The 56,788-nt window shown below is 70.9% G+C and carries 51 protein-coding genes and 1 pseudogene (1 of these 52 only partly in view); 18 read left to right on the top strand and 34 right to left on the bottom strand.

Annotated elements, in window-relative coordinates; all coding sequences use genetic code 11:
• Window positions 1-255, top strand: the final stretch of a protein-coding gene (locus E0500_RS25735) for a response regulator transcription factor (RefSeq protein ID WP_131560331.1). 423 nt of this gene lie to the left of the window's left edge; 255 of the gene's 678 nt are visible here — the last part of the coding sequence; its start codon lies off the left edge, out of view; it ends in the stop codon at window positions 253-255.
• Between the two features lie 278 nt (window positions 256-533).
• Here the strand turns inward: E0500_RS25735 and E0500_RS25730 are convergent, their stop codons facing one another.
• A complete protein-coding gene (locus E0500_RS25730; RefSeq protein WP_131560330.1) occupies window positions 534-1,580 on the bottom strand; it encodes a LacI family DNA-binding transcriptional regulator in 1,047 nt (348 codons plus the stop codon).
• A gap of 233 nt (window positions 1,581-1,813) precedes the next feature.
• Here E0500_RS25730 and E0500_RS25725 point away from each other — a divergent pair, with 233 nt between their 5' ends.
• From E0500_RS25725 to E0500_RS25715, 3 genes are all read left to right on the top strand, one after another.
• Entirely contained in the window at window positions 1,814-2,602 is a 789-nt protein-coding gene (locus tag E0500_RS25725; protein WP_309505143.1) for a TIM barrel protein, read from the top strand.
• A 48-nt stretch (window positions 2,603-2,650) separates the two neighbouring features.
• The gene (locus E0500_RS25720; protein WP_131560328.1) at window positions 2,651-3,676 is read left to right on the top strand and encodes a Gfo/Idh/MocA family oxidoreductase; all 1,026 of its coding nucleotides are present in this window, start codon (window positions 2,651-2,653) and stop codon (window positions 3,674-3,676) included.
• 66 nt (window positions 3,677-3,742) lie between these two features.
• The gene (locus tag E0500_RS25715; protein WP_131560326.1) at window positions 3,743-4,744 is read left to right on the top strand and encodes an LLM class flavin-dependent oxidoreductase; all 1,002 of its coding nucleotides are present in this window, start codon (window positions 3,743-3,745) and stop codon (window positions 4,742-4,744) included.
• 42 nt (window positions 4,745-4,786) lie between these two features.
• Here the strand turns inward: E0500_RS25715 and E0500_RS25710 are convergent, their stop codons facing one another.
• Window positions 4,787-5,518 (bottom strand): SDR family oxidoreductase, encoded by a 732-nt coding sequence (locus E0500_RS25710; RefSeq protein WP_131560324.1) that lies wholly within the window; start codon window positions 5,516-5,518, stop codon window positions 4,787-4,789.
• Between the two features lie 201 nt (window positions 5,519-5,719).
• Between E0500_RS25710 and E0500_RS25705 the strand changes: the two genes are divergently transcribed.
• Both E0500_RS25705 and E0500_RS25700 read left to right on the top strand, forming a co-directional pair.
• Entirely contained in the window at window positions 5,720-6,196 is a 477-nt protein-coding gene (locus E0500_RS25705; RefSeq protein ID WP_131560403.1) for an Rrf2 family transcriptional regulator, read from the top strand.
• Window positions 6,197-6,402: 206 nt separating this feature from the next.
• Entirely contained in the window at window positions 6,403-6,777 is a 375-nt protein-coding gene (locus E0500_RS25700; RefSeq protein WP_131560401.1) for a cupin domain-containing protein, read from the top strand.
• An 86-nt stretch (window positions 6,778-6,863) separates the two neighbouring features.
• Here E0500_RS25700 and E0500_RS25695 read toward each other — a convergent pair whose 3' ends face one another.
• From E0500_RS25695 to E0500_RS25675, 5 genes and pseudogenes are all read right to left on the bottom strand, one after another.
• Window positions 6,864-7,667 (bottom strand): 1-acyl-sn-glycerol-3-phosphate acyltransferase, encoded by an 804-nt coding sequence (locus tag E0500_RS25695; protein ID WP_131560322.1) that lies wholly within the window; start codon window positions 7,665-7,667, stop codon window positions 6,864-6,866.
• Window positions 7,667-8,463, bottom strand: a pseudogene (locus tag E0500_RS25690) (GNAT family N-acetyltransferase). Before E0500_RS25690 ends, E0500_RS25695 begins: the two are co-directional and overlap by 1 nt.
• A gap of 328 nt (window positions 8,464-8,791) precedes the next feature.
• A complete protein-coding gene (locus tag E0500_RS25685) occupies window positions 8,792-9,541 on the bottom strand; it encodes a succinate dehydrogenase/fumarate reductase iron-sulfur subunit (RefSeq protein ID WP_131572047.1) in 750 nt (249 codons plus the stop codon).
• On the bottom strand, window positions 9,538-11,496 hold the full coding sequence (locus tag E0500_RS25680) for a fumarate reductase/succinate dehydrogenase flavoprotein subunit (protein WP_131572046.1): 1,959 nt from the start codon (window positions 11,494-11,496) through the stop codon (window positions 9,538-9,540). The genes E0500_RS25685 and E0500_RS25680 overlap by 4 nt, the downstream gene beginning before the upstream one ends.
• A 2-nt stretch (window positions 11,497-11,498) precedes the next feature.
• Complete coding sequence (locus tag E0500_RS25675; RefSeq protein ID WP_131572049.1) at window positions 11,499-12,170, bottom strand: succinate dehydrogenase; 672 nt, start codon at window positions 12,168-12,170, stop codon at window positions 11,499-11,501.
• A 119-nt stretch (window positions 12,171-12,289) separates the two neighbouring features.
• Between E0500_RS25675 and E0500_RS25670 the strand changes: the two genes are divergently transcribed.
• Window positions 12,290-13,186 carry a LysR family transcriptional regulator gene (locus tag E0500_RS25670; RefSeq protein ID WP_181587131.1) on the top strand — a complete coding sequence of 299 codons (897 nt, stop codon included), beginning with the start codon at window positions 12,290-12,292 and terminating at the stop codon, window positions 13,184-13,186.
• 166 nt (window positions 13,187-13,352) lie between these two features.
• On the opposite strand, the gene E0500_RS25665 is transcribed toward E0500_RS25670, so the two are convergent.
• From E0500_RS25665 to E0500_RS25655, 3 genes are all read right to left on the bottom strand, one after another.
• A complete protein-coding gene (locus E0500_RS25665; protein ID WP_131572050.1) occupies window positions 13,353-15,497 on the bottom strand; it encodes an EAL domain-containing protein in 2,145 nt (714 codons plus the stop codon).
• Window positions 15,494-16,306, bottom strand: a complete 813-nt coding sequence (locus E0500_RS25660; protein ID WP_131572051.1) for an SAM-dependent methyltransferase — start codon at window positions 16,304-16,306, stop codon at window positions 15,494-15,496. Before E0500_RS25660 ends, E0500_RS25665 begins: the two co-directional genes overlap by 4 nt.
• A gap of 474 nt (window positions 16,307-16,780) precedes the next feature.
• Entirely contained in the window at window positions 16,781-17,776 is a 996-nt protein-coding gene (locus tag E0500_RS25655) for an SCO0930 family lipoprotein (protein WP_131572052.1), read from the bottom strand.
• Between the two features lie 470 nt (window positions 17,777-18,246).
• Here E0500_RS25655 and E0500_RS44185 point away from each other — a divergent pair, with 470 nt between their 5' ends.
• Together E0500_RS44185 and E0500_RS25645 are read left to right on the top strand one after the other, a co-directional pair.
• Complete coding sequence (locus tag E0500_RS44185; RefSeq protein WP_181587289.1) at window positions 18,247-18,624, top strand: hypothetical protein; 378 nt, start codon at window positions 18,247-18,249, stop codon at window positions 18,622-18,624.
• Window positions 18,625-18,640: 16 nt separating this feature from the next.
• The gene (locus tag E0500_RS25645; protein ID WP_131572210.1) at window positions 18,641-19,405 is read left to right on the top strand and encodes a DUF4239 domain-containing protein; all 765 of its coding nucleotides are present in this window, start codon (window positions 18,641-18,643) and stop codon (window positions 19,403-19,405) included.
• Window positions 19,406-19,636: 231 nt separating this feature from the next.
• On the opposite strand, the gene E0500_RS25640 is transcribed toward E0500_RS25645, so the two are convergent.
• On the bottom strand, window positions 19,637-20,125 hold the full coding sequence (locus tag E0500_RS25640) for a hypothetical protein (RefSeq protein WP_131572211.1): 489 nt from the start codon (window positions 20,123-20,125) through the stop codon (window positions 19,637-19,639).
• Between the two features lie 332 nt (window positions 20,126-20,457).
• Between E0500_RS25640 and E0500_RS25635 the strand changes: the two genes are divergently transcribed.
• On the top strand, window positions 20,458-21,123 hold the full coding sequence (locus E0500_RS25635) for a class F sortase (protein WP_131572212.1): 666 nt from the start codon (window positions 20,458-20,460) through the stop codon (window positions 21,121-21,123).
• Between the two features lie 205 nt (window positions 21,124-21,328).
• Here E0500_RS25635 and E0500_RS25630 read toward each other — a convergent pair whose 3' ends face one another.
• A complete protein-coding gene (locus E0500_RS25630) occupies window positions 21,329-22,195 on the bottom strand; it encodes a polysaccharide deacetylase family protein (protein ID WP_181587130.1) in 867 nt (288 codons plus the stop codon).
• A gap of 156 nt (window positions 22,196-22,351) precedes the next feature.
• Between E0500_RS25630 and E0500_RS25625 the strand changes: the two genes are divergently transcribed.
• Entirely contained in the window at window positions 22,352-22,807 is a 456-nt protein-coding gene (locus E0500_RS25625; RefSeq protein ID WP_131565135.1) for a universal stress protein, read from the top strand.
• A 32-nt stretch (window positions 22,808-22,839) separates the two neighbouring features.
• On the opposite strand, the gene E0500_RS25620 is transcribed toward E0500_RS25625, so the two are convergent.
• Window positions 22,840-24,009, bottom strand: coding sequence for a CapA family protein (locus E0500_RS25620; protein WP_131565133.1), 1,170 nt, complete (start codon window positions 24,007-24,009; stop codon window positions 22,840-22,842).
• Between the two features lie 223 nt (window positions 24,010-24,232).
• Between E0500_RS25620 and E0500_RS25615 the strand changes: the two genes are divergently transcribed.
• The 3 genes from E0500_RS25615 (at window position 24,233) to E0500_RS25605 (ending at window position 26,254) form a co-directional block, all read left to right on the top strand.
• The gene (locus E0500_RS25615) at window positions 24,233-24,778 is read left to right on the top strand and encodes a sigma-70 family RNA polymerase sigma factor (protein ID WP_131565131.1); all 546 of its coding nucleotides are present in this window, start codon (window positions 24,233-24,235) and stop codon (window positions 24,776-24,778) included.
• A gap of 149 nt (window positions 24,779-24,927) precedes the next feature.
• Complete coding sequence (locus tag E0500_RS25610) at window positions 24,928-25,443, top strand: hypothetical protein (RefSeq protein ID WP_131565128.1); 516 nt, start codon at window positions 24,928-24,930, stop codon at window positions 25,441-25,443.
• Window positions 25,444-25,597: 154 nt separating this feature from the next.
• Complete coding sequence (locus tag E0500_RS25605; protein ID WP_131565125.1) at window positions 25,598-26,254, top strand: zf-HC2 domain-containing protein; 657 nt, start codon at window positions 25,598-25,600, stop codon at window positions 26,252-26,254.
• 66 nt (window positions 26,255-26,320) lie between these two features.
• Here the strand turns inward: E0500_RS25605 and E0500_RS25600 are convergent, their stop codons facing one another.
• Entirely contained in the window at window positions 26,321-27,181 is an 861-nt protein-coding gene (locus E0500_RS25600) for an Fpg/Nei family DNA glycosylase (protein ID WP_131565123.1), read from the bottom strand.
• Between the two features lie 83 nt (window positions 27,182-27,264).
• Entirely contained in the window at window positions 27,265-29,376 is a 2,112-nt protein-coding gene (locus tag E0500_RS25595) for a SpoIIE family protein phosphatase (RefSeq protein WP_131565120.1), read from the bottom strand.
• Window positions 29,377-29,509: 133 nt separating this feature from the next.
• On the opposite strand from E0500_RS25595, the gene E0500_RS25590 reads away from it, so the two are divergent.
• Window positions 29,510-30,946: a lipase maturation factor family protein gene (locus E0500_RS25590; RefSeq protein WP_131565118.1), complete on the top strand. Its 1,437-nt coding sequence runs from the start codon at window positions 29,510-29,512 to the stop codon at window positions 30,944-30,946.
• Here the strand turns inward: E0500_RS25590 and E0500_RS25585 are convergent.
• Genes E0500_RS25585 through E0500_RS25550 form a run of 8 tightly spaced genes read right to left on the bottom strand, consistent with a single transcriptional unit; the run spans window position 30,934 to window position 38,876 of the window.
• Window positions 30,934-31,785: an amidohydrolase gene (locus E0500_RS25585; RefSeq protein ID WP_131565116.1), complete on the bottom strand. Its 852-nt coding sequence runs from the start codon at window positions 31,783-31,785 to the stop codon at window positions 30,934-30,936. The two genes, E0500_RS25590 and E0500_RS25585, sit on opposite strands and share 13 nt — an antisense overlap.
• Complete coding sequence (locus tag E0500_RS25580; protein ID WP_131565114.1) at window positions 31,782-32,096, bottom strand: L-rhamnose mutarotase; 315 nt, start codon at window positions 32,094-32,096, stop codon at window positions 31,782-31,784. The genes E0500_RS25585 and E0500_RS25580 overlap by 4 nt, the downstream gene beginning before the upstream one ends.
• The gene (locus tag E0500_RS25575) at window positions 32,093-33,085 is read right to left on the bottom strand and encodes an aldo/keto reductase (RefSeq protein ID WP_131565112.1); all 993 of its coding nucleotides are present in this window, start codon (window positions 33,083-33,085) and stop codon (window positions 32,093-32,095) included. The genes E0500_RS25580 and E0500_RS25575 overlap by 4 nt, the downstream gene beginning before the upstream one ends.
• The gene (locus E0500_RS25570; protein ID WP_131565110.1) at window positions 33,082-33,837 is read right to left on the bottom strand and encodes an SDR family NAD(P)-dependent oxidoreductase; all 756 of its coding nucleotides are present in this window, start codon (window positions 33,835-33,837) and stop codon (window positions 33,082-33,084) included. Before E0500_RS25570 ends, E0500_RS25575 begins: the two co-directional genes overlap by 4 nt.
• A complete protein-coding gene (locus tag E0500_RS25565) occupies window positions 33,834-35,195 on the bottom strand; it encodes an L-fuconate dehydratase (RefSeq protein ID WP_131565108.1) in 1,362 nt (453 codons plus the stop codon). Before E0500_RS25565 ends, E0500_RS25570 begins: the two co-directional genes overlap by 4 nt.
• A gap of 60 nt (window positions 35,196-35,255) precedes the next feature.
• The gene (locus tag E0500_RS25560; protein ID WP_131565106.1) at window positions 35,256-36,290 is read right to left on the bottom strand and encodes an ABC transporter permease; all 1,035 of its coding nucleotides are present in this window, start codon (window positions 36,288-36,290) and stop codon (window positions 35,256-35,258) included.
• The gene (locus tag E0500_RS25555) at window positions 36,283-37,806 is read right to left on the bottom strand and encodes a sugar ABC transporter ATP-binding protein (protein WP_131565105.1); all 1,524 of its coding nucleotides are present in this window, start codon (window positions 37,804-37,806) and stop codon (window positions 36,283-36,285) included. Before E0500_RS25555 ends, E0500_RS25560 begins: the two co-directional genes overlap by 8 nt.
• Entirely contained in the window at window positions 37,803-38,876 is a 1,074-nt protein-coding gene (locus E0500_RS25550; RefSeq protein WP_131565103.1) for a sugar ABC transporter substrate-binding protein, read from the bottom strand. Before E0500_RS25550 ends, E0500_RS25555 begins: the two co-directional genes overlap by 4 nt.
• Window positions 38,877-39,039: 163 nt before the next feature.
• Between E0500_RS25550 and E0500_RS25545 the strand changes: the two genes are divergently transcribed.
• A complete protein-coding gene (locus E0500_RS25545) occupies window positions 39,040-39,753 on the top strand; it encodes a FadR/GntR family transcriptional regulator (RefSeq protein ID WP_131565101.1) in 714 nt (237 codons plus the stop codon).
• Window positions 39,754-39,830: 77 nt separating this feature from the next.
• On the opposite strand, the gene E0500_RS25540 is transcribed toward E0500_RS25545, so the two are convergent.
• Together E0500_RS25540 and E0500_RS25535 are read right to left on the bottom strand one after the other, a co-directional pair.
• Complete coding sequence (locus E0500_RS25540; RefSeq protein WP_131565098.1) at window positions 39,831-41,393, bottom strand: alpha-L-fucosidase; 1,563 nt, start codon at window positions 41,391-41,393, stop codon at window positions 39,831-39,833.
• A gap of 80 nt (window positions 41,394-41,473) precedes the next feature.
• Entirely contained in the window at window positions 41,474-43,321 is a 1,848-nt protein-coding gene (locus E0500_RS25535) for a family 20 glycosylhydrolase (protein ID WP_131565096.1), read from the bottom strand.
• A gap of 262 nt (window positions 43,322-43,583) precedes the next feature.
• Between E0500_RS25535 and E0500_RS25530 the strand changes: the two genes are divergently transcribed.
• Window positions 43,584-44,930: an amidase gene (locus tag E0500_RS25530; protein ID WP_131565093.1), complete on the top strand. Its 1,347-nt coding sequence runs from the start codon at window positions 43,584-43,586 to the stop codon at window positions 44,928-44,930.
• 129 nt (window positions 44,931-45,059) lie between these two features.
• Here the strand turns inward: E0500_RS25530 and E0500_RS25525 are convergent, their stop codons facing one another.
• Entirely contained in the window at window positions 45,060-45,542 is a 483-nt protein-coding gene (locus E0500_RS25525; RefSeq protein WP_131565091.1) for a GNAT family N-acetyltransferase, read from the bottom strand.
• A 55-nt stretch (window positions 45,543-45,597) separates the two neighbouring features.
• The gene (locus tag E0500_RS25520; protein ID WP_131565088.1) at window positions 45,598-45,774 is read right to left on the bottom strand and encodes a hypothetical protein; all 177 of its coding nucleotides are present in this window, start codon (window positions 45,772-45,774) and stop codon (window positions 45,598-45,600) included.
• A 502-nt stretch (window positions 45,775-46,276) separates the two neighbouring features.
• Between E0500_RS25520 and E0500_RS25515 the strand changes: the two genes are divergently transcribed.
• Window positions 46,277-47,083 (top strand): SDR family oxidoreductase, encoded by an 807-nt coding sequence (locus E0500_RS25515; RefSeq protein ID WP_131565086.1) that lies wholly within the window; start codon window positions 46,277-46,279, stop codon window positions 47,081-47,083.
• A 15-nt stretch (window positions 47,084-47,098) separates the two neighbouring features.
• On the opposite strand, the gene E0500_RS25510 is transcribed toward E0500_RS25515, so the two are convergent.
• The 7 genes from E0500_RS25510 to E0500_RS25480 form a co-directional block, all read right to left on the bottom strand.
• Window positions 47,099-47,332, bottom strand: coding sequence for a hypothetical protein (locus E0500_RS25510; RefSeq protein ID WP_181587129.1), 234 nt, complete (start codon window positions 47,330-47,332; stop codon window positions 47,099-47,101).
• A 71-nt stretch (window positions 47,333-47,403) separates the two neighbouring features.
• Window positions 47,404-48,882: an SDR family NAD(P)-dependent oxidoreductase gene (locus E0500_RS25505; protein ID WP_131565084.1), complete on the bottom strand. Its 1,479-nt coding sequence runs from the start codon at window positions 48,880-48,882 to the stop codon at window positions 47,404-47,406.
• 124 nt (window positions 48,883-49,006) lie between these two features.
• Window positions 49,007-50,350 (bottom strand): wax ester/triacylglycerol synthase family O-acyltransferase, encoded by a 1,344-nt coding sequence (locus tag E0500_RS25500; RefSeq protein WP_181587128.1) that lies wholly within the window; start codon window positions 50,348-50,350, stop codon window positions 49,007-49,009.
• Between the two features lie 238 nt (window positions 50,351-50,588).
• Window positions 50,589-53,210, bottom strand: coding sequence for a PA14 domain-containing protein (locus tag E0500_RS25495; protein ID WP_131570432.1), 2,622 nt, complete (start codon window positions 53,208-53,210; stop codon window positions 50,589-50,591).
• 115 nt (window positions 53,211-53,325) lie between these two features.
• Window positions 53,326-54,546 carry a glucose-1-phosphate adenylyltransferase gene (gene glgC / locus E0500_RS25490; RefSeq protein ID WP_131570430.1) on the bottom strand — a complete coding sequence of 407 codons (1,221 nt, stop codon included), beginning with the start codon at window positions 54,544-54,546 and terminating at the stop codon, window positions 53,326-53,328.
• Between the two features lie 72 nt (window positions 54,547-54,618).
• A complete protein-coding gene (gene glgA / locus E0500_RS25485) occupies window positions 54,619-55,770 on the bottom strand; it encodes a glycogen synthase (protein ID WP_131570428.1) in 1,152 nt (383 codons plus the stop codon).
• Window positions 55,771-55,861: 91 nt separating this feature from the next.
• Window positions 55,862-56,590: a (2Fe-2S)-binding protein gene (locus tag E0500_RS25480; RefSeq protein WP_309505142.1), complete on the bottom strand. Its 729-nt coding sequence runs from the start codon at window positions 56,588-56,590 to the stop codon at window positions 55,862-55,864.
• Window positions 56,591-56,788: the final 198 nt, after the last annotated feature.

Here is a 56,788-nt window from a genome sequence, read left to right as displayed (position 1 = left end):
AGCACCCCCGCGCCCAGCACCCGGCTGGGCCCGCCCGACGCCCTCTCCGCCCTCACCACCCGCGAGCGTGAGGTCATGGCGCTGGCCGCCGAGGGGCACTCCAACGACGAGATCGCCGGCAAGCTGGCCGTCAGCCCGCTGACCGTACGCACCCACATCCACCGCGCCATGACGAAACTGGGCGCCCGCGACCGCGCCCAACTGGTCGTCATCGCCTACCAGTCGGGCCTCGTCCGGGCGGCACCGCCGGACTGACCGCCGGACTAGGGGGCTTCTGATGGATCTCCGTGGAAGAAGGAGCGGCGTTCGGTGCGTGCTCTCGGCGTGCCGGGCGGAAGTCCTCGATGGGGGCGCCCCCGGGCATGGGGGTCCCCCCGCTCGAGCGGAGCCGAGAGTGGGGGAGGAGTTGAGACTGGGGGAGGAGCTACTAGGGCTTTCGTCCGGTGCGGCGAGTGGGGGCACCTCCCACGCCCTTAAGGCAGTGGGGGAGCGTGCCGGGCGTCGCGACGCCGCGGAGATCCATCAGAAGCCCCCTAGCCGTTCCGCGGGCCCGCCGTGGTGCTGCGTATGACGAGGTGAGGTGCGATCACCGTCTCCTTGCCGGAGGTCGCGCCGTCGGCGGTCGCCTCGCCCTCCAAACGTGCGACGGCCCGGCCCACCGCCAGGTCGGCGAGGCGGCGGACGTCCTGGCCGACGGTGGTGAGGTCGATGTGCGCGAGACGGGCGAGGTGGCTGTCGTCGAAGCCGACCACGGAGATCTCGTCGGGCACGGGGACGCGGGCCCGCAGGCACGCGTCGAGGACTCCGGTGGCACAGCGGTCGTTGAAGGCGACGACGGCGGTGGGCCGGGGGTGGTCGCCGAGCAGGGTACGCGCGGCCGCGGCGCCGTCCTCCTCGGTCAGGCCGCCGGGCAGGACGCGGGCACGGTCGGCGAGGCCGTGACGGTTCATGGCAGTGCGGTAGCCGCGGCGCCGGTCGGCGGCACCGGGGGCCCTGCCGCCGTCGATGTGGACGATGTCGCGGTGCCCGAGGGATACGAGGTGGTCGACGGCCTGGCGGGCGCCCTCGTCGTCGGCGGTGCGGACCACGTCCACGCCGGGCACGGCCGGACGCAGCCGCCGGGCCACGGACACCACCGGCAACTGGGCCGCCAGTTCCGTGAGGCGTGCGGCGGGGGCCTGCGGGCCGAGCAGGATCAGCGCCTCGCAGCGGTCGCCGAGCAGGGTCTCCACGGCGTGACGCTCACCGCGGCTGGGGGCGACGGCGCTGAGGGCGATCTGGTAGCCGGCGGGCTCGGCGGCGGCGTAGACGCCCTCCACCAGGTCGGTATGGAAGGGCTGTTGCAGGCCGAACTGCACGCCGAGCAGCCGTGAGCGGTTGCTGCGCAGCAGCCGCGCGCGGGCGTCGGGCCGGTAGCCGATCTCCCGCGCCGCCTCCAGGACCCGCTCCCGGGTGGCGGCGCCGGCGCCCTTGGCCCCGCGCATCACGATGGAGACCAGCGCGACGGACACGCCGGCCCGCGCCGCCACGTCGGCGAGCGTGGGGCGCTTCCCCTCCGGGACCCCTGGGGTCGGTGGCACCGCCTGCCTCCCTGCTCGGTCCTGCTCGGTCCACTCCTCCAGCCGTCGATCGTAGACGAGACGGGAGGCGGAGAACACGCTGGCCGGAACTACTGCAACGTTCTAGCCATCAGGCTCCACGAAGCCTTGACAGGACGCCCGGCGAGTGGCGTACTGCTGCTCAGGCTCTAGAACGTTCTAGTCATTTCCAGTCCGGGTCAATCCCCGGGTGTAGCCCGGAGAGAGGGAACGTCGTGACGTACACACTGGCGGTCTGCGCCGAGATGGTCTTCCGGGACCTGCCCGTGGAGGAGCGGGCCCGACGCATCCACGACGCCGGTTTCCAGGTCGAGATCTGGGACTGGACCCGGCACGACCTGACCGCGCTGGAGCGCTCCGGGGCGACCTTCTCCTCCATGACCGGCTACATCCGCGGCAGCCTCACCGACGAGGACGGCGCGGCCGAACTCCTGCGCACCGCCGAGGAGTCGGTGAAGGCCGCCCAGCGGATCGGCTGCCCCCGGCTGAACCTGCACGGCACCGGTCTGGACGGCGAGGGTCTGCCGGTGGTGCCGGTGACCGGCGAGCCCACCGGCCCGATGTGGATCGCGGCCCACCGGACGCTCACCCGTGTCGCCGAGCTGGGTGAGAGCGCCGGCGTCACCTTCACTCTGGAGAACCTGAACACGGCCGTGGACCACCCCGGGGTGCCGTTCGCGAAGGCCGCCGACACGCTGGCCCTGGTCGCCGCCGTGGACCGCCCCGGCCTGCGCATGAACCTGGACCTGTACCACGCCCAGATCGGCGAGGGGAACCTGATCGAACTGGTCCGCCGGGCCCACGGGCTGGGTCTGATCGGAGAGATCCAGGTGGCCGACGTACCCGGCCGCTGCGAGCCGGGCACCGGCGAGATCAACTACCCGGCCGTCGCCCGCGCCCTCACCGACCTCGGCTACGACGGCACGGTCGCCATGGAGGCATGGGCCTCCGAGGACAGCGAAAGCGCCCTGGAGCGCTTCCGCACCGCGTTCACCCCCGCCTGACCCTCAGCGACAATCCACCGGCTTCCCACCCACGTACGGAGAACCCGCATGACCACCCACCAGCCCCTCGCCGTCGGTCTCATCGGCGCCGGACGGATGGGCTCCTTCCACGCCGAGACCCTCGCCCACCGCCTCCCCGGCGTACGGCTCGCCGCCCTGGCCGACCCGGCTCCGGGTGCGGCGCAGCGCCTCGGTGACCGGCTCGGCTGCCCGACGGCGTACACCGAGATCGGGGACCTGTGCGCCGATCCGCAGGTGGACGCCGTGGTGATCGCCACCCCGGCCCGTACCCACGCCGGTCTCGTGGAGGCGGCGGCCCGGGCGGGCAAGGCGGTGTACTGCGAGAAGCCCATGGCGGTCACCCTGGCGGAGGCCGACCGCGCCATCGCCGCGGCCCGCGAGGCGGGTGTTCCGCTCCAGGTGGGCTTCAACCGCCGCTACGACACCGGTTTCCGGGCCGCCCACGACAAGATCGCCGCCGGCGGGATCGGCACCCCGCAGCTGCTGCGCTCGCTCACCCGTGACCCTAAGCTGCACGACCCGGCGCCGATCCCGCCGTGGACGATCTTCCTGGAGACCTTGATCCACGACTTCGACACCCTGCGCTTCCTCAACCCGGGCGCCGAACCGGTCGAGGTCTTCGCCTGGGCCGACGCCCTGGTCCGTCCCGACTTCAAGGAGCGCGGCCTGCTCGACACCGCCGTGGTCACCATCCGCTTCGACAACGGCGCCCTCGCCACCGCCGAGGCCAACTTCCAGGCCGTGTACGGCTACGACGTGCGCGGCGAGGTCTTCGGCTCGGCCGGCATGCTCACCATGGGCGACATCCGGCGCAGCCACCTCACCTCGTACGGCGCGGACGGTGTCGCCGCCGACTGTGTCACCTACGACCAGGATCTGTTCCACGACGCGTACGTCGCCGAACTGGCCGACTTCGCCGACAGTGTGCGCACCGGCCGCGCCCCGGCCGTCACCGGTGAGGACGCCCGCGCCGCCCTGTCGATCGCCCTCGCCGCCATCCAGTCGGTCACGACGGGCGGCCCCGTCCGCGTGGACGAGCTCAAGAGCGAGTGACGCGACGCGTGACGCGGCACCCGGCCCGCCCGGGAATCCCGGTGCGCTCCAGGCGTTGAACTCCATGTGAGCTCAAGCATCGCGCAGACCCGGTTCTCGGTCCTCGACCGCTCCCGCACCCGTGAGGGGCACAAGGCCGCCGAGGCGTTGCGGGACACGGTCGGGCTGGCGCGGGAGCTGGAGGAGCTGGGGTATCACCGGATCTGGGTGTCGGAGCACCACGGTGTGCCCGGAGTCGCCGGTTCCGCGCCCACCGTACTGGCGGCGGCCGTCGCGGCGGCCACGCGACGTATCCGGGTGGGCACCGGGGGTGTGATGCTGCCCAACCATCAGCCGTTCGTGGTGGCCGAGCAGTTCGGAGTCCTGGAGTCCCTCTTCCCGGGGCGGATCGACATGGGCCTGGGCCGGTCCGTCGGCTTCACCGACGGGGTGCGCAGGGCCCTGGGGAGGGACAAGTCCGACGCGGACGACTTCGCCGGGCAGCTCGACGAACTGCTCGGCTGGTTCCGCGGCACGTCTCCCACCCGTGCGCACGCGCGCCCGGCGGAGGGCCTGGCCGTGCCGCCCTTCGTGCTCGCGATGGGCGAGGGTGCCGACATCGCCGCCCGTGCGGGCCTGCCGATGGTCATCGGCGATCTGAGGAACCGCGAGAAGATGCAGCGCGGCATCGACCACTACCGCGCGGCCTTCCGGCCCTCCCCCTGGGCGCGGGAGCCGTACGTCGTGATCTCCGGCACGGTCGCGGTGGCCGCCACGCCCGAGGAGGCCCGGCGTCTGCTGCTCCCGGAGGCCTGGTCGATGGCGTACGCGCGCACGCACGGCACGTTCCCTCCCCTCCCGCCGGCCGGGGAGGTCGAGAACCGCACGATGACCGACAGGGAACGCGGCTTCTACGAGTCCGGCCTCACCGGCCATATCGCGGGTACTGAGGAGCAGGTCGCCCACGAACTGGAGACGGTGCTGAAGGAGACGGGCGCGCAGGAACTCCTCGTCACCACGAGCACGTACGACCGTGAGGCCCTGCTGGACTCCTACCGGCGACTTGCCCGCATCATCGCGGCCGGCTGACGGCCACGGACGCGGGCGCCGTCCGGAGCGGGTGCAACGGACTCAGGCGAGCCAGTCCGCGTAGTGGGTCGGGGCGATGCGGGCGTCACCGTGGGCGATCAGGAAGTCACCCGGGACGGCCGCGAACATCCCGGCGGTGTCATCGGTGACGACCGAGCGCCCGTCGCCCTTGGCCGTGACGGTGATCCGGGCCAGATCGTCGAGGGTGTAGACGTCGGGGCCGGCGATGTTGAGGATGCCGTTCAGCGGCGCGCCCACGGCGACTTCGGCGACGGTGGCGGCGACCTCCGCGGCGGCGATCGGCTGGATCGGCGTGCGCGGCAGGCGGACCGTGTTGCCCTCGGTCGTCATCGACATGGTCGCGTCCATGAACTCCATGAACTGCGTGGCGCGGACGATGGAGTACGGGACCGGGCCGGCGGTGAGGATCTCCTCCTGGAGCGCCTTGGCCCGGTAGTAGTCCAGTTGGGGCACCTGGTCCACACCGACGATGGAGAGCACGACGAAGTGGCCGACGCCGGCCCTCTCGGCCGCGGCCAGGAGGTTGTTCATGGACGTGCGGAAGAAATCGATCGAGGCCTCGTCGAACGTCGGGGAGTTGCTCAGGTTGACGACGACGTCGGCACCTGCGACGGCCTCCTCCAAGCCCTGGCCCGTGATGATGTCGAGGCCGGTGGACAGCGAGTGCGGCACGGCCTGGTGCCCGGCTGCCTTCAGGTTCTTCACGACCTGCGACCCGATCAGTCCGGTTCCTCCGACAACTGCGATCTTCATGACTTCTCCCTGATTTTCAGCCACTCTTGTGGATTTTCAACAACTCTTGCCCGATATGCACCCCATAGGCGCTACGTACACTTCGGGCACCATGAATCCCGGTGTACCCCGGAATCAAACTCGGACATCATCTATCCGGGATAGTACTCGGACAACGCATGTCCGAGTCAAGCGGGGCGTTGTTAGGATGACGGCGTGAAGATGTCCGGCGGCGTGGAGTGGGCACTGCACTGCTGCGTCGTGCTGACATCCGTGCAAGTGCCTGTACCTGCCGCACGGCTCGCGGAGTTGCACGACATTTCGCCCACATACCTCGCCAAACAGCTCCAGGCCCTCTCACGGGCCGGGCTCGTGCGATCAGTACAGGGAAAGTCGGGCGGCTACGTCCTCACCCGATCCCCCGCGCAGATCACGGTGCTGGACGTCGTCGAAGCCGTGGACGGGCCCGGCGACTCATTCGTGTGCACGGAGATACGCCGGCGCGGCCCGCTGGCGACCCCGTCCGAGTCGTGCACCGCGCCCTGCGCGATCGCCCGCGCCATGGCCGCCGCGGAGTCGGCACGCAGGGAGGCCCTGCGGGCTGTCACCATCGCCGACCTGGCCGCCGACGTGGAGTCCGACTCCGGGGACGGCACCTTGGCCGGTGTCGGCACGTGGTTGACCGCAGCCGACAGCTGACGCAGAAGGCGCGCTGCCTGTCGCAAAAGCCTAGGATTGATGGACAGGGTCACCGCCGAACGAGAGGCCGGCACCGGCCCGGAAAGCGGTGGCCGACACGAGATCGTCCGTTCCGGGCAAGCCGACGGAGGTGTGGCGCAGTGTCGGAGAAGGACTCAGTGGACGTGCCGGCCGAGCAGGAGAGCCCGGCGACGTTCGGACCCAGGATGCTGGCGGACGTCAAGCCGCCCTTCTTTCCCGAGGGTGCGTCGGGGATGACCGTCCTCGTCGAGTGGCCCCCCGGTCACCCCGGGGCGGCTCCGCACCGCCACTCGGGGCCGGCTTTCGGTTATGTGATCGAGGGGGCGGTCCGGTTCGAGCTCGAGGGTGAATCGGAGCGTGTGGTCCAGGCCGGTGAGACGTTCTGGGAGCCGGGCGGCGACGTGATCCACTACCAGGACGGCAACGCCCTGCCGGACACGCCGAGCAAGTTCGTCGTGTTCATGCTGTGCGCGCCGGGCCAGGAGATGTTCACGTTCGTCGACGAGGCGGAGCTGAAGGAGCGGGCGCACCTGCGTGCCCCGCGCCCCTCCGCGGGCTGACCCGCCAGTTCGACACGGGAAGCCGGGGACCGGGCCGTGGGTCGGGGCCGTCGTAGGGCCCCGACCCAGCGGACCGGGCCCCTCGTTCACGTGCGGTGGGGCTCCTGGTGCGCACCCAGCCCCGCCGACAGCTCGGCGGCACGGGCCAGTGCGCGGCGGTCGGGGCGGCTGCCCGGCGGGATCGCGTCCCGTACCTCGACCTCGGCCACCAGACCGCGGGCCGTCGCCACCCGCCACAGGGAGGCGAGCAGGGTGTCCTCGCCGACGAAGGCGGGCACCGTACTGGCGGCGCCGTCGCTGCGGCGGTAGTGGATGCGCACGGGCTGAACGGGCACGCCGGCGTCGAGGGCGGCCTGGAAGACGGCCCGGCGGAAGGTGCCCCGGGCGCGTCCGCACCAGGTGCTGCCCTCGGGGAAGGCCGTGACCGCGGCACCGGCGCGCAGGGCACCGGCGATGCGGGCGACCGTCTCCGGGAGCGCCCGCAGCCGGTCCCGTTCGATGAACAGGACACCGCTCCGCGCCACCAGCGGACCCGCCACGGGCCACTGCCGGATCTCGGTCTTGGCGAGCATCCTGGCCGGACGCACGGCGGCGAGCAGCGGGATGTCCAGCCAGGAGATGTGGTTGGCGACGAGGAGCACTCCGCCGGCGGGCGCGGTGGCGCCGACGACGCGGACCCGGACACCCGCGGCCCGCACGATCGCCCGGCACCACCACCGCACCGGTCCGGCCGGAATCCGCCGGCCGAACGGCAACAGCACGATCCCCCCGAGCACAAGGACCGCCACCGTTGTCAGCCGCAGCACTGCCCGGGGCACGGCCGCGGCGGGTCCCGTCGGCTCCACACACGCCCCCGGAGTGCACGGCGCGCTGGGCAGCCAGACGCTCATCAGGCCGGTACGAGCGACAGGAAGTGCCGCAGATAGCGCGAGTTGACCCGGCTCATCGGCAGCAGCACGTACAGGTCGGCGACGCCGAAGTCCGGGTCGTGCGCGGGCTCGCCGCACACCCAGGCGCCGAGGCGGAGGTAGCCGCGCAGGAGGGGGGTAGTTCAGGGCGGGTGGGCGGGAGCGACCCAGTGCGCTGCTCGGGCCTGGCCACGCCGTCCGAGTCCCACGGCAGCAGGGGCCGCACCCGGTACTCCTGGGGAGCGAGGTGCTTGGCCCGCACCCGGTCCCACGTGGCCGCGGCGAGCGTGCCGCCGTCGGCGAGCGGGAGGGAGCAGCAGCCGGCCAGCCACTCATGGCCGCCGTCGACCATGTATCGCGCGATCCCGGCCCAGATCAGGCCTATGACCGCGCCGTCGCGGTGGTCGGGGTGCACGCAGGAGCGGCCGACCTCGACGAGCCCGGGGCGGATCGCGCCCAGCGGCGTGAGGTCGAACTCGCCCTCCGAGTACAGCCTCCCCGCGACCGCGGCCCGCTCGGGCGGCAGCAGCCGGTAGGTGCCGACGACCTGGTCGGTGAGGGTGTCGCGGACGAGCAGGTGGTCGCAGTACGCGTCGAAGGCGTCGACGTCGAGGCCGGGCTGCGGGGTGGACAGCAGCGCGCCCATCTCGCCCGCGAAGACGTCGTGACGCAGCCGCTGCGCGGCCCGGACGTCGGCCTCGGTGCGGGCGAGGGTGACGGTGTAGCGGGTGGGCGCGACCGCCTGCGACGGGCTGTCGAGCGTGGATACGCCGGTCATGGCTGGCTCTCTCCTGGGGACGGGGCCGGATTGCGGCGGGAGCTGAGCGGGCCGCCGGTTGGCTACGGCGTGCTCGCTCCTGTTTTCCCGACGCCAACTGACCGGCGCGTAACCTTCGCAGAGAGGCGGGGTGTGGGGTTGTTGAATGCCAGGGGGCGGCTGCGCGAAAGAGCTTGGCGGGGCCGGGGAGCACCACCCCGGCCCCGCCCGTCCGCACCTGGCCGGCGAACGTCCTTAGGGGGCGCTCGCGCCCCTGCCAGGGGCGCGAGGAACTGCGCGACCAGCCGCGACGGACCCGCAGCCCGAAAACTACAACGCCCCTACGGCGCTACCGCTTCGCCGCCTTCCGGGCCGCCCGCAGCCACTCCTTGTTCATGCTGGTGATGGAGACCAAGGGAATCCCCTTGGGACAAGCCGTGGCGCACTCCCCCGTCAACGTGCACCCTCCGAACCCCTCGTCATCCATCTGCGCCACCATGTCCAGCACCCGCGTCTCCCGCTCGGGAGCACCCTGCGGCAACACGTTCAGATGGTTGACCTTGGCCGAGGTGAAGAGCATGGCCGCCCCGTTCGGGCAGGCGGCCACACACGCCCCGCACCCGATGCACTCGGCGTGCTCGAACGCGAAGTCCGCGTCCGGCTTCGGCACCGGCGTCGCATGGGCCTCGGGTGCGGCACCGGTCGGCGCGGTGATGTAGCCGCCGGACTGGATGATCCGGTCGAAGGCCGACCGGTCGACCACCAGATCCTTGATCACCGGGAACGCCGACGCCCGCCAGGGCTCGATGTCGATCGTGTCGCCGTCCTGGAAGGACCGCATGTGCAGCTGGCAGGTCGTCGTGCGCTCGGGCCCGTGCGCCTCACCGTTGATCACCAGACTGCACGCGCCGCAGATGCCCTCGCGGCAGTCGTGGTCGAAGGCGACGGGGTCCTCGCCCTTGAGGGTGAGTTCCTCGTTGAGGGTGTCCAGCATCTCCAGGAAGGACATGTCGGACGAGATGCCGTCCACCTCGTACGTGGACATCGCTCCGTCGGCGTCGGCGTTCTTCTGCCGCCAGACGCGCAGGATGAGCTTCATGCGTAGCTCCGCTGGGTGGGGTGGACGTACTCGAAGACGAGGTCTTCCTTGTGCAGGGTGGGCGCCGTGCCCGTGTCGGTGAACTCCCAGGCGGCCGCGTACGTGAACTCGTCGTCCTTGCGGGCCGCCTCGCCGTCGGCCGTCTGGGACTCCTCGCGGAAGTGGCCGCCGCAGGACTCGGTGCGGTGCAGCGCGTCGAGGCACATCAGCTCGGCGAGTTCGAGGTAGTCGACGACGCGGTTGGCCTTCTCCAGCGACTGGTTGAACTCCTCGCCGGTGCCGGGCACCTTGATGCGCCGCCAGAACTCCTCACGGATCTGCGGGATGCGTTCGAGCGCCTTGCGCAGCCCCGTGTCGGTACGGGCCATGCCGCAGAACTCCCACATCAGCTCGCCGAGCTCGCGGTGGAAGGAGTCGGGGGTGCGGTCGCCGTCGACGGTCAGCAGCAGGCTGAGGCGGTCCTCCGTCTCGGCCAGTACCTCCTGGACGTCGGGGTGGTCGACCGTGACCGCGCAGTCGTCGTGATGCGGATTGCGCGCCAGGTAGTCGTTGATGGTCGACGGGAGCACGAAGTAGCCGTCGGCGAGCCCCTGCATCAGGGCGGAGGCGCCGAGTCGGTTCGCGCCGTGGTCGGAGAAGTTGGCCTCGCCGATCGCGAACAGGCCGGGGATGGTGGTCTGCAGGTCGTAGTCCACCCACAGTCCACCCATCGTGTAGTGCACGGCGGGGTAGATCCGCATCGGTACCTCGTACGGATCCTCGTCGGTGATCCGCTGGTACATGTCGAAGAGGTTGCCGTACTTGGCCTCCACGGCGTTACGGCCCATGCGCTCGATGGCGTCGGCGAAGTCCAGGTACACGCCCTGGCCGCCGGGACCGACCCCCCTCCCCTCGTCGCAGACGTTCTTCGCGGCGCGGGAGGCGATGTCGCGGGGGACGAGGTTGCCGAACGACGGGTAGATGCGCTCCAGGTAGTAGTCGCGCTCGTCCTCGGGGATCTCGTTCGGGAGGCGCCGGTCGCCCTTCGCCTTCGGCACCCAGATGCGTCCGTCGTTGCGCAGCGACTCGCTCATCAGCGTCAGCTTGGACTGGTGGTCGCCGGTGCGCGGGATGCAGGTGGGGTGGATCTGGGTGAAGCACGGGTTGGCGAAGTACGCGCCGCGCCGGTGCGCCCGCCAGATCGCGGTGGCGTTGGAGTTCATGGCGTTCGTCGACAGGTAGAAGACGTTGCCGTAGCCGCCGCTCGCCAGGACGACGGCGTCCGCGAAGTACGTGTCGATCTTCCCGGTGACGAGATCGCGGGCCACGATGCCGCGCGCCCGCCCGTCGATCACGATCAGGTCGAGCATCTCGGTGCGCGGATGCATCTCCACGTTCCCGGCGGCGATCTGCCTGCTCAGCGCCTGGTAGGCGCCCAGCAGCAGTTGCTGTCCCGTCTGGCCGCGGGCGTAGAAGGTCCGCGACACCTGGACACCGCCGAAGGAACGGGTGTCGAGCAGGCCGCCGTACTCACGCGCGAACGGCACGCCCTGCGCCACACCCTGGTCGATGATCTCGACGGAGATCTGTGCCAGCCGGTGGACGTTGGACTCACGGGCCCGGAAGTCGCCGCCCTTGACGGTGTCGTAGAAGAGCCGGTGGATGGAGTCACCGTCGTTGCGGTAGTTCTTCGCCGCGTTGATGCCGCCCTGCGCGGCGATCGAGTGGGCGCGGCGCGGGGAGTCCTGGTAGCAGAACTGCACGACGTGGTAGCCCTGTTCGGCGAGTGTGGCGCCCGCGGAGCCTCCGGCGAGGCCGGTGCCGACGACGATCACCGTGTGCTTGCGGCGGTTGGCCGGGTTGACCAGCTTGGCCTCGAAACGGCGCTTGTCCCAGCGCTCGCCCACGGGCCCGGACGGGGCCTTGGCGTCGACGACCGGCTCACCGGTCGCGTAATCCACGTACTCAGCAGTCATGTTCAGCTCACCACTCCGGTCATGACGCCCACAGGCACGGAGATGAAACCGACCGTGAGCAGTAGCGCGAGGACGTTGGCGACGGTCTTGAGGGCGCGGTCGCGGGTGCGGCTGCCCGCACCGAGGGTCTGGGCCGCGCTCCAGAAGCCGTGCCGGATGTGCAGGCCGAGCACGAGCATCGCGACGATGTAGATGACGTTGCCGTACCAGGTGGAGAAGGTGTCCACGACGTTCTGGTAGGGGCGGCCCTCCTGGAAGCCGCCCGGGTGCACGGTGCCGGTCGTCAGGTCCAGGACGTGCCAGACGATGAACAGGCCGAGGATCACCCCGCCCCAGCGCATGGTGCGCGTGGCGTAGCTCGCCCGCGGCTTCTTGTGCACGTACTTGTCGGGGCGCGCCTTGATGTCGCGGCGGCTGAGCTGGTACGCGGAGACGGCGTGGGCGACGACCGCGACGACCAGCACGACGCGGATGAGCCACAGCGTCCACTCGTAGTGCATGAAGGGTTCGCCGACGGTCCGCAGCCAGTGCGCGTAGCGGTTGAACTCGCCCGCCCCGAAGAAGATCTTCAGATTGCCGATCATGTGGGCGACCAGGTACAGCAGCATGATCAGGCCGCTGACTGCCATGACGGTCTTCTTGCCGACGGAGCTGTCCCACACCGTGCGCGCCATGGACGGCCGTCGGTCCGTCCGCGTTGCGAGAGCCATGAGCACGACGCTAGAGCGGGAACAGGCGATCGGTCCAAGACATGGTGCGGCTTGATTCGATAGGGCTGGCCTATCGTGAAGGGATGCAGTTCCAACAGCTCCAGTACTTCGTGGCCGTCGCCGAGACCCGGCACTTCACCCGGGCCGCGGAGTTCGTCCATGTCGCCCAGCCCTCACTGTCCCAGCAGATCCGGGCGCTGGAGCGGGAGCTGGGGGCCGACCTGTTCCGGCGGGCGCGCGGCAACATCACGCTGACCGACGCGGGCGAAGCGCTGCTGCCGCTGGCCCGGCGGATCCTGGCGGACGCGGACACCGCCCGGCAGGAGGTGGCCGAGCTGGCCCAGCTGCGACGCGGGCGGGTGCGGCTCGGCGCGACCCCGAGCCTGTGCACGGGCCTGCTCCCGGACGTGCTGCGCGCCTTCCACGACCTCTATCCCGGGATCCGGCTGCTGATCGAGGAGAGCGGCTCGCACGATCTGGTACGGGAACTCGCGCGAGGTGAGCTGGATCTGGCGCTGGTCGTCCTTCCTCTGCCCACCCCTTCGCCCGCGCTGACCACGGTGGAGGTACTGCGTGAGGACCTGGTGGTGGTGTCGTCGCCGGAGGCCCGGACGCCCGGGCGAGGGAGACGTACGGTGCGGATCTCCGACCTGGAGGGTGAGCGGCTGGTGATGTTCCGGCACGGGTACGACCTGCGCGAGCTGACTGTCGCCGCGTGCCGCGCGGAGGGCTTCGAGCCCGACTTCGCGGTCGAGGGCGGTGAGATGGACGCGGTGCTGGGGTTCGTGCGGGCCGGGCTGGGGGTGGCCGTGGTGCCGCGGATGGTGGCCACGCGGTCGGGGCGGGGGCTGAGGGTGACGCCGTTGGCGCGGCCGGGGCTGCATCGGACGATTGCGCTGGCCCATCGGAGCGATGTGGCTCCGCCTCGGGCCGCGCGGGAGTTGCAGCGGATGTTGCTCTCGACGACGTCCGTGCCGTGAGGAGGACGGTCCATTCCCGTCCGCTGAGGGCTGGTGCGTGTCAGTCAGATGCGGGTGGGTGGGTGGGTGGTTCATCGGCCTGACGGCCTCGTCCTCAAACGGGCGGAGCCCCTGGGATGGGACGGGTAGGGGCGGCGGGGGCGAAGGCACCCCCCGCCCCCGGCCGTCAGCCCGTCGCGTCCACCAGGGCCAGGTCGTGCAGGCGCTCCGGCGGGCCCGGACGGGCGTAGTACCAGCCCTGGGCCGTGTCGCAGCCGAGTAGGCGGAGCTGTTCGGCCTGGGCACCCGTTTCCACGCCCTCCACCGTGACCGTGAGGTCGAGGCTGTGGGCGAGGGACACGATGCCCTCGACGATCCTCAGGTCGACCGGATCCGCCGGGAACTGCTGCATGCCCTGCGTGAAGGAACGATCCAGCTTGAGGACGCTCACCGGGAGGCGACGCAGGTTGGCCAGGTTCGAGTAGCCCGTGCCGAAGTCGTCCAGTGCGATGTCGACACCCATCTCGGCCAGCCGGCGCAGGGGTTTGAGGACCTCGTCGTCGGCACCGATCAACGCCGACTCCGTCACCTCCAGGCAGAGGGCGTCCGGTTCGAGGCCCGCGCACTCCAGGATGTCCACCGTGTCCTGGACGAGGCCGGGGTGAGTCAGCTGGCAGGGCGAGAGATTGACGTTGATACGGAGGGGGCCCGCGCCCAGCTTGTCCCTGTGCCGTTCCTGCCACTCACGGGCCTGGCGGACCGACTGCTCCAGCACCCAGCGGCCCAGCGGCACGATCAGCCCGGTGCGCTCGGCGAGCGGGATGAAACGATCCGGCCCGAGGACACCGTGCTGCGGATGCAGCCAGCGGACGAGGGCCTCGGCGCCGCGTACCGAACCGTCCCCGAGATGGACCAGGGGCTGGTACTCGATGAAGAACTCGCTGCGGTCGAGGGCCGCGGGCAGGGCGGTGGTCAGACCGTGGCGGGTGATGGCACGGGCATCGGCCTCCGCGTCGGCCACCTCGTACCGGTTGCCGCCCGCCGACTTGGCCCGGTACATCGTGATGTCCGCGCTGCGCAGCACCTCCGCCGGGCCGCGCTCCCCCGCCGGGCCCTCGACGATGCCGATACTGCCGCGTACCAGGAGTTCGCGGCCGTCGATCCGGACCGGGGTGACGAGGGCGTTCATGATGCGGTCGGCGAGTTCGTCGACCTCGCGCTGGGTCTCGGGCCCGGTGGTCAGCGCCACGAACTCGTCGCCGCCGAGCCGGGCGACCATCTCGCCGGGCGCGGTCGCGCAGGACTGCAGCCGGTCGGCGACCTCGACGAGGAGCCGGTCGCCGGCCGCGTGCCCGAGGCTGTCGTTGATGGTCTTGAAGCCGTCGAGGTCGAGGTAGCAGAGGCCGAAGCGCTGGCCGTCGCCCGCCGAGAGCGCCTTCTCCAGGCGTTCGAAGAACAGCGTCCTGTTGGGCAGTCCGGTCAGTGCGTCATGCGTGGCCTCGTAGCGCAGGCGGAGGTTGAGCAGACGGCGCTCCGTGGTGTCCTCCATGAGCGCCAGCTGGAAGCGGGGATGACCGTCCGCGTCACGGAGGAGGGAGACCGTGAGATTGGTCCACAGAACCGTTCCGTCAGGCCGGTAGAACGCCTTCTCGGTGTGGTAGTGCTCGCGCTCTCCCCGGACCAGTTCCTCGTAGAGCCGGCAGACCTGGGGCGCGTCATCGGGGTGGGTCCAGTCCCGGGCGTTGCGTTCGCGCACCGTGTGCTCGGAGCCGCCGTACATGCGCAGCAGCGCGCCGTTGACCTGGAGGATATTGCCCTCCAGGTCGGAGATGGCGATACCGATGGCGGCACCCTCGAAGACGGCGCGGAAGCGTGCCTCGCTCTCGTGCAGAGCCTGGGCGACCGCTCCCTGGGCGTTGAGGGCGGCCTGGGCGATGGCCTCCTGCTCGGCCAGTGTCCGCTCCCGCAGCGCCTGCGCGTAGCCGGCGGCCATGGCGTGCTGCAGCCGGGAGGAACGGGCGCGCAAGTCCTCCTGGGGGCCGTCCTCGCCGCAGTACAGCACGAGATAGGCGTCCACGCAGTGGAGCGCATGGCTGAGGGCCTCGGGGTCGGTGCAGTGCGCGTCCACGAGCGCGGCACCGACCTCCTTGCCGGTGTCCACGTCGAAGTCCCTGGCCCGCAACGCCTCGCTCAACCGTCGTGCGAGGGGCAGGAGCCGCTCCTCGAACTCCACCCGGGTGAGCGACGTGGAGGTCGCCGGGAAGACCGCGCGGCTCCATATCGTCGCGAACCGGCGCAGTCTGTCCTCCGGCCCGTCCGGCTCCGCGGTCACGCCGTACGCCCCACGCCGGCGAATCCGGAGAAGGAATATGGATCCTCGTCCTCGGGTGCCGTGTCGGGCCTCCAGTTCGCCATCGGCTCCAGTCCGGGTTCCACCATGTCGTACCCCTCGAAGAACCGCGCGACCTCGTCGCGCGAGCGCATGATCAGCGGGCTGCGGATGTCCTTGTACACGTCGACCACTCCCCCGGCCTGCTCGGGCGGCAGCGGGACGCCCTCGAACGCGGCGTGCGACAGCACGAGCAGGCTGCCCGGCGCGAGCGCGTCGCGCAGCTCGGCCACCGCTCCGTACGGGTCGTCCGCGTCCTCCACGAAGTGCAGTATGGCAACGAGAAGCAGCGCGACTGGCCGGTTCAGGTCGATAAGGCGCCCCACCTGAGGGCTTTCGAGGATGTCCCGGGGGTTGCGGAGGTCGGCCGCGACCACGTCGGCGTCCTTGTCGCCCCCCAGGACGGCCTGGCTGTGCGCGACGGCCACCGGGTCGTGGTCGACGTACACGACGCGCGCACCGGGGTGAGCCGCCCGGGCGACCTCGTGGACGCTGCCGAAGGTGGGGATGCCTGAACCGATGTCCAGGAACTGGGTGATGCCCTCGCCGACCGCGTACCGCACGGCGCGGCGCATGAACGCCCGGTTGGCCTGCATGATCTTGGGCAGCCCCGGCATGGACTCCATGGCCTTGCGGGCCGCTTCCCGGTCGACCTCGAAGTTGTGCGAACCGCCCAGGTAGTAGTCGTAGACGCGGGCAACGGACGGCACCGTGATGTCGATGCTCCGCGGAGCCCAGGCGGGACACTCCATCTATCACTCCAACGCGTCAGGGGTGGCGTAGGCGATCCAGTGTTCGAGTTGAGGCTACTGATCGCCCGCCAAAGGAGCGAGCCCAAACGGAAATTGACCGTCCGTTCCGGGGGACTGCCTCCGGCAAGTGCCGAATTGTCACCCCGCGAAGGAGCCACCGGAACGAGCGCGTATCGATCCGGAGCGTGCCCGGGAGGCGCGCGGAGTCACGGCCCGACGAGCGGGACGCCGCGGATTTCGGCCACCGCCTCTGGGCCGTCCGGGCACGGACATCCCGGGAAAATGCCAAATGGTCCGCCCCCTCCGTGCGGTGCGGAGGGGGCGGACCGGGGATTGAGCCCTGGCTCTGTGCATCCGGCAGTTCTGACTCTCGAACACCTCCCTTCGGCCGACTACGGTGAGGGGATCATTCCTGGAGAGCCGGCTCGGCCGCGCTGGACCTGGGGACCTGATCTACCTGGACTACCCGATCGTCTACTTCGGCTTGCCGAGCGCCTTGCCCTCCGGCGAGATGGCGTACCAGGTGCCGCCGACACCCTGGCCGTTCGTGTCACCCGGCTTCTTGTCACCCGAGAAGGTGTAGAGCGGCCAGCAGTCGATGCTCTGCTGCTTGAGTCCGTCCGGGCGGTTCAGGACGACGTAGCCCCGGCGGCCGTCGTTCTTGTTGTCGATGCCCTTGGTGTCGGCGGCGTCGACCGGCTCGACGACCGGCCACTTCTCAAGGCACGCTCCGGTGCAGGCCGACTTCATCGGCCACGGTGTGTCCTTCTCGAAGCGGTAGACCGTCATGCCGTTCTTGTCGACGACGACCTCGCCGAGCTCGGGGTCGTTGCGGGTCGAGAGACCGGGCAGGTCCCCGATCGCCTCGGCGGAGCCGGAGCCCTTGCCGCCGGCGCCGCCGGCCGCCTTCTTGCCGTCGGGGGCCGAGGCGAACCAGGCGCCGCCCACGCCCTCGCCCTTGACGTCACCGGCCTTGGTGTCCTGGGCGTACCGGTACATGGGCCAGCCGCCGATCGTCAGCTGCTTGGTGCCGTCGGGGCGGGACACCTCGCCGATCAGCGACTTGTCGACGCCCTCGGCCGCCGTGGCGCCGGAGGCCGGGACGGGCGGCCAGGTGGTGGCGCAGTCGCCCTCGCAGGTCGTCTTCGGCGGTTCGGCCGTGTCCTTGTCGAAGCGGTAGAGGGCGAAGCCGGCGCTGTCGGTGAGGACCTCGCCGTACTTGTCGCTGTCGAGCACAGCCAGTCGGCCCGCCGCGCCCTGCGGCGCGGCGCCTTCCGGTTGCTTCGCACCGGCGCCGGCACCGGAGCCGGTGGCGGAACCACCGGCTCCCAGGTCGATACCGCCGGCCGGCTGGGTGGCGCCCACGTTCTGGCTCGACGCGCTGCCGTTTTCCTGACCGCACGCCGTCGTGAGCGCCAGCACGAACGCAGCTGTCGCTACGAGTGAGGCGTTCCGCCAGGAGGTCTTCATCGTCAACTCCCCGTGATCTTTGGGTGTTGCAGCGCGCTGCCGCGCCGCTCGCTGGCCCTAGGTACGGAGGGAAGTGGCATGTGTGTTCAACCACTTCTCAAATTTCTTTCCGGAATCCGTGACGAGGCTCCGAAGGACGGGTTTTCGTACGGCCGATCCAGTCCGTCGCGCCTGCTTGTCCCCCGTTCGGGGCAATCACCCGGCGCTCGGGCGTGCGCGGGCGCATCAGCGCCGATGATCTCCGTCGTGCACGGACCCCAGCGGACCCGATCCGCCCTCGCCATACGGTTGTTGGCCCTGCTCACACTGACCTGGCTCGTCGTCGGAGTGCCGAGCGGAACAGCGGCCGCCACCGCCTGCGCGTACGCTTCCGCCGGCCCGGACGGCGGCGGGCTGATCGCCGTGGCGGTCGCGGGCGGCGGCACACGCGGCGGGAGCCCGGCGAAGACGACGCCCATCCCGACACCGTCGTGTCCCCCCACGCCTACGCCAACCCCCACACCCACTCCCACGCCGACACCGCCCCCGCCGAAGCCCACCCCGACTCCGAGACCCACTCCGACGCCACCCACGCCGGCGAAGCCGCGGCCCACTCCGCCCCCACGCTGGCGCCCAGGCCCGTACCGCCCCCGCCGTCACCGGCCCCGCCTCCCGCCCCGGCGGCACCGAAGCCCCCGGAACCCACACGGAAGGCGCGGCCCAAGCCGTCGCCGTCCCCGGTGAGCTATCCGCCCTACCGGCCGTCTTCGCGCGGGCAGGAGAAGCGCGAAGGTCCGTCCCTGGTCTCGCTCGCCCTGCTCGTCACCGTGCCCGCGCTGTTCGCCGCCGCCGCGCTGCGTCCGCGCTGACCTCTGGAGGAACCACTTGTCGGAATGGCTTGTTCTCACCCTCGCGATGGCGGCCGCCTGCGTCGTCGTGCTCATCGTGACCGTCGTACGGCATCACACGGCGCCCGAGGACGACGACCCGTCGGAGACCCCCGACGTGATCGAGTACATCACGATGATGATCGGCGTCGTGTACGCCATCGTGCTGGGTCTGGCCATGGCCGGTGTCTGGGAGGCCCGCAGCGTCGCCGAGGACCACGTGCAGGCGGAGGCACAGGCCCTGCACGAGATCACGGAACGGGTACGCGTCTACCCGGTGGACGTGCGCGACCGCATCCGGGACGACGTCAACACCTATGTGGACCATGTCGTGACCAAGGAGTGGAAGTCGATGGCCGACAACGGTGAGATGACCGAGCGCGGCGCCCGACTCTTCGACCGCATCCGCCACGACGTCACCGACTACGAGCCCCGTTCGGACTTCGAGGCGCAGGCGTACCAGCCGCTCGTGGACGAGGTGGCAGCCGCCGACGCCGCGCGCAACGCCCGCGCGGACTCGACGGGCGCGACCATGCCGGGCGTCGTGTGGTTCGGGCTCATCACCGGCGCCGTCGTCACCATCGGCATGGTGTTCGCCCTGCAGATCCGGCGCACCCCGCGCGAGCTGATCCTCGCCGGTCTGTTCTCCGCGCTCATCGCCTTCCTGCTGTTCCTGGTCTGGGACTTCGACGCGCCGTACGCCCGGGGGCTCGCGGCGTCGACGGAGCCGTTGCTCAAGCTGTTCCCCCACGCACGCGGCTGACGTTCCAGGCGGCGACGAGACCGGTCACGCGGGCCTCACCGTCGCCGCACAGCCTTCGCCCCGGTGCCCGAGAGGATCCGGGGCGAAAGGCTGTCGACGTGCGATCCGGTCTCCGAGGGCGATCCGCTCTCCGGGGGGGGAGCGTTGTCCGGGGGAAGCGGCGCTCAGACCAACATGTCGCTCTCCGCCGGTCTCCGCACGTCTCCGTCTGCCCGCGCTCGCGCTCGTGGCTCAGATCTTGTTCTCGGACCGGCGACGCATCCAGAACACCCCACCTCCGATCAGCGCGACGGCGACCAGTCCGCCGCCGATCGCGATGTCGGCCGGGGTCGCCCCGGTGGTGCTGCTGCCGCCGATACCGCCGCGGACCCCGCCGAGGACGGTGAAGACGTTGTTGAACATTTTTTGCCGTCCGGCGCAGTTGGTGGTGACGCTCTGCGCACCGGGGGAGGCGTTCGAACTGACGGTCACGGTGGCTGTCGACGTGTCGCCACCCATCGACCTCAGTCTCGTCGTCGGGAAGGCGTTTGAGCTCACCGTGCTGTTCTGCACCGTGCAGGCATCACCCTTGACGGTAATGACCAGTTGGCCGCCCGGGGAGATGACGCTGGGCTGGGCCGTGACCGAGGTCGGGTCGTTCCACGCGGCGGCCGTAGGCGCGGCGAGCCCGAGGACGGCCACCGCGGCGGCGGACGCCGCCAGGGCACGAGTAGTACGCATGTGATCCTCCGGGGAAGGCGCCCCGGGACCCGTTCCCCGGTCGATCGGCTGGAAAGCGCCTCCTAGTCAGACCCTCAGTTGCCGTGCGGTGGGCCGCATTTCGGGATGGTCCGTCCTGGTGAAAGGAGGCGCCGGGAAATGACCGGCAGCCGGAAATCGCCGCAGGTCATTGACCGTCAGATAATTCGTGAGGTCGGCGACCCGGATGGCGCACGCCCCGCGGGTGCCCGCCACCCGTTCGTACCTGCCCCGTCGCCGAGTTCCCATATTGCGCTTAGCGTTGTGTCATGCGTGACGGACGCGACAACGGCCGGGGCGAGAGGGGATGGCGAATGTCTTCGTCCGAACTGGCCGAAGAGGAGGAGCGGCGGAGGAAGCGCGCCCCGTGGGGCGTGATAGCGCTTGTTCTGCTGACCGGCCTCGCCCTCATGCGGAATGGCTCCGGGGAGTTCGACGAGGGTCCGCCGCAGCCGGCGTCGGCAGCGGCCGCGGACGCGGGCGCCACCCCCCAGGGGCTGTTCGCCAACGCGCCGCCGGCGCTGCCGTACTCCGCGGTCAGCCGGATCAGGATCCCAGGGATCCAGGTCGACGCCCCCGTGATGCCCGTCGGCCTGGACCTGCAGGGCTGGGTCGACGCGCCACCGCCCGACGACCCGAACCTCGCCGGCTGGTTCACCGGTGCGGTGTCCCCGGGTGAGAACGGCACGGCCGTCCTCGTGGGCCACGTCGACAACCAGCAGGGCCCTGCCGTGTTCTACGGACTCGGGGCGCTCCGGAAGGGGTACCGGATCGAGGTCCTGCGCAACGACGGGAAGACGGCCGTCTTCGAGATCTACGGTGTCGAGGTGTTCGCGAAGAACAACTTCCCCGGGGACCGTGTCTACGGGAACAGCGGCGTTCCGGAAATCCGGGTCATCACATGCGGCGGCGGTTTCTCCAAGCAGAACGGTTACGACGGGAACGTCGTGGTGTTCGCCCGTATGATCGAGGTCCGCTGAGCGTCCCGACCGTGCGACGCGGCCTCGTCCCGGGCGGGTTTCCGCGGGTCCTGGATTTCTGGAATTCTTCGCTCAGCCCTGGAGAAGCGCGTGGGCGAGAATTCCTGAAATCCTGGAGCGTCCGGCGTACCACCACAGGACCCGCCCTCCGGGCGGAGGGCGGGACTCCCGGGCAGAGGGCGGGGGCTCCGGTGGCAGGGCCTGCCTAGGCCGACTTCCGTCGCGGCACGGTGATGCGATAGCCCGCGTCCAGCAGCTCGGGCAGATAGGTGCGCAGCGCCCGTACGCTCTGGGAGCGGTTGCCGCCCGCGTCGTGGGAGAGGACCACGACACCCGAGCCGGCCTGGCGCTCGACCCGTCGGGCGATGGTGCTGCTGCCCGGGCGCGTCCAGTCGAGCGTGTCCAGCGTCCAGCCCAGCGGTTCCATACCCAGCTCGGCGCCGATCCGGAAGACCGTGCTGTTCCAGGCGCCGTAGGGTGCGCGGAACCACCGGGGCGCCTCGCCGTTCGCCTCTTCGACGACCTCGCTGGTGCGTTCCATCTGGGAGCGGATCGCGGAGCGCGACATGCCGGGCAGCAGCGGGTGGGACCAGGTGTGGTTGCCCACGATGTGCCCTTCGTCGGTCATCTGCCGCAGCAGGTCCTTGTTGCCCGCGGCCATCACCCCGCAGACGAAGAACATGGCGCGGACGTCGTACTTGCGCAGGGTGCGCAGGATATCGGGGGTGTAGCGGCGGTCGGGGCCGTCGTCGAAGGTCAGCACCATGGCGCGGCCCATGCCGGACACGCGCAGGAAGGGTTCACGCCGGACGAGGGTCCGGCTACGGGCGCGCGGCGGCGGCCCGTACCCCGTGATGGGCTGCAGCCGGTAAGCGGAGGGCTTGACCCTGCCTCGTGTCTGCGAACCCGCGGCCGGGCTCCGTCCGGGTGCGGGGGTGGTGGGGCCGGGGCCGGGGCCCGGGGTCGTCTCCCCGCCGAGCAGAGCGGCCACACCGGCGGCACCGGACGCGCCCACGACGGCGGCCCCTGCCATCAGCATGCGGCGTCGCGTAAACATGTGATCGTTCGTCATGACTTATCAGTCGCCGGTTTCCCGGCCGACTCACCCCAAGGACACCGGTATGGCTGTATGAAAACACCCGGTGGGAGCAGCGTGTTCGGGGTTCGCGCAGCCGTTCGGGCGATGCCCTGCCCGATCCGAACCACCGGATTCGATAGCCTCGCAACTGTGACAGAGCAGCACCAGTTCGAACGGGGCACGGATGGGCCCCGGGTGATCCTCGTCGGGGTGGACGGCTCCGACTCGTCGTTCCGCGCGGCGGCCTACGCGGCCGGTCTGGCCCGACGGCAGCACGCCCTGCTCGCCGTGGTGTACGTCCAGCCGGTGATGGCGGCTGGGGCCGCGCTCGGCGTGCCGGCCGCGCAGACGACCGACGAGATCGCCGAGGGCCTCATCGCGGAGATCCGTCAGGCCACGGAGCGGGTCAGGGGCCTGTTCGACCTGCGCTGGGAGTTCCACACCTTCCGTGGCGACCCGTACAACGGGCTCGTGAAGGCGGCGGACGACCTGAAGGCGGACGCCGTCGTGGTGGGCGCGTCCGAGCAGGCGGGGCACCGGATCATCGGTTCCGTAGCGATCCGGCTGGTGAAGGCGGGGCGCTGGCCGGTCACGGTCGTGCCATAGACGTAGCGCGCCGCCCATGCGCACCTGCCCGGTCACTGCCCCATGACCAGCCCGCCCTCGGCGGCGCCCCGGCTCATGACCACCTGGCGAATACGGTCGCGTACGGAGGTGCCGTCCGCTCCCTGTGCGATGGCCTCGTTGAGATTGACGACGCGGCCGGGTCCCACGTCGAACCACTGCGGGATGTACTCGGCCTTCTTCACCTCCCAGCGGGCACCCTTGCGGGCCGGTGGGGCGAAGGTGAAGCGTGCGATGGAGCTCTCGTTGCCGCGCGGGTCCTGGGCACCCTGGTGGTTGACCATGGCGCCGGCGATCTGGTCGCCCATGCCGTAGACGACCCAGGTGCCGTTGACCTTCTCGTACGCCTGCGGGACGTGGGCGTGGGTGCCGATGATGAGGTCGATGTCGGGGCGGCCGCCGGTGCGGGCCGCGGTGAGCCGCTGGGCCAGGTCGATCTGCTGCGCGTCGGGGGCGTCCTGCCATTCGGAGCCCCAGTGCAGGGAGACGACGACCACGTCGGCGCCCTTGCTGCGGGCGGTCCGTGCGTCGGCGAGGATCCGGTCGGGATCGATGAGGTTGACGGCCCAGGGCTGCCCCTCCGGGAGCGGGACGCCGTTCGTGCCGTAGGTGTACGCGAGGTGGCCGACCTGGGCCCCGCCCGGGGCGCGCAGCAGGGTGATGCCGCCCGCCTCTTGTGCCGTCCGGGCCGAGCCCGCGTGCTGTACTCCCACGCGGTCGAGCGCGTCGAGGGTGCGCTGGACGCCTGCGGCGCCGGCGTCGAGCGTGTGGTTGGAGGCGGTGGAGCAGCCGTCGTAGCCGGCGTCGGCCAGGGCTTCGGCCACCTCCGGCGGGGACTTGAAGGTGGGATAGCCGGTGTAGTCGCCGTTCGCGCCGTAGACGGTCTCCATGTGGCAGATCGCGAGGTCCGCCCTGGACACGACGGGCTTGACGCCCGCGAGCATGGGGCGGAAGTCGTAGCCCGTGCCGCGGGCGTCCGCGCCGGCCTGGCGAATGATCGAGGCGTGCGGCAGGACGTCTCCGGAGGCGACGAGCGTGAAGCCGCGGGCCTTTCCCGCGGAGGCGGAGGCCGTGCCATGGCCCGGTGTCCGCGTCGACGAGTCCTGGTCGGTCTGGCATGCGGTGAGGCCCGCCAGAAGGATGAACGCGAGGGCAAGAGTCGTCTGCCGCGTGCGTGTCGTCATCAATTCACCCCGTTTCTGTCGTATTGACTTATAAAGCAACACGAATCCGCATACGGGACCACTCGATCCTGGCCACCCTTAGCCCGTCCGGCGTGCCCGGCGGGGTCCTGGCATGTGCCGGAACGGACCGTTCGTCGCACCGTTCGTCGACAGGTTCGACCGCCCGTCGCACACTGGTGACCGCCCCCTGTCCCCGCGGGGCGTCCCGCGTTCCCATACGGCCATGACGGCCGGAACCACGATCACGAACGGGACGACCGCCGAGCACGAGCTGGCCGCATTGCAGCGGGAGCACGGCCGGCCCCTCTTCGCCCTCATGCTGCGACTGTCCGACGGGGACCGGCAGCGCGCCGAGGACCTGGTGCAGGAGACGTTCGTACGCGCCTGGCAGCACCCCGAAGCGCTCCGCGCGGACGACTTCACCTCCGTGCGCCCCTGGTTGCTCACGGTCGGGCGCCGGCTCGCCATCGACGCGCGCCGGGCTCGCCAGGCCAGGCCCGCCGAGGTGGGGGACGCCGTGCTGGAGAACGCGCGCGTGAGCGCCGATCACGCCGAGCGGTCGGCCGCCGCCCTCGACGTACGGCAGGCTGTGAAGACACTCACTCCCGAGCACCGTGAAGTCCTGGTGCAGGTGTATTTCCAAGGGGCGAGTGTGGCGGAGGCCGCCGAAGCCCTCGGCATTCCGCCCGGTACCGTGAAGTCCCGCGCTTACTACGCGCTACGGGCCCTGCGCCGGGTGCTTCCGGGGTACGCGACTGAACTGCGTTGAAACCGATCCCCGAGCAAAGCCTCCGTAAAGCGCCTTGCTGAGGACCCCGGTTGAGCAATCAGCTGTCTTCATCCGTGTTCCGGATGGGGCCCTGGGTCCCAGGACCCGGGTTCGGGCGACGCGCACGCACCGGAGGAAGGCAGGAAGGGATGCTGCACAGAGGGCAGGAGAGCACGGGCGGCACCGGTGGCGGTGAACTGGCCGTCCCCATGGCGTGGTTGTACGCCGAGTACATCGCGGACGAACTGCTGAGGACCGGCGACCTGATGCCGCCGACGTCCTTCGAGTTCCGCGCCGGCCGGGACGCCCTGGCGCTCACCATCTTCCTCGCGGACACCGGTGGTGAGCTCTCCGGGATCCGGGTCGTCTCCCAGCTGGAGAACTGGCTGTCGCTGACCGCGTACGACCAACCGTGGCAGGACTGGGTGCGCGAGCGCATGGCGCGGCTGGCCGGCGAGGCGATCGAGTCGGGCGGGCCGTCCCCGGACCTGGACCTGGCCGCCGCGGCCTGGCGCTGGCTGGAGGAGACGGAGTTGCTCGCCCCCGATCTGGACGCGGTGCCGGGCGGCGGTCCGGTCATCGGTGAGGACGACGGTCCGAAGGTGTGGACACCGGCCTGGCGGCTCGGTCTGCCCCTCGGGCACCTGGCGATCCATCTTTTTTAGGTTCGTTCAGTCTTCGACCAATCCGCGGGCTTGTCGGCTCCGAAAGTCTCGGTTGCCATTCCGTGACCCAGCACTTGAGTGATTCGTCGGTCCGGTGCGTACCGGTGGTAGCAAGAAGCAACCCCCACCGCATCACCGGCTCAAGGAATTTGCCATGTGGTCCCAGGATCGTCATCAAGACGTCGGCGCCTATGCGTTGGGCGTGCTCGACGAGATGGATGCCTTCCAGTTCGAGGACCATCTCCGCGAGTGCCCCCGGTGCGCGGTGCAGGTCACCGAGTTCAGGCCCGCCGCCCGACAGCTGATGCTGTACCGGCAGGCGACACCGCGAGCGGTGCACCCCTTCGCGGGTCCCGGCCCGCGCCTGATCGACCGGCTGCTGGAGGAGGTGGCCGCCCGGCAGCGGGCCGGGCGCCGGCGCTGGCTGTTCGCGGTCGCCGCCTGTGTGGTGTTCGCCGTGGGCGGGCCCGCCGTCGCGGTCTTCGCGGGGCCCGGCAAGCAGGTGAACACCGTCGCGGCGACCGACGCGGAGACGGGGGTGTGGGCCGAGGTACGGGCCGAGGACAAGCTCTGGGGCAGCCAGATCGACGTGCAGGTCAAGGACCCGTCCGGGGGCCGCGCCTGTCAGCTCGTGGCGATCAGTGAGGACGGCTCCGAGGAGACGATCGCCAGCTGGATGGCGCCCAAGGACACCGCCGAGCCCTCCGACATGCATGGCGGCGCCGCCATGCCGCGCAAGGACATCATCCGGTTCGAGGTGCGCACGGCGAAGGGCGAGCGGCTGGTGGCGCTGGCATCGCCGTGGCGCTGAGGGGTCTCTCAGCCGAGCCGCTGCTCCAGGAGTCGCCTGTTTGAGCAGCCGCGACTTGAGCAGCCGCTATTTGAGCAGCCGCGACAGCCGCCGGTCCGCCAGCGGTTTGCCGCCCGTCTGACAGGTCGGGCAGTACTGCAGCGAGGAGTCGCTGAAGGAGACCTCGCGGATCGTGTCGCCGCAGACCGGGCAGGGTTCGCCGGTGCGGCCGTGGACCCGCAGCGCTGTCTTCTTCTCGGCCTTCAGCCGGCCCGCGGCCAGCCCGCGGGAACGCTCGACGGCCTCGGTGAGCGTGGTACGCAGCGCCTCGTACAGGTGAGTGATCTCCTCGGGTCCGAGTGAGGAGGCCAGCTTGAACGGGGACATCTTCGCGGCGTGCAGGATCTCGTCGCTGTACGCGTTCCCCACACCCGCGATCACGCTCTGGTCGCGCAGCACGCCCTTGATCTGCCGCCGCTCCCCCGCGAGCAGTTCCGTGAAGCGCGCCTCGTCGAAGTCGGTCGCCAGCGGGTCCGGGCCGAGGCGGGCCACGCCCGGGACCTCCCGCGGGTCCCGTACGACGTACACCGCGAGCCGTTTCTGAGTGCCTGCCTCCGTGAGGTCGAACCCCTCGCCGGTCTCCAGGGCGACCCGGAGCGCGAGGGGGCCCTTGCCCTGGCGGGGCGGGCCGTCGGGGAGGCGGTCCCGCCACTGGAGCCAACCCGCGCGGGCCAGGTGGGTCACGAAGTGCAGGCCGTCCGCCTCGATGCCGAGGAACTTGCCGTAGCGGTGCACGGACGTCACCTCGCGGCCCTCGAAGGCGCTGACGGGAGGGTCGTACGTCTTGAGGACGCTGATCGCGACGGGCAGCACCCTGACGACCTCGTGGCCGACCACATGCTCGGCCAGGAAGTCCCGCAGCGCCTCGACCTCGGGCAGTTCCGGCATACGTCCAGAGTGCCATCCGGGCCGGGCGTCGCCATACGGGACGGAAGAGGCGAATGTGGGGTGTGGGCGCCGATGCAAAGGGTTCAGTGCTGTTCGGGCCCCGAACCCCGGTCGTCCCCGTGACCCCGGTCCGGCACCACGAACTCGCACCACACGCACTTGCCGCCGCCGCGTGCCTCCACGCCCCACACGTCCGAGAGCAGATCCACGAGGAGCAGACCACGACCGGAGACGCCCGAATCCCCCGCGTCGCGGCGGCGCGGCAGGGCGCTGGAGGAGTCCTCGACCTCGACGCGCAGCCGCCGGTCGGAGCCGGTGGGGACGCGGACGCTGAGGATCGCGGCTCCTTCCGTGTGCATCAGCGCGTTGGTGATCAGCTCGTCGGCGACGAGTTCGATCTCGTCGGTGCGTTCGTGGGCGCCCCACCCGGACGCGGCGATCCTGATCATGTGCCGGGCCTCGGTGAGAGCCTCCGGTTCGCCGGACGCGATGTGCCGTTGGAGCGGCGCGGCGACCTGCTGCGCGGACGGGGCCCGGCGGCGCAGGAGGAGCAGCGCCACGTCGTCGTCACCGCCGCGCTCGTCGGCGGCGTCGATGAGCCGGTCGGCGAGGTCGCGCACGTCGTCCGGTGCGGAGGCCACCATCGCCACCAGCGCCCGGATGCCGTCGTCGAGGTCGGCGCCGGGCTGCTCGACGAGGCCGTCGGTGCACAGCAGCAGGGTCTGGCCGGGTTCCAGTTCGACGGTGGAGACGGGGTACTCCAGGCGCCCGAACTCGGCGGACAGGCCGAGCGGCAGGCCGCCGTCCACGTCGATCCGCCGGCAGGTGCCGTCGGTGTGCCGGACCAGCGGGTCGATGTGGCCGGCCCGGACCACCTGGACCACGCCCGTCGACAGGTCGGCCTCGGCGTACAGGCAGGTCGCGAAGCGGTCGGTGTCGAGTTCGTGCAGGAACCCCGAGGCACGGGCGATCACGGCGGCCGGGGTGTGGCCCTCGGCGGCGTACGCGCGGAGCACGATCCGCAGCTGGCCCATGACGGCCGCCGCGTGCGTGTCATGTCCCTGGACATCGCCGATGACGGCGCCGACACGGCCCCCGGGCAGCGGGATCAGGTCGTACCAGTCGCCGCCGATGTCCCGGCCGAGGAAGGCCGACCGGTAGCGTACGGCGACGTCCGCGCCCGGGACGCTGGGGATGGAGCGCGGCAGCATGGCCTGCTGGAGGGCCTGGGCCACGTCCTTCTCCTGCTCGTAGAACATGGCCCGCTGCAGGCTCTGCGCGATGCCGCTGCCGAGTGCGACGAGGACGTTGCGTTCCTCCTGGGGGAAGCCGCGCCTGTCCCTGTAGAGCAGGCCCATCGCGCCGATGGGCCTCGCCTGGGCGATGAGCGGCAGATACGCGGCCGAGGTGATCTTCAGGTCGGTGAGGTGCGGCCACAGCAGGGGGTAGCACTCGGCGAACTCCTCCGGCGACTCGATGAAGTGCGGTGTGAGGGTCCGTACCACCTCGTTCATCGGGTACTGCGCGTCGAGGCGGGTGATCCGGGTGCCGGGCACATGGCCGTCGCTGGGACCCGTGGCCACCACACGGATGCGTCCGCCCTCCACCAGGCCCATGACCAGGCTCATCGCTCCGAGGTGGGTGGGGCCGTGGGGGTCGGCGAGGACGTCGATCACGTCCTGGACGGTGCGGGCGTGAGCGAGGGCGGCCGTGGTCAGCTGCACGACGTTCGTCTGCCGGCGGCGGGCCTCGTCCTCGGCGGTCCGCTCGTAGCGGGCCTCGGCGTCGCCGAGTTCCTGGGTGGCGTCCCGGACGATGCCGATGATCCGGTGCGGCCGGCCCGTCCCGTCCCGCAGGATGCGCCCCTGGGCGTGCGTCCAGCGCAGCGAGCCGTCGCGGCGGCGGATGCGGAAGTACGCCCCGTAGTTCTCGCTGCCGTCCTTCAGTGCCTGGGAGACGAGGGTGTCGAGCCGCTGCCCTTCCATGGGCGGCACGCGCGTCGACAGCGTCATCGGTCTGCCGTCGAATTCGTCGGGGCGCACGTCGAGGACCTCGTGGGCCCGGGCGTCCATGCGCATGATGCCCGCGTTCAGGTCCCAGTCGAAGCCGCCCATGCGGTTGAGCGCCAGGATCGGATCCGGGTGGACCGGCCAGTCGTCCGGGAGTGACCGGGCGCTCGCTCCCCGATCAGCCATGGGGACACCATGCCAGGATTTGTCCGAATAATCGAGTGGGGGTGTCCGGTTTCCGACCAGCTTTCGTTCACTATTGTCAGTAGTGCACCTGTCTGGCCAGCACCCCAGGAGCACCGAGCCGGGAGCAGCGCGCGTGGAGTGGTTCACCGTCCCCGACTACTGGATGAGCCGGTTGGTCTTCCAACGGGCTCTGGCTGTCATGTATCTGGCCGGCTTCCTCACCGCGGCCCTCCAGTTCCGCGCGCTGATCGGCGAGCGCGGGATGCTGCCGGTGCCCGTGTTCCTGCGGCGGGTCACGTTCCGTCAGGCACCCGGCGTGTTCCACGTCCACTACTCGGACCGCTTCTTCGCGGCCTGGGCCTGGACGGGCTGCGCGGTGTCCGTGGCACTGATCGCGGGGCTGGACTCGCTGCTGCCGCTGTGGGGCGCGATGGTGCTGTGGCTCGTGCCATGGGTGATGTACCTGTCGATCGTCAACGTCGGCCAGACCTGGTACTCGTTCGGCTGGGAGTCGCTGCTGCTGGAGGTGGGCTTCCTCGCCGTCTTCCTCGGCAACGACGAGGTCGCCCCGCCGGTCCTCGTGCTCTTCCTGCTGCGCTGGGTGCTGTTCCGCCTGGAGTTCGGCGCCGGGCTGATCAAGCTGCGCGGCGACGCGTGCTGGCGGAAGCTGACGTGCCTGTACTACCACCACGAGACGCAGCCGATGCCGGGCCCGCTGAGCTGGTTCTTCCACCACCTCCCGAGGCCGCTGCACCGGGTGGAGGTGGCCGCCAACCACTTCACCCAACTCGTCGTGCCCGTCCTGCTGTTCACCCCGCAGCCGATCGCGACGGCCGCCGCGTCGCTGATGATCCTCACCCAACTGTGGCTGGTCCTGTCGGGCAACTTCTCCTGGCTGAACTGGATCACCATCGTGCTCGCCCTGTCCGCAGTGGACTACGGCGGCACCGCACCGGCGGGCGTGCCCGGAGCACCACTCTGGTACGAGGTCGTCGTGATCGCCGCGACCGCGCTGGTGGTGGGCCTGAGCTACCACCCGGTCCGCAACATGATCTCCCGCGGCCAGGTCATGAACCGCTCCTTCGACCCGTTCCACCTGGTCAACACGTACGGCGCGTTCGGCAGCGTGAGCCGCGTCCGGTACGAGGTCGTGGTCGAGGGCACGGCGGACGAGTTGGCGCGAGAGAGTTCCGAGTGGCGGGAGTACGAGTTCAGGGGCAAGCCCGGCGATCCACGGCACTGGCCGCGCCAGTTCGCGCCGTACCACCTCCGGCTCGACTGGCTGATGTGGTTCGCCGCGCTCTCCCCCATGTACGCCGGTGCCTGGTTCGGCGGACTGGTGGAGCGGCTGCTGGAGAACGACCGCGACACGCTGAAACTGCTGCGCCGCTCCCCGTTCCCGCCGGACGCCCCGCCCCGCTATGTCCGCGCCCGGCTCTTCCGCTACCGCTTCACGACGTGGCGGGAGCTGCGGGAGACGGGCGCGTGCTGGCACCGGACGTACGTACGGGAGTACCTGCCGCCGACCCGGCTGGCCGGTGCGGACGTCGTACGCGGTCAGAGGCCGTAGACGCGCGTGGCGGTGCCCTCGAAGATGTCCTTCTTGTCGTCCGGGCTCAGCCCGAGCACCAACACGCCCGTGCCAAGGGCGACTTCGGCGTACGTCACTGCCAGGGTGCACACGGGCCAGTCGGAGCCGAACATCAGCCTGCCGGGGCCGAAGGCGTCCAGCACTGTGTCGGCGTACGGACGCAGCTCCCCCGTCGGCCAGCCCGAACGCCACCTCCCCGGGTCCGTCTCCGTCACCATCCCGGACAGCTTGCACACGGTGTTGGGGAGTTCCGCGAGCGCCCTGACGTCGGATGCCCAGGGCTGGAGTTCTCCGGAGGCGATGGGTGGTTTGCCCAGATGGTCGAGGACGAAGGTGAGGCCGGGCAGGGCGGCGGCGGCCCTGACGCAGGCGGGGAGCTGATGAGGCAGCACCACCAGGTCGTACACGAGGCCCGCCGCGGCGACCGCTTCGAGTCCCCGGCGTACGTCCGGGCGGAGCAGCCACTCGGGGTCGGGCTCGCCCTGGACCTGGTGGCGGATGCCCTTCAGATACGGTCCGCCGGGGAGTTCGCGCAGCCGGGCCAGTTCGTCGGCGACGCCGGGGCTCGTCAGGTCCGTCCAGCCGACCACTCCCGCGATCAGCTCGTGCCGCTGGGCGAGTGCCAGGAACTCCGGGGTCTCCTCGGCGACGGTGATCGTCTGCACGAGGACGCTGCGGTCGATGTGCAGGGCGCGGGCCTCGGGTTCAAAGTCCGCCATGGTGAAGTCACGGCGCAGCGGCTGGAGTTCGGGACCGGTGATCCAGTCCTGGTCGCGTACGGAGAGGTCCCACACATGGTGGTGGGCGTCGACGGTCACGGCAGCTCCCACACGACGGGCAGTCCGGCGTCCGCGCCCTCGCCGGAGTAGTCGTGGACGACGTCGAGCAGCTCGGCCATCCGGCCCTGCCAGGCGATGTTGACCGGCAGCTTCTCCAGTTCGGCGAGCAGACGGGCGTAGTCCTCGCACTCCAGGACGTGGAAGAGGTCGGTGCCGCTGCGCCAGATGGTCCAGGAGGCGGCTCCGGCGGCGCGGATCGCGTCGGTGAGCTCCTTCGGGACCTCGCGGTGCGCGGCCTCGTACTCCTCGACGCGGTCGGCGCGGACCTTCGTGTGCAGGGCGACTCTCACGGCGTCTCCTCTCCGGACACGGGTACGGGTGCGTCCTTCGGCAGCAGTCCCTCGGCGACCAGTTCCCGCCAGAAGTCCGCGGGCACGACGGCCGCGAACTGCTCGGCGCCGTCACGGGCCTCGTCCGCCGAACGGGCGCCGACGAGAACGCTCGCGACGGCCGGATGCGCACCGGGGAAGGCGAGCGCGGCGGCACGCAGCGTCGTGTCGTACCGTTCGGCGATGTCCTTCAGCTTCAGGGCCCGCGCCACCAACTCCTCAGGAGCAGATGCGTAGTTGTAGGTGGCTCCGGGCTTCGGGCCCGCCAGCAGGCCGGAGTTGAAGGCACCGCCGACGACCACGGAGGTCCCGCGTTCCTCGGCCGCGGGCAACAGGTCGTCCAGCGCGCCCTGTTCGAGGAGGGTGTACCGGCCCGCGCAGAGCACCACGTCGACGTCGGTGTCCTTCACGAAGCGGGTGAGCATGGCCGACTGGTTCATGCCCGCGCCGATCGCGCCGACGAGGCCCTCGGCGCGCAGTCGTTCCAGCGCGGGGTAGCCGTCACGGAAGGCCTGTTCGGCGTGATCGTCCGGGTCGTGGAGGTAGACGACATCCACGCGGTCGAGGCCGAGCCGCTCCAGGCTGTCCTCCAGACTGCGGCGTACGCCGTCGGCGCTGAAGTCCCACACGCGGCGGTGGGTGGCGGGTACGGCGAAGCCGTGGGCCAGGTCGTCACCGTGCCCGTCGGCGGGTTCCAGGCGGCGGCCCACCTTGGTGGAGATGACGTACGTGTCGCGCGGCCGCTCCCGCAGGAACGCGCCCACGCGCCGCTCCGACAGGCCGAGGCCGTAGTGCGGCGCGGTGTCGAAGTACCGGATGCCGGCCGACCAGGCGGCGCTCAGGGCCGCGTCCGCCTGCTCGTCGCCGACCTCCGTGTACAGGTTGCCGATGCCGGCGGCGCCGAAGGACAGCGCGCTGACGTCGACGCCGCTCCTGCCGAGCGTGCTCACTGGCCCACCGGCCGCAGCCGCAGCCCCTGCATGCCGCCGTCCACCGCGAGCGCCATCCCGGTGGTGGCGCCGGACAGCGGGCTCGCCAGGTAGGCGACGGCGCCCGCGACCTCGGGTGCCGAGACGAGACGGCCCGTGGGCTGGCGGGCTTCGAGGGCGGCCCGTTCGGCGGCGGGGTCGGCGGCGGCGCCCAGCAGGCGGCCGACCCACGGGGTGTCCACCGTGCCGGGGTTCACGCAGTTCACACGGATGCCCTCGCGGACGTGGTCGGCGGCCATGGCGAGGGTGAGGGAGAGGACGGCGCCCTTCGACGCGGAGTACAGCGCGCGCTGCGGCAGACCGGCGGTGGCGGCGATGGAGCAGGTGTTCACGATGGCGGCGTGCGCCGACTCGCGAAGGTGGGGCAGGGCGGCGCGGGTCACGCGGGCCATGCCGACGACGTTGACGTCGAGGACGCGGTGCCACTGCTCGTCGTCGTTGTCCTCGACCGTGCCCTGGGCGCCGATGCCCGCGTTGTTGATCAGCACGTCGAGTCCGCCGAGGTCGGCGACCGCCGCGGCGACGGCCTCGCGTACGGAGGTGTCGTCGGTGACGTCGGCCCGGTAACCGAGCAGGGGCTTCTCGACCGGGGAGGGATCGAGGTCCAGGACGGCGACCCGGGCGCCGCGGGCGGCGAGGAGTTCGGCGGTCGCCCGGCCGATGCCGGAGGCGCCGCCCGTCACCAGCGCCTTGAGACCCTCGAAGTCGCTCATGCCGCGTGTCCCTTCTTCTGCGTCTCAAGGTCGGCGGCCCAGAAGGTGCCGCCCGGGAACGTGTACTCCGCGATGGACTCCGGCCGCATGGTGGCGGAGAAGCCCGGCGCGGTGGGTGCCGTGTAGTGACCCTCGCGGATCACCACCGGGTCGAGGAAGTGCTCGTGCAGATGGTCGACGTACTCGATGACCCGGTTCTCGATGGTGCCGGACAGGGCCACGTAGTCGAACATCGCCAGGTGCTGGACGAGTTCACACAGCCCGACTCCGCCCGCGTGCGGGCAGACGGGTACCCCGAACTTGGCCGCGAGCAGCAGGATCGCCAGGTTCTCGTTGACGCCGCCGACACGGGCCGCGTCGATCTGGAGGACGTCGAGGGAGCCCGCCTGAAGGAGCTGTTTGAAGACGATGCGGTTCTGGACGTGTTCGCCGGTGGCGACCTTGACGGGGGCGACGGCCTTGCGGATCGCCGCGTGGGCGAGCACGTCGTCGGGGCTGGTCGGCTCCTCGATCCAGTAGGGCTCGAACTCGGCGAGCGCCGTGACCCACTGGATCGCCTCGTCGACGTTCCACCGCTGGTTGGCGTCGATGGCCATGCGGATGTCCGGGCCGACGACGGAACGGGCGACGCGGCAGCGCCGTACGTCGTCGGCGAGGTCCGCGCCCACCTTCAGCTTGATCTGCCGGAACCCGTCGGCGACGGCCTGGGCGGCCAGCCGGGTGAGCTTCTCGTCGCTGTAGCCGAGCCAGCCCGGGGAGGTGGTGTAGCCGGGGTAGCCCTGGGCGAGCAGCTGGGTCTTCCGGCCCTCGGCGCCTTCCTTCCCCCGTCGCAGCAGCTCCAGCGCCTCGTCCGGGGTGAGCGCGTCCGTGATGTAGCGGAAGTCGATCTGGCGGACCAGCCACTCGGGTTCGGCGTCGGCGAGCAGCTGCCACAGGGGCTTGTGGGCGCGCTTGGCGGCCAGGTCCCACACCGCGTTGACGACCGCGCCGATGGCCATGTGCATCACGCCCTTCTCGGGACCGAGCCAGCGCAGCTGGCTGTCGCCGATCAGGTCCCGGAACAGGGAGCCCGGGTCGTCGCACAGCTCGTCGACGGACCGTCCGACCACATGGCTCCGCAGGGCGTCGATCGCGGCGACCTGGACATCGTTGCCCCGCCCGATGGTGAAGGTGAAGCCGTGCCCCTCCAGACCGGCGGACGCGTCGGTCGCGTCGGTGCGCAGCACGACGTACGCGGCCGAGTAGTCGGGGTCCGGGTTCATCGCGTCGGAGCCGTCGAGCTCGCGCGAGGTCGGGAAGCGGATGTCGTAGGTGTCGACCGCGGTTACGCAGGAGGGGGTGCCGGGGGTCGGGGACACGGAAGGCCTTTCGGTCGGTGACTCGGTGACTCGGTGACTCGGTGACGAGAAGTCGGCTGGTCAGTCCTGGGCGCGGCCCGTGGTCACGCGGGCGATCATGAGAGCGAACAGGATGATGCCTCCGTAGATGGCCTGGATCCAGAACGACGGCACCTGCGCGAGAGTGAGCAGGTTCTGCACGACACCCAGCAGGAGTACGCCGGTGAGGGCGCCGAACATGGTGCCCTTGCCGCCGTCGAGGCTGATGCCGCCGATGACCGCCGCCGCGAACACGGTGAAGATCATGTTGTTGCCCTGGTTGGCGCTGATCGCCCCCACGTACCCGGTCTGCATGATCCCGCCGACGGCGGCGAGGGTGCCCGCGACGACGAACACGCCGAGCATGACCCGTTCGACGCGGATGCCGGCCGCGCGGGCCGCGTCCGCGTTGCCGCCGATCGCGTACAGCGCGCGGCCGACACGGTGGTAGCGCAGGACGAGACCGGCGACACCGAAGGCGACCGCCGCCAGCCACACCGACATGGGCACGCGCAGGAAGGTGGTGGTCGCCAGCGAGAAGAACGCGTCGGGCATGCCGAACAGCGTCTTGCCCTTGGTCGCGCCGACCAGCAGTCCGCGCAGCACGATCAGCATCGCGAGGGTGACGATGAAAGCGTTGAGCTTGAACTTCACCACGAGGAGGCCGTTGAACCCGCCGATGGCCGCGCCCACGACGAGGACCGCAAGGAGCGCGAGGGCCGCCGGGAGTTCCGTGCCCCAGCCGGCCGTCGCGGCGGGCAGCACGAGCAGGGCACCCACGGCGGGGGCGATACCGACGACCGACTCCAGCGACAGGTCGAACTTGCCGGTGATCAGCACGAGCGACTCGGCCAGCACCACCATCGCGAGGGCGGCGGACGCGCCCAGGATGGAGATCAGGTTGCGTTCGGTGAGGAACGAGTCGTTGACGAACGCGCCGAACACCAGGAGCAGCAACAGGGCCGGTACGAGGGCGAGTTCGCGGGCCCGGCGCAGCAGCACGGCTCTGGCCGCCCGGGGGTCGGGCGCCGTGACCGGGGTGGTGGTCGAGGCCGACGGAGCCTTGATGTCAGCCATGGTGGTCCACTCCTTCGATGGAGGCGATCAGCTCGTGGTCGTGCCAGCCCGCCCGGTGCTCGGCGACGACCCGGCCGTGGAAGAGGACGAGGACGCGGTCGCAGCGGCGCAGGTCGTCGAGTTCGTCGGAGACGACGAGCACGGCGGTGCCGTCCTCGCGGGCGCTGTCCACCCGCGAGAGCAGGGACTCCTTGGACTTCACGTCCACGCCCGCGGTGGGGTTGATGAGCACCAGCAGACGAGGGTCCGAGGCGAGTGCGCGGGCCATCACGACCTTCTGGGCGTTGCCGCCGGAGAGATCGGACACGGGCTGGTCGGGACCTTCGGCATGGATGTCGAGGCGCTCGATCAGCTCGGTGGCGACACCGCGCTTGCGGGCGGTGCCGACGAGCCCGTACCGCCCGAGCCGGTCCAGGACGCTCATCGTGGCGTTGTCGCCGATGGTCATGCCGAAGACGAGCCCCTGACCGTGCCGGTCGCGGGGTACGCAGCCGACGCCGGCCTTCAGGGCGGCCCGGACGTCGCCGAACGGGAGCGGTGTGCCGTCCAGCAGGGCGGTTCCGGACGTCGGTGTGTGGAGTCCGGCGAAGGTCTCGGCGAGCGCGATCTTTCCGCTGCCGCTGGAGCCGGCGAGTCCGACGACCTCACCGCGGCGGACGGTCAGGGCGACGTCCTGGTACGTGTCCGAGGTCAGGCCCCGCACGTCCAGGACGACGGGTGCGTCGACGCCGTCCTGTTCCACCACGGCCTCCGCCGCGGCCGCCTGCCGTTCGGCGACCGCCTCCCCCGCCATCGCCTCCACCAGCGCGGCGCGCGGGAGTTCGGCCACGGGTGCGGTGGTGATCCAGCGGGCGTCCCGCAGCACGGTCACCGCCTGGCAGACCTCGTACACCTCCTGGAGGTGGTGGGAGATGAACAGGAAGGTGACGCCGGACTCCTGGAGTGCGCGCATCCGGTCGAAGAGGCGCTCGATCTCGCGGTTGTCGAGCTGGGCGGTGGGTTCGTCGAGGATGATGAAGCGGGCGCCCTGGCTCAGGGCCCGGGCGATCTCCACCATCTGCCGGTCCTCGACCTTGAGGTCGGCGGTGCGGGCGCCGGGGTCGACGTGCACGTCCCAGGTGTCGAGGACCTCGGTGGCCTCCGTGTGCAGCCGGCGCCAGCTGAAGAAGCCGCGCCGGCTGTCGGGCTGGCGGTTGAGGAAGAGGTTCTCGGCGACCGTCAGCTCGGGCACCACGGTGGGCTTCTGGTAGACGCAGGCCACCTTGGAGCGCCATGCGACACGGTCGCCGAGCGGGGGTGCCGGCCGGCCGTCGAAGCGGACGGTGCCCGCGTCGGGCGCCTGGAGTCCGGTGAGGACGGTGACGAGGGTGGACTTGCCCGCTCCGTTGCGGCCGACCAGGGCGTGGGACTCACCGGGCAGCACGGTCAGCCGGCCGTCCTGCAGTGCGACGGTGGGCCCGTACCGTTTGACGATTCCCGTGGCCTCTACCAGGGGGGTGGCGGTGGCAGCGCTCATTTGACCGTGTTGCCCCAGAGCTCGGGGTCGTCGACGTTGTCCTTGGTCACCAGCGGGGCGGGCAGCTGGTCCTCAAGGATGCCGCTGGGCAGCTTGACGATCGTGGAGTCGTGGTCGGTCGGGCCGGGCTTGAACGTCTTGCCCTCCATCGCGGCCTTGACGTAGTACATGCCGTACTTCGCGTAGGCGTCGGCGGGCTGCGAGACGGTGGCGTCGATCTCGCCCTTGCGGATGGCGTCGAACTCCTGCGGGATGCCGTCGTTCGAGACGATCGTGATGTGGCCGTCCTGGCCGGCCGTCTTCAGCATCCCCTTGGACTTCAGGGTCTGCAGGGTCGGCGCGAGGTACACACCGCCGGCCTGCATGTAGATGCCCTTGATGTCGGGGTTGGCGTTGAGGAGGGTGTCCAGCTTGGAAGCGGCGGTGTCGGACTCCCACTTGGCGGGGATCTCCAGCACCTTCAGCTTGGGGAAGTTCTTCTTCACACAGGCCCGGAAGGCCTCGGAGCGGTCGCGGCCGTTGACCGAGGCGAGGTCGCCCATGATCTGCACGACCTTGCCGGACGGTATCTGCTCGCCGAGGTACTCGCAGGCCTTCTCGCCGTACGCGACGTTGTTGGCGCGGACGACCATCGCGACCTTGCCCTTGTCGGGCGCCACGTCCACGGCGACCACCGGTACGCCCTTGCGCTCGGCCTGGTCGAGCCCCGCGATGATCGCGGCGCTGTCGAGGGGCGCGACAACGAGGCCCTTGGCCCCTTGGTTGAGGGCGTTGTTGATGTCGGTGATCTGCTGGGACGGGTCGCTGTTGGAGTTGACCGTCTTGAGCGCGTCGACGCCCTCGGTCTTGGCCATCTTGGGCACGTAGTCGTTGTACGACTGCCAGAACGGCGAGGTCAGCAGGGGCAGGATCACCCCGACCTTGCCGTCGCCGCCGCCCTCCCCGCCGGAGGAGACGTTGTCCTTGGTGCTGCCGCACGCCGCGAGCACTAGGGCGGCACAGGACGCGGCGACCACCGCGCGTACCCTCCGTGCCCCTGTCTGCCCGTTCCGTGGGTTTGTGCCGGCCATCTGTCAGCTCCTCGTCGAGCGGTTTCAAGCAGGTGCCCGCATATTTATCAGACCACTTCCCCTTCACAACACCCTCCTACACCAGATTTTCCCGGTTCCTGGACGTAGTGGTCCGACCACCTGGCTGGTTAGACTGCGGCGCACCGACAACAGGAGGAGTGGCGTGAACGAGACCCAGAGCGAGGCCGCTCCGCAGAAGGCCACGGTGACGCAGCGCGCCATCGAGCGGATCAAGGCGATGATCGCCGAGGGCCGCCTGGAGCCGGGGCAGCGGCTGCCCACCGAGCGGGACCTCGCGGCCCAGCTGGGCATGTCGCGCAGCTCGATGCGGGAGGCGATCCGGGCGCTCACGGTCCTCGGGGTGCTGGAGGCACGGCACGGGTCCGGCATCTACGTCACCCAGCTGGAGGCCGGGGACCTGCTGGAGACCTTCGGTGTCGTCGCCGACCTGTCCCGTGGTCCCCGGCTGGTCGAGCTGCTGGAGGTGCGCCGCATCCTGGAGTCGACCGCGACCGCGCTGGCCGCCGCGCGCATCACCGAGGCCCAGCTCGCGGAGGTCGAGAAGCACCTGACCGCGATGAACGGCACGGACGACCCCGAGGAGATCATCGCCCACGACCTCGCCTTCCACCGCGAGATCGCGGCCGCCGCGGGCAACGAGACCATGGCCGCGATCCTGGAGGGCCTGTCCTCCCGCACCTTCCGTGCCCGTGTCTGGCGTGGCTACCAGGAGGAGGGCGCCTTCGCCCGCACCCGCCGTGAGCACGCCGCCATCCACCGCGCCCTGCTCGCCCACGACCCGGAGGCGGCACGAGCGGCCGCCGCCGCGCACGTGGGCGAGGTGGAGCAATGGCTGCGCACCCAACTCAGTGAATAGCGTGCCGAGTCGACCCACGCAGCCGGCCGTACAGTGATCCGGCCGCCGCGGGGGGGGGCGGGCCCGCCAGTCGCCTCCTAAAGGCGCGAACGGTACAGCCCGAACTCCCCGATCGTTGCGGCCTGTCGGGACCGTGTCACCCGCACGCGCCACCGGCGGGCCCGTACGGGCCCGCTGAGCAGCAGGATCCGGCTGGCCCCGATCGTCCCGGCCCCGGCGACCCGCGTCCAGGCGCCGCCGCGTTCGGCCTCGACGACGAAGTCCTCGACCTGTTGCCCGTACCGGATGTCCTCCGCGAGCCGGACACGGTCCACCTCACGTGCCGCGCCGAGGTCGACGGTGACCGTGCCCGGGGAGCTGGTGACCCGCGCCCCGAGGGCCAGGTCCTCCGGCAGCTCCCGGTCGATCCGCTCACGGAACTCCCGCAGCCGGGTGACGTCGGAGGCCGGAAGGAGACCGTCCTTGTCCGGCGGCACGTTCAGCAGCAGCACGGCGTTGCGGCCGACCGAGCCGAAGTAGATGTCCGTCAACTGCTGGACGGACTTGGGCTGTTGGTCGGCGTGGTAGAACCAGCCGTCCCGGATGGACACATCGGCCTCGGCCGGCCACCACTGCAGGTGGTCGGCCACGGGCCGCGCGGCGACCAGGGCGTCCCGGCCGCCCATGTCGGGCGCGTCGTACGAGAGCGCGAAGTCCATGCGCCCGTTGGCCTTCTCCTGCACGGGTACGACACTCCACTCGTTCTCCCGCGCGAATCCGCCCTCGTTGCCGACCCAGCGCACATCGGGACCGGACACGGCGATGGTGGCGTCCGGCGCGAGGGTCCGGATCAGCGTGTACCAGCTGTCCCAGTCGTATGTCTCGACCTTGTCCGGCGGGATGCGCCCCTGGGCGCCGTCGAACCACACCTCGTCGATGGTCCCGTACTCGGTGAGGACCTCGTAGAGCTGGTCGAGCATGTGGGCGCCGTAGTCGGTGGCGGGGAGCGTGAAGGTGGGCCCGTCCGGGCGGTCGTCCCCCGGGACCGGGGTGGGGATGGTGCGCTCGGAGCGGGCGCTGCCGTTGGCGTACACGCCGTGCAGGTACTGGTTCTCGTCGGCCGGCGAGATGTACACGCCGACCTTGATGCCGTGGCGGCGCATCGAGTCGGCGAACGAGCGCAGCACGTCGCCCTGTCCGCCCCGCCAACTGCTCGACGCCACCGTGTGGCCGGTGTAGCGGGAGGGGTAGAGCACGAAACCGTCGTGGTGCTTGACCGTGAGGATGGCGAGCTTGAAGCCGCCGTCGCGCAGGGCGCGCGCCCACTGGTCGGTGTCGAGCCCGGCAGGCTGGAAGACATCGGGGTCCTCGTCTCCGGTGCCCCATTCGAGACCGGTGAAGGTGTTCACACCGAAGTGCAGGAAGGCGGTGCGCTCCAGCCGCTGCCAGGCGATCTGCCGTGCGGTGGGCCGGACCTCGGACGCCTTGAGGACCAGCTCGTCCGGCGTGTCGTCGGGGCTGACGGGGATGCGGTACGGGGGCCCTTCGGCGAGTGTGGCCGCCTCGGCCGCCGCCGCGGGTGCTGTGAGGGCGAGGGATGTTCCGGTGGAGGCGACGAGCGTCGCGGCCGCCGTGACGAAGGCTCTTCGGGAGATGGCCATACGCGTGTGCTCCTCGGGTCGGGCGGGATGCTCCTCGGGGCGTACGGGTCACTCGGGCCGGCCCCGGTGGGGCCGGTCCCTCAGCGGGAGGTCGCCTGCCACACGGCGGGCGCGCGCTGGTCCGGCGGGTACTGGACGAGGCGTCCGTCGTCCGTGACGTGCACGGCCATGCGTGTGATCGCGTTGACGAGCCGGTGGCCTCCGGGAGCGGGCACGGGCACCCAGCGCTGCAGGGTGTTCGAGGCGGCGCAGGTCTCCTCGGTGACCGAACTGCCCGGTTCCAGTGGCACGTTGAGGGTGAGCTTCCCGCTGCGCGTCTCCAGGCACCTGCCGCTCGTGACGGACTTCAGGGTCACATAGCCGTCGGGGGTGCGTGCGACCTGAAGATCGCGTGTCACGCCGCCGCTGCGGAAGGTGTACGTCCCGTCGGCGAGTGGTACACGGGTCAGGTCACGCCATCCGGGGGCGTGGCCCACGGCTCGCGCACGGTCGGTGAACTCGGCGTAGGTGGCGTCCGGGCGGGGCGCTCCCCAGGTGGCCTGGGCGATGTGCCGCAGCGCCGGGTCCAGGGCGACGGCGACCTCGTTCTCGGTCTCACCACGCCCGTTGTCCGGCCACAGGCTGATCTTCGCCCCGGTGATGCCGGTGCGCGAGGCGAGCTTCTCGCCCTCGAAGCTGCGCGGGTCCCAGCCCTGGTCGTACAGCCCCTTGGTGTCGGTGTGGAAGCCCCCGCGCACGAGGTACAGGGCGTACGAGGCGTTCATCAACGGGTAGCCCTGCGCGATGATCCGGCTCGGCTTCACCGCCACGTTCAGCCAGTGCTCGACGGTCGTGCCCGCCGTGACCGGCACGGTGTTGGCGCCGGTGAGACCGTCGTTCCAGATGCGGAGCTTCTTGCCCTGGGCGGCGGCATAGGCGTGGACGCGGTTGACGAAGTCGATGAACGCGTCCTGCGGGGTGGCGTTCGCTCCGTACTTCTGGCGCGCGTAGGCCAGGACCTGCGGGTACTTGGCGAAGTCGGAGCCCAGCATGTACTCGTCGGCGCCCATGTGCCAGGAGGTGGCCGGGAACACCTCGGCGTACTCGTCCATCAGGCTCGTGTAGTAGTCGAAGGCGGCCTGCTGGGTGACGTCGAGCCGGGAGGGCTGCTTCACGCCGTCGGAGTCGGTGAGTTGCAGGTCGGGACGGTTCTCGATCCAGGGGTCCATGTGGCCCGGGGAGTTGATCTCCGGGATGATCTCCACGTGGTACTTCTCGCCGAGGGCGACGAGGCGGCGGATCTCGTCCTTGGTGTAGTAGCCCCAGGTGTTGGCCTCGGGGTGGGCGTCGCTCTTCACCTTCAGTTCGAGGAGGAGCTGGTTGAGCTTCTGGTACGCCATGTCGCGCACCAGGTTCTCCAGCCACTCGGTGGAGATGTTGATGTAGCAGGCGCAGACGCCGACGCCGCGTTCCTCGTACTCGGGCACGTCGACGGTGCTTCCGGCGGGCACGCGGTCGCCCTGGGCGAGGAGCTGGAGCAGGGTGCGGGTGCCGTAGAAGGCTCCGGTGTCCGTCCTGCCGGTGATCTGCAGGCTGGCGCCCGCGCGCAGTTCGTACCCCTCGGTGCCGAGCCGGACCGCGGAGGGGTCGACGTCGACAACGATGTCGCCGCTCCGTGGCGTGACGTCAGGGACGACGGCTACGGTGCCGCGGCCGGCCGCGCGCAGATCGTCGGCGAGGGTGTCGGCGACCTCGCGTGACTCCTGGTCACGGGCGACGATGCGGGTACTTCGCCCGAACGCGTAACTTCCCTCTCCCGGCGCCCAGTTGGACAGTGCGGGCACCGTGACGGGTGGCGGCCCCGCCTTCTGCGTCTGAGCCATCGCCGGAACGGGCGCCACGAGCAGCACCAGCCCCGCCACGGCACCGGCCAATCTGGACCACGCCATACCGCACCACCTCACAGGCAGTTCGCAGTCATCGGATGTCTGATCCTTGGAGCGTGATCCCTCCGCTGTCAATGGGGCGTGCCTATACGGGAGTTGAAACACTCATCGGCAGAGGTCGAAGAACTCATCGGATGAGGCGCTGAAGACGGTCAACGGACTCGTGAAACGGACTCTCGACGTGGCGCCTCGGGCAAGGCACAGTGCTCCTCGTACCCGTCGGCTACCGGCGAGTACCTCCATGCCTCACGCACAGGGAGCGCCCGTGACCAGCTGGGCCGGCCGGACCGCCGCCGAGATCGCCGCCGCCGTACGGGAGCGGCGGATCACACCCCGCGAGGTGGTGGCGGAGCACCTCGCGCGGATCGAGCTGCTCGACGCCCGCGTCGGCGCGTTCCGTATGGTGCGGGGGAAGGCGGCCCTGGCCGAGGCGGACGAGGTGGGCGCCCGTGCCGACCTGTCCGAACTGCCCCTCGCGGGCGTGCCCGTGGCGGTCAAGGACAACCTCGCCGTACGGGGTGAGTCGACCCGCGTCGGCACCGCCGCGACCCCGGACACACCGGCCGGACAGGACCATGCCACGGTGGCCCGGCTGCGGGCGGCGGGCGCCGTGGTCGTGGGCCTCACGAACGTGCCCGAGCTGTGCGTCTTCGGCACCTCGGAGGGTGTGTACAGCATCGTGCGCAACCCGTGGGACATCACGCGCACGGCGGGCGGTTCGTCGGGCGGCAGCGCGGCGGCGGTCGCCGCCGGGATGGTGCCGGTCGCGCTGGGCAACGACGGGATGGGCTCGCTGCGCATCCCGGCCGCCAACTGCGGGCTGATCACCCTCAAGCCGGGTCTCGGGGTGGTCCCGGCGGGCATCAGCGACGGCGACTGGTTCGGCATGTCCGAGAACGGGCCGCTCGCGACCACGGCCGAGGACACCCGGCTGATGTTCTCGGTGCTGGCCGACACGCCCGACGCGGCACGTCCGTCCGAGCCCGCACCCTGTCGGATCGCGGTCTCCGTACGCAGCCCGCTGCCCGGCGTGACCGTCAGCCGCCCGTACACGACCGCGGCCCGCGAGGCGGCGAAGCTGCTGGCCGGGGCGGGCCACCAGGTACGACGTGCCGACCCGCCCTACCCGCTGTGGCTGGGCACGACGTCCCTGGCGCACTGGACGGCGGGAACGTCCGTCGACGCGCGGGCGCTCGATCCACGGCACCTCGCCCGCCGCACCCGCGTCCACGCGGCTGTGGGCCGCCGCTTCGTCCCGAGCGTCCGTGAGGGCGACCGCCGCGACCAACTGCGCCGCCGTATGGAGCCGTTCTTCGCCGAGCACGACGTCCTGCTCACCCCGACGCTGGCCCGGCGCGGCCCCGCCGCCGCGCCCTGGCACGAGCGCGGCTGGCTGCGCAACCTGCTGACCAACACCACCTACTCGCCACTGACGCCACCGTGGAACCTGACCGGCTGGCCGGCGATGTCCGTGCCGTGCGGCACACTGCCGGGCGGTGCGCCGTGCGCGGTCCAGCTCGTGGGCCGCCCCGGCAGCGAGCTCGATCTCCTGGCCGTGGCGGGCCAGTTGGAGGAACTGCGTCCGTGGCAGCGGACGGCACCGCTCGCCTGAGGACGCCCGTCAGCTGTGGCCGAGAAGGCGAGGAGACGGTCGGTGGGCACCATGGGGCTCGTGCACGCACGGCGGGGACACCCGTCCCAGTGATTTCCCGGCGTCCGGCCACACGGCTCGCATCTCGGGTCACAGGGCCCGGTACATGACGTGCAGTCCCACCCGCCCGTGCCGGGGGTGCTCGTACGCGTCCGGCACGGTGCCGAGAACGGTGAAGCCGAGCGACGTCCACAGCCGCACGGCGGGATTGGTCTCGACTACGGCGTTGAACACCATGCCCCGGTACCCCTCGGCCTTGGCCGCGGCGAGGACGTGCTCGGCGAGGGCGCGGCCGAAGCCGCGCCCGCCGTGGTCGGGGTCGACCATGAAGCCCGCGTTGGCGACGCCGGCCGCGGGGCCGCCGTAGTTCGCAGTGAGGTAGGCGGAGCCGACGACGGCTCCGGTGGTGTCCTCGGCGACGTACACACGCTTGGCGGGCGCCATCCACAGGGCGCGAGCGGCTTCTTCGGAGGTGTCCGGATCCCAGGTGTAGGTCTCACCGGCGGCGACGATGCGGTGCCAGAAGGGCCAGATGCGCGGCCAGTCCTCGGCCGTGGCTTCTCTGATCGGCATGGGCGCGAGTCTGGCACGCCCGTGCCGCCGGCGATCGCGGCGGGTCCTGCCCTGATCAGTCCACGCTGGGGAGGATGTGGGGCTCCGCGAGGTCGTCCTCGTACCCCGCGAGGCGGATCGGGGCGGACCTGGCCCACACGTCGAGGCTGCCGAGCTGCTTCTTGGGCCGACGGCCCGCGCGCTCCGCACGATCCTTGGTCCGCTGATCGCTATTGCTCTTCTCCGGTGTCACCGCGCACTCCTTATGTGTCGGGTCACCCTCGGGACGGGCCGGCTCACCGTACTGCCGTGCACTAGACGCCCGCTTGGGTCGGTTTCAGAAATGGTTCGGACGCGGTGGCGCCTGTCGAGTTGTGGTGAGAACATGCCGTTGTGACCGGCTTGTCCCGGGACGGACTGGGTGTGGGTGGAACCCATATAAGACTGTCCGTCCGCTACAGGGTAACCATTTGAGCGGGTGCCCGCTCGATGGGGCTGGAAACACGAGGGAACTGCCCTGAATCGTTCCGTGTTCGACCGACGACGGAAGGGCACGGGCACGGCCCACAGGCGCGGTTACCGGCCGGGCGGCGCCCACTCCTCCCCGAACAGGCGAACGATGAGCGCCGCCACACGCAGAGCGGCCCAGAATGGCCCGGAACGGCCCGGAACGGGATGCGGATTCAGCCATCGCCCCGGCAGGCGCCTTCACCACCGGCCTGTGAACTGACGGTCCGTCATGAGACGGTACGCGGATGACCTCACCCCACGGACTCCAGGGCCGGGCCGCGATCGTCACCGGGGCCTCGCGCGGGATCGGGCTGGCCGTCGCCGAGGCACTGGTGGCGGCCGGTGCGCGTGTGTGCGTCACGGCACGTGATCCGGAGAGTGTGGCGCCGGCCGCCGCCGCGCTCGGCGGCATCGGGCTCGCGGGATCGGTGGCCGACCCGGCGCATCTTCGGGCGCTGACCGAGCTGACGCTGCGGGAGTTCGGCCGGATCGACCTCGTCGTCAACAACGCGGGCACGAACGAACCGTACGGTCCGCTCCTGGACGTCGATCCCGACCGCCTGCGCGACACCTTCGCCGTCAACGTCGAGGCGCCGCTGCGGCTGGTGCAGCATGCGTGGCGGGCCTGGATGGGCGAGCACGGAGGTGCCGTGGTGAACATCTGCACCGAGGGCGCCGGGCACGTCGGGCCCCACGTCGGCGCCTACGGCACCAGCAAGGCGGCCCTGCTGCACCTCACCCGGCAGCTCGCCGGGGAGCTGGCCCCCACGGTGCGGGTCAATTCCGTTTCCCCCGGCCTCGTCCGCACGGAGATGGCGCGGTTCGTGTGGGAGGGCGCGGAGAGGGAGCTCGCCGCGGGACTCCCGCTGGGCCGCCTGGGCGCGCCCGAGGACATAGCGCGAGCCGTCGTGTGGCTGGCCTCGGACGCGGCGGAGTGGGTCACGGGGGCGGATCTGCTGGTGGACGGCGGAACCCGGGTCAGGACGGCGCACACCTCATCCGGGTACGCCGTCCACGACCGCCTGCGGTCACAGGCGCCACCTCGATCGTGACGACGGCCGTTCCCCTCACGGGAACAGAGCGATCCCCGCGAGGACCAACACGACGACGCAGACGACGAACAGGATCGTGCCCCAGGTCCAGGGGTGCCGCACCGATTCCGTGGGGCGGCCACCGCGGGGCCGGTCCTCCTCCAGTTCGGGGTTGGCCGGACGGCCGCTGGCGTAGAACTCCTCGTCGGTCCGGTACACGTTGCGCGGATCGTCGAAGCTCCGCGGATCGACTCCGTGTGAACTGTCCATGGCTACTCCCGCGCGGTCCTCACCAGGGCCGGGTACCCCGGCGGACGCCGGGGCGCGTCAGGAGCGGCGGCTCACCACTTCCCGGGCGCGTAGTCCTTGAGGAAGACGCCGTACAGGTCCTCGCCCTGTTCGCCGCGCACAATTGGATCGTAGACCCGGGCCGCGCCGTCCACCAGGTCGAGCGGGGCGTGGAAGCCGGCCTCGGCGAGGCGGACCTTGTCCGGGTGGGGGCGCTCGTCCGTGATCCAGCCGGTGTCGACGGCGGTCATCAGGATGCGGTCGTTCTCGAACATCTCCTGCGCGCTGGTGCGGGTGAGCATGTTGAGGGCGGCCTTGGCCATGTTGGTGTGCGGGTGGCCCGCCCCCTTGTAGCCGCGGCTGAAGACGCCCTCCATGGCGGAGACGTTCACGACGTACGTCCGGCGGGCCGTCGACGCGGCCATCGCCGCGCGCAGCCGGCTGATCAGGATGAAGGGCGCCGTGGAGTTGCAGAGCTGCACCTCCAGCAGCTCCACCGGTGTGACCTCCTCCACCGACTGGATCCAGCTGTTGGTGTCGTGCAGGTCGGGCACGAGGCCGCCCGCGTCGATCGCCGTACCGGCCGCGATCCGCTCCAGGGAGGCCGATCCTGAGACCAGGGCCAGGTCGGTGACGTCCTGGGCCGTGAGCGCGCCGCCTCCGGCCACCGGCAGCGCGGCCACGGCACCGGAGCCGAAGGTGCCGATGACCTCCGCCGCGGGCAGTTCTCCGGCCGGCAGCGGGGCGGACTCCGCGGTGACCAGCTCGCCGTACGCCTGAGGGGAGCGCCGTACGGTCTGGGCGGCGTTGTTGATCAGGATGTCCAACGGGCCTTCGGCGGCGACCGACTCGGCGAGGGCGACGACCTGGGCCGGGTCACGCAGGTCGATGCCGACGATCTTCAGCCGGTGGATCCACTCGTCGCTGTCGGGCTGGGCCTTGAAACGGCGGATCGCGTCGTTCGGGAAGCGCGTGGTGATGGTGGTGTGCGCGCCGTCGCGCAGCAGCCTGAGCGCGATGTACATGCCGATCTTGGCGCGGCCGCCGGTGAGCAGGGCGCGCTTGCCGGTGAGGTCGGCGCGGGCGTCGCGGCGGTCCCGGTTCTCGGCGGCGCACTTCTGGCAGAGCTGGTGGTAGAAGTAGTCGACCTCGACGTACCGGGCCTTGCAGACGTAGCAGCTGCGGGGCCGCTGGAGTATCCCCGCGATCTGCCCTGCCTCGGTGACGGATGACGGCAGGATGCCCTCGGTCTCGTCGTCGATGCGCTCGGCGGAGCCGGTGGCGGTGGCCTCGGTGACCGCCTTGTCGTGGGCGGTCTTGGCGGCCCGTCGCTCCTGGCGGCGGCGCTGCTTGACCGTGCGGTAGACACCCGCGGTGGCCCGTCGCACGGCGATCGCGTCCGGGTGGTCGATCTCCAGCTTGTCGAGCTCCTCCAGCACGCCGAGGCACACGGCCAGCCGCTCCGGATCAATGCCGGGGCCGTACGACGACACCTCGTCCACCATCGCCGGGCCGTCTTCTGTCACCGTCATCGCCGCTGCCGTTCCCTGGTCACCCGTCGCGGCGCTCCTTCCGCGCTCGCTGTCGAACGCGGAATTCTACGGAGCGCCGGGCCGGGTGACCAAACCCGTTCCGGTCATGGCAAGCGGAGGCCGGTCACGGAGCGCAGGCGTCGAGCAGTGTCTCCACCTCCGCGGAGACGGCCTCGGCGAACCGGTCGAGGTCGGGCACGGCCTCGCCGTCGGCCACGAGCCCGTAGTGGACGCGCCCGCGGTAGGTCGAGACCGCGACCGCCAGGGACTGGCCGCGGGCCAGCGGCGCGAACGGGTAGACCTCGGTGAGCGGGTGCCCGCCGAGCCTCAGGCCGAGGCTGGGCAGCGGCACGCTGGTGACGAGGATGTCGAACCAGAGCCGGGCCGCCTGGCTGACCAGCGGCCCGCCGAGCCGGTGGCCGAGCGGCGGCACGTGGTCGGCGAGCAGCGCGACGGCGCCCGCGCCGCGGTTGGGGCCCGCGTCCTTGTTGCGGTCCATGGCGGTACGGACCGTGCCCAGGCGGCCGAGCGGATCCGGTTCGTCCACGGGGAGCCGTATCAGGTAGCCCGAGAGCCGGTTGCCCTGTGGGTGCGCGGTGCGCGGGCGGCGGTTGGAGACGGGGATCAGTGCGCGGGGCGCCACGCCCGCACTGCCGTCGCCGCGCTCGTCGAGCCAGCGGCGCAGGGCGCCCGCGACGATCGCGATCAGGACGTCGTTGACGGTGCCGCCGACCGCCTTGCGCACGGTGTGCACCTCGTCGAGGTCCAGCACCACACCGGCGGTGCGGCGGGTGCCGCTGGACCGCGAGGCGAGCGCGGGGCAGGGGCGTACCTCCAGGGTGGAGCGGGCGACGGAGGCTCCGATGTCGAGCGCGCGGCCCACGTCGGACAGGACGCCGCGGACGAGCCCCGGCAGTCTGCGCACGTCGGGGAGGAGACCGCGCGGGGGCGGGGCGGGCCGGGGGCGGGGCGCGGGCATGTCCATCGGGTCCATGACGGCGGCGGCGAGCGTCAGGGCGCGCAGGCCGTCGGCCAGGGCGTGGTGGAACTTGAACAGCACGGCGAACGAGGTGCCGTCCTCACCGGGCAGCACATGGGCCTCCCACGGCGGCTTCCCACGCTCCAGCGGGCGCTGCATCAGGCTGCCCGCCACCGCGTGGAAGTCCGCGGTCGGGGCGTGCAGCCTGACGTGGTCCAGGGGGTCGAAGTCCCGGGTGGGCTCGCGGACGGCCCCGCCGAAGGCGGTCGGGAAGGAGGGTGCGAACGCGAGCGGCCGCCATACGTCCCGGATTCGCATACGCAGCCCCGGCACGGCGGCGGCACGGGCCGCGAGCAGGTCGGCCGCGTGGACGCCGGCGGTGGGCGAGTGGGCCGCGAAGACCCCGAGGGCACCGAGGTGCATCGGGTGCTGTGCGGACTCGATGTTCCAGAAAGCCAGGTCGAGTGGTGCGAGCACGTCGGAAGTCAATGGCTTGCCTCGCGTCGACGAAGTGTGGAAGTCAGCAGTCAATCGCCGACAAGCGATTACGGTCAAGTACGATCAAGCTACGCACAGTTAACAGCAGATTAAGTCCCGCCCCTCCGAAAGGGGCGGGACTCAGGAGGCGCCTGTGGTCACGCGACGACAGGTGACGTCACCCTTGCAAACACACCCCACCCGTACGGGCGCGGGCCAACCGGGCGGGGGCGCGTGTCACTCGCCGGCCTCACTGCGCCGGGCATCCCTCCGGAGCGGCACGGGACGCGTCGCGGATCAGGGCCTCGTGCGCGGCCCTCAATCGCCCGACATCCGGCTTCATGACCGCACGGTCGTACGTCAGGAAGCCGTTCAGCTCGCCCTCGACGTCCGTGATCTGGGTGTAGACGGCACCGTTGCTGCCCCGGCAGGCCAGCGCGCGCACCTCGTCGAGCTTGGTGAGGTAGTCGTCGGTGTAGGTCGCCGGGTCGACGTCGACGTACGACTGCTGGACGGACCAGGCGTGCCCGGGGACCGCCAGGCCGAGGCCGCCGTACTCGCCGCTGACGAGTGCCCGTTCCCCGTCGGGGCGGGGCGGGAGCGCCGGGCTCGGGTAGCCGTGCTCGTCCATGATGTCGCCGGTGCCCCCGTCGGCCCCGAGGTTGAGGCCCGACTGGCCGTTGACCAGCCGTGTCGGGTCCCAGGCCTTCGCCTGTTCGGCGATGCGGCCCACGTCGTACTGGCCCCAGCCCTCGTTGAAGGTGACCCACATGACGACCGACGGGCTGCTGATGTGCTCGTCGATCATCTCCTTCATCTCGCGCTCGTACTCGGCACGGGCCGCGGGGCCCGGATTCACCCCCGCCGTCATCGCGGGCATGTCCTGCCAGACCAGCAGGCCCAACCGGTCGGCCCAGTAGAACCAGCGGTCGGGCTCGACCTTGATGTGCTTGCGCACGGCATTGAAGCCGAGCTCCTTGTGCGCCTTCAGGTCGTACGCGAGCGCCTCGTCGGTCGGGGCGGTGTGCAGACCGTCGGGCCAGAAGCCCTGGTCGAGCGTGGCCATCATGAAGACGGGTTCGCCGTTGAGCAGGGTGCGCGGGGTGCCGTTCACCTTCTCGACGGCGACGGACCGCATGCCGAAGTAGCTGCCGACCCGGTCGGCGCCCACGCTCACCTTCAGGTCGTACAGGAACGGGTCGTCGGGCGACCACAGGTGCGGGTCACGGATCGTCAGGGTCAGCGGAGTGCCGGTGCGGCCACTCGCCGTGGCGACCTTTCGCCCGCGGTCGTACGCTGTCGCCGTGACGGGCACGCCGTCGCGCACCCCCTTGGCCTCGACGGTGAGCCGGCCGCTCTCCGCGTCCGGCACGAGCCCCAGCGAGTCGACGTGGTCGGCTGCGACCGGCTCCATCCACACCGTCTGCCAGATGCCGGACGACGGCGTGTACCAGATGCCGCTCGGGTCCAGGCGCTGCTTGCCGAGCGGCGGGTTCTCGCCGTTCGCGGCGTCGGTCGGGTCGTACACGCCGACGATGAGCTCCTGGGTGCGGCCGGGCTTCAGCGCGTCCGTGACGTCGGCGCTGAACTTGTCGTAACCGCCCTTGTGTTCGGCGACCTTGGTGCCGTTGACGTACACCTCGGACTGCCAGTCCACGGCGCCGAAGTTCAGCCGCAGCCGCTTGCCGGAGCCGATGTGCCAGTCACGGGGAACCGTGAAGGTGCGGCGGTACCACATGCGGTCCTCGTGCCGCTGGATACCGGAGAGCTGGGACTCCACCGGGTACGGGACGAGAATCCGCTCCTGGAGGGTCTTGCCGACGGGCGGCTGCTCGCCCGCCTCGGCCGCCGCGAACTGCCAGCGCCCGTTGAGGTTCTGCCAGGCGTCGCGGGTCAGCTGGGGCCGGGGGTACTCCGGGAGGGCGTTGTCCGGTCCCACTTCGTCGGCCCAGCGGGTGCGCAGCTCGTATGTGGAGCGGTTGGGGCCGCTGCTCCAGAACTCCTTGACAACGTTGCCGTCGGTGCCTGTGAGCCCGCCCCGGCCGTCGTAGTGGAGGTCGGTGGCCCCGCGTGCGGTGCCGGTCTTGTTGCCGACCACGGGCTCCTTGAGGGCGACGAGCAGCGCCTTCGGGTCGGCGGGGTCCGGCGCGGCGGCGCCCAGGGGCCACTCGGCTCCGCCGATCACCGCGGTGAGGTGGTCGGTGAACCCGGCCGGAGGTGCGGCGAGGTCCTGTGCGAAGTCCAGCTTCATCGTGCGGCCGTCGCTCAGGACCGTGGCCGCGACGGCGCCGTCGTAGTCGAAGCCGTCGGGCAGGCGGAACGCGGACTGCGGGACGGGTCCCTTGCTGCCGCCCGGCGGGGTCCAGCGCAGGTGGAAGTTGGAGCCGCCGTAGTGCTCGAAGTACTCGACCTTGATGTCGTAGGCCTGGCCGGCGGTCAGCTCGATGGGCTGGGCGGTCTGTTCGCGGTCCCAGTCGTCGACCCAGTGGTCGATGGCGATCTTTCCGTCGATCCAGAGCCGGAAGCCGTTGTCAGCGATGATCGAGAAGGTATGGGGTCCGGTCTTCTCCGGAACGATCTTTCCGGTCCAGCGGACGCTGACGTCGTCCGACTGTCCCGCGGTGGCCGCCAGGCGCGGCTCCAGGTTGTCGAAGTCGAGGTTCGGTTCGAAGCGGGTGGCCTTCAGCTCGTCGAAGTCGAAGACACCCGGGGCGGAGTGCGTGTAGTACTCGCCCTTCAGACCCTGGACCTCGGCGGAGTCGTCGGCGGCGGTCGCGGTCGGTGCGGCGGTGAGTCCCGCGATACCGAGTGCGACCGCGAGGAGTAACACGAGCGGTGACGCGAGTCGGTTTCTGAGTCGTCTGATGCGCACGGATCCCCCCTAGGGGTGAGGATGGGTGGCGGCTCGGTGCTCAGTTCTCAGCGGTACAACGTTGTCACGTACAGCAGTTGGCATGACAACACGGATTCCGCTTCCCGTCCAGGAACTACGACACCATCTGGCCCTTGCCCAGCGCGATCACACCGCCCTTGGAGACCGTGTACAACTCGGCGTCCCGCTCGGGGTTGACGCCGATCGTCGCGCCCGGCGGCACCTGGACGCCCTTGTCGAGGACAGCGCCGCGCACGACCGCGCCCCGCCCGACGTGGACGTTGTCGTGCAGCACCGAGCCCTGTACGACCGCGCCGGGATCGACCACCACACCGGGCGAGAGCACCGACCGCGTCACCTGACCGCGGATCAGGCAGCCGGCGCTGATGATCGACTCGCCGGCCATGCCGCCCGCGTTGAAGCGGGCCGGGGACAGCTGGCCCGAGTGGGTGTAGATGGGCCAGCTGCGGTTGTAGAGGTTGAAGGCGGGGCGCTCGGCGATGAGGTCCATGTGGGCGTCGTAGTACGCGTCGAGGGTGCCGACGTCGCGCCAGTAGCCCCGGTCGCGGCTGGTCTCGCCGGGCACGTGGTTGGCGCTGAAGTCGTACAGCTGGGCCTCGCCACGGCCGGTGAGTTGGGGCAGGATCGAACCACCCATGTCGTGCACGGAGTTCTGGTCCTCGGCGTCCCGCTGGAGGGACTCCACGAGGGCCTTGGTGGTGAAGATGTAGTTCCCCATCGAGGCGAACACGCGCTCGGGGTCGTCCGCCAGGCCCGGCGGGTCGGCGGGCTTCTCCAGGAAGCGTTCGACGGTCTGCCCGTCGGAGCCGGGCGTGATCACGCCGAACGACGACGACTCGGCGCGCGGCACCCGTATCCCCGCGACCGTGACGCCCGCGCCGCCCTCGATGTGCTGCGCCAGCATCTGCCGGGGGTCCATGCGGTAGACGTGGTCGGCGCCGAACACCGCGACGTAGTCGGGCTGTTCGTCATGGACCAGGTTCAGGGACTGCAGGATGGCGTCCGCGCTGCCGAGGTACCAGCGCGGGCCGAGCCGCTGCTGCGCCGGGACCGGTGTGACGTAGTTGCCGAGCAGGCTCGACATCCGCCACGTCGTGGTGATGTGCCGGTCCAGCGAGTGCGACTTGTACTGCGTCAGCACACAGATCCGCAGGATGTCCGCGTTGACCAGGTTGGACAGGACGAAGTCGACGAGCCGATATGTGCCGCCGAAGGTCACCGCGGGTTTCGCACGGTCGGCGGTCAGGGGCATCAGCCGTTTGCCCTCGCCGCCCGCCAGTACGATTCCCAGCACCGAAGGTCCACCGCGTCGCATGCCGCCCGCCCCTCTACGCCCGGTTGTGCCGCTGTGCTGTGCTCTCTGCCTGGCCCTGTCGCTCTGTCCCTGTCACCCGTGTTTGAGGACTTCCTCGTACAGGTGGACCGTGCGCCGGGCCACCGCGTCCCAGCCGAACTCCCGTACCGCGCGCTCCCGTCCGGCCGCGCCCAGACGCGCGGCGGTCTCCGGGTCGGCCAGCAACGAGTCGAGGGCGCGCGTGAGACGGGCCTCGAAGTCGTCGCCCGTCGGCACGAGCAGCCCCGTGACGCCGTCCTCGACGACCTCGGGGATGCCCCCGACGCGGGAGGCGACCACGGCGGTCCCGCACGCCATCGCCTCCAGGTTGACGATGCCCAGCGGCTCGTACACCGAGGGGCACACGAACACCGAGGCGTGCGTGAGGAGTTGGATGACCTCGGTGCGCGGCAGCATCCGCGGGATCCAGTGCAGGCCCTCGCGCACGGCGCTGAGCTCCTGGAAGAGCGCGCGGAACTCCTGGTCGATCTCCGGGGTGTCGGGGGCGCCCGCGCACAGCACCACCTGCGCGGCGGGGTCGATGTCCCGCACCGCGCGCAGCAGATGGGGCACGCCCTTCTGACGGGTGATCCGGCCGACGAACAGGACGTAGGGGCGGCCGGTGTCGAGTCCGATCCGGTCGAGGACTTCGCGGCCGTGGTCGGGCTGGTAGAGGGTGGTGTCGATGCCGTTGTGCACGACGCGAACCCGGTCCGGGTGCAGGGTCGGGTAGCTGCCGAGGATGTCCTCGCGCATGGCGCCGGACACGGCGATCACGGCGTCGGCGGCTTCGATGGCGGTGCGCTCGGCCCAGCTGGACAGCGCGTATCCGCCACCGAGTTGCTCGGCCTTCCAGGGGCGCAGCGGCTCCAGCGAGTGGGCGGTCATCACGTGCGGGATGCCGTACAGCAGCTTGCCGAGGTGGCCGGCGAGGTTCGCGTACCACGTGTGCGAGTGGACGAGTTCTCGGCCTTCGAGCGCGGCCGCGACGGACAGGTCCACGGAGAAGGTGCGCAGCGCGTCATTGGCGCCGTCGAGTGCGGGCCAGGGGCGGTGGCGGACGACTCCGCCCGCGGCGCCCTCGCCCCAGCAGTGCACGTCCAGGTCGGTGAGCGACCTCAACTCCCGGGCGAGGAACTCGACATGGACCCCCGCTCCGCCGTACACGTCCGGCGGGTACTCCCGGGTCAGCAGGCCGACTCGCACCCGGAACCCCCTGTCGCAGCGGTTGGTTCCCACATGGTCACCCAGATGTGGCGGCTGGGGAAGACCGCGTTACTCCTCGGGTGGCCGGCGTTCAGTGGCGGGACGGCGGGCGGTCGAAGCAGCAGTCGCCGCACAGTCCGCCGCCGGGCACACGGTAGTAGAGGCAGCAGCTGCGGCGCCGCAGGGTGGTGGGGTCGAGGGTGTCCGACAGTCCGGGGTGTGCGAAGAGGTCCGCGGCGAGTCCGCGGGCCCGGTCCCGTACGTCCGGGCGCCCGCCCGCGGCCGCCCAGCGTTCGAGCTGGCGCAGGGCGCCCATGAGCGCGGAGCCCGCGTTGCCCCGCAGCAGCCGCTCCGGCATACGGAACCGCTCGCGCAGGGCGGCCGACAGCGGGGCGAGATGGCCCTCCCGGACGACCTCGCCGATCGCGTCGGCCGGCAGGGCGCGCACCTCGGTCAGCCACAGCTCGTCCGGGGCGGCGCCGTCCGGGTCCCAGCGCAGCAGTGCTGGATCGAGGTCGGGCACGTGGTCGTACAGGGCGGCGGAGCCCAGCGCGACCGCCCACAGCCGGGCGACGAGTCCCTGGTGTGCGAGGGAGGCCGCGACGCGTGTCTCGGGCGTACGCACACTGTCCGCGACCTTGCGGACGCGGAAGCCCACGGGGTCCGCGCGAGCCCCGAAACGCTCCTCGTCTCCCCCGGTGTGCCGTGCCGTGTACGCCTGGGCGAGGGTGGGCAGCGGGCCGTTCGGCGGCTCTCCGGTGCGCAGTGCGAAGAAGCCGCCGAGGGCCCGGAGCGCGGTGAGGTCGGTGTCGAGAGCCACGAGGAGCAGTGGTACCAGGGCCCCCGAAGGGGTTCGCCGGGAGGGGTGTTCTTCGTCAGGACGGAGCAGGGGGCCACCCGTCTGGGGGATGACGATCAGGCCGTCCTACTCCATCGGCAGTAGGACGCAATGAGTGCTCAGGTACGACGACGCGAACGTCTTCGCGAGGCATCGTTGTAACCATGGAAGCCGACCGTT

Source organism: Streptomyces sp. KM273126 (assembly GCF_004337435.2).
In the GTDB taxonomy this organism is placed as follows: Bacteria; Actinomycetota; Actinomycetes; order Streptomycetales; family Streptomycetaceae; genus Streptomyces; species Streptomyces acidicola.
Note: the sequence above shows the minus strand (reverse complement) of the source record. Positions and strands in the feature narration are given on the sequence as shown.

Bases quoted from the DNA above. Each gene is read 5' to 3' on its own strand.
- E0500_RS25555 (WP_131565105.1), bottom strand. From the start codon at position 37,806: ATGAGCGCTGCCACCGCCACCCCCCTGGTAGAGGCCACGGGAATCGTC.
- E0500_RS25620 (WP_131565133.1), bottom strand. From the start codon at position 24,009: ATGACGACACGCACGCGGCAGACGACTCTTGCCCTCGCGTTCATCCTT.
- E0500_RS25570 (WP_131565110.1), bottom strand. From the start codon at position 33,837: ATGAGCGACTTCGAGGGTCTCAAGGCGCTGGTGACGGGCGGCGCCTCC.
- E0500_RS25505 (WP_131565084.1), bottom strand. From the start codon at position 48,882: ATGACGGTGACAGAAGACGGCCCGGCGATGGTGGACGAGGTGTCGTCG.
- E0500_RS25695 (WP_131560322.1), bottom strand. From the start codon at position 7,667: ATGAGCGTCTGGCTGCCCAGCGCGCCGTGCACTCCGGGGGCGTGTGTG.
- E0500_RS25605 (WP_131565125.1), top strand. From the start codon at position 25,598: ATGTGGTCCCAGGATCGTCATCAAGACGTCGGCGCCTATGCGTTGGGC.
- E0500_RS25670 (WP_181587131.1), top strand. From the start codon at position 12,290: ATGCAGTTCCAACAGCTCCAGTACTTCGTGGCCGTCGCCGAGACCCGG.
- E0500_RS25560 (WP_131565106.1), bottom strand. From the start codon at position 36,290: ATGGCTGACATCAAGGCTCCGTCGGCCTCGACCACCACCCCGGTCACG.
- E0500_RS25550 (WP_131565103.1), bottom strand. From the start codon at position 38,876: ATGGCCGGCACAAACCCACGGAACGGGCAGACAGGGGCACGGAGGGTA.
- E0500_RS25675 (WP_131572049.1), bottom strand. From the start codon at position 12,170: ATGGCGCGCACGGTGTGGGACAGCTCCGTCGGCAAGAAGACCGTCATG.
- E0500_RS25680 (WP_131572046.1), bottom strand. From the start codon at position 11,496: ATGACTGCTGAGTACGTGGATTACGCGACCGGTGAGCCGGTCGTCGAC.
- E0500_RS25525 (WP_131565091.1), bottom strand. From the start codon at position 45,542: ATGCCGATCAGAGAAGCCACGGCCGAGGACTGGCCGCGCATCTGGCCC.
- E0500_RS25595 (WP_131565120.1), bottom strand. From the start codon at position 29,376: ATGGCTGATCGGGGAGCGAGCGCCCGGTCACTCCCGGACGACTGGCCG.
- E0500_RS25660 (WP_131572051.1), bottom strand. From the start codon at position 16,306: ATGGAGTGTCCCGCCTGGGCTCCGCGGAGCATCGACATCACGGTGCCG.
- glgC (WP_131570430.1), bottom strand. From the start codon at position 54,546: ATGCGACGCGGTGGACCTTCGGTGCTGGGAATCGTACTGGCGGGCGGC.
- E0500_RS25720 (WP_131560328.1), top strand. From the start codon at position 2,651: ATGACCACCCACCAGCCCCTCGCCGTCGGTCTCATCGGCGCCGGACGG.
- E0500_RS25535 (WP_131565096.1), bottom strand. From the start codon at position 43,321: ATGGCGTGGTCCAGATTGGCCGGTGCCGTGGCGGGGCTGGTGCTGCTC.
- E0500_RS25540 (WP_131565098.1), bottom strand. From the start codon at position 41,393: ATGGCCATCTCCCGAAGAGCCTTCGTCACGGCGGCCGCGACGCTCGTC.
- E0500_RS25630 (WP_181587130.1), bottom strand. From the start codon at position 22,195: ATGACGAACGATCACATGTTTACGCGACGCCGCATGCTGATGGCAGGG.
- E0500_RS25615 (WP_131565131.1), top strand. From the start codon at position 24,233: ATGACGGCCGGAACCACGATCACGAACGGGACGACCGCCGAGCACGAG.
- E0500_RS25700 (WP_131560401.1), top strand. From the start codon at position 6,403: ATGCTGGCGGACGTCAAGCCGCCCTTCTTTCCCGAGGGTGCGTCGGGG.
- E0500_RS25600 (WP_131565123.1), bottom strand. From the start codon at position 27,181: ATGCCGGAACTGCCCGAGGTCGAGGCGCTGCGGGACTTCCTGGCCGAG.
- E0500_RS25685 (WP_131572047.1), bottom strand. From the start codon at position 9,541: ATGAAGCTCATCCTGCGCGTCTGGCGGCAGAAGAACGCCGACGCCGAC.
- E0500_RS25510 (WP_181587129.1), bottom strand. From the start codon at position 47,332: ATGGACAGTTCACACGGAGTCGATCCGCGGAGCTTCGACGATCCGCGC.
- E0500_RS25655 (WP_131572052.1), bottom strand. From the start codon at position 17,776: ATGAAGACCTCCTGGCGGAACGCCTCACTCGTAGCGACAGCTGCGTTC.
- E0500_RS25515 (WP_131565086.1), top strand. From the start codon at position 46,277: ATGACCTCACCCCACGGACTCCAGGGCCGGGCCGCGATCGTCACCGGG.
- E0500_RS25640 (WP_131572211.1), bottom strand. From the start codon at position 20,125: ATGCGTACTACTCGTGCCCTGGCGGCGTCCGCCGCCGCGGTGGCCGTC.
- E0500_RS25635 (WP_131572212.1), top strand. From the start codon at position 20,458: ATGTCTTCGTCCGAACTGGCCGAAGAGGAGGAGCGGCGGAGGAAGCGC.
- E0500_RS25710 (WP_131560324.1), bottom strand. From the start codon at position 5,518: ATGAAGATCGCAGTTGTCGGAGGAACCGGACTGATCGGGTCGCAGGTC.
- E0500_RS25705 (WP_131560403.1), top strand. From the start codon at position 5,720: ATGTCCGGCGGCGTGGAGTGGGCACTGCACTGCTGCGTCGTGCTGACA.
- E0500_RS25610 (WP_131565128.1), top strand. From the start codon at position 24,928: ATGCTGCACAGAGGGCAGGAGAGCACGGGCGGCACCGGTGGCGGTGAA.